At 63.2% G+C, this 56,919-nt stretch carries 57 protein-coding genes and 1 tRNA gene (2 of these 58 running past the window's edge); 21 read left to right on the top strand and 37 right to left on the bottom strand.

All coding sequences use genetic code 11. The features are described from left to right. The 8 genes from QMA15_RS21805 to QMA15_RS21770 all read right to left on the bottom strand — a co-directional run. Positions 1 to 47: the start of a hypothetical protein gene (locus QMA15_RS21805; protein ID WP_003946112.1), read on the bottom strand. The gene continues 151 nt to the left of window position 1, outside the view; only the first 47 of its 198 coding nucleotides appear in the window; its start codon is at positions 45 to 47; its stop codon lies off the left edge, out of view. 152 nt (positions 48 to 199) lie between these two features. Beyond that, the gene (locus QMA15_RS21800; protein WP_021342697.1) at positions 200 to 622 is read right to left on the bottom strand and encodes a DUF2752 domain-containing protein; all 423 of its coding nucleotides are present in this window, start codon (positions 620 to 622) and stop codon (positions 200 to 202) included. A 30-nt stretch (positions 623 to 652) separates the two neighbouring features. Beyond that, complete coding sequence (locus QMA15_RS21795; protein ID WP_069147163.1) at positions 653 to 1,213, bottom strand: RDD family protein; 561 nt, start codon at positions 1,211 to 1,213, stop codon at positions 653 to 655. A gap of 121 nt (positions 1,214 to 1,334) precedes the next feature. Beyond that, positions 1,335 to 1,407, bottom strand: a tRNA-Thr gene (locus QMA15_RS21790). A gap of 30 nt (positions 1,408 to 1,437) precedes the next feature. Continuing rightward, a complete protein-coding gene (locus QMA15_RS21785; protein WP_290286400.1) occupies positions 1,438 to 2,667 on the bottom strand; it encodes a DNA polymerase III subunit delta' in 1,230 nt (409 codons plus the stop codon). A gap of 33 nt (positions 2,668 to 2,700) precedes the next feature. Then, positions 2,701 to 5,637: a type I DNA topoisomerase gene (topA, locus tag QMA15_RS21780; RefSeq protein ID WP_019746651.1), complete on the bottom strand. Its 2,937-nt coding sequence runs from the start codon at positions 5,635 to 5,637 to the stop codon at positions 2,701 to 2,703. Between the two features lie 215 nt (positions 5,638 to 5,852). Continuing rightward, complete coding sequence (locus tag QMA15_RS21775; RefSeq protein ID WP_003946106.1) at positions 5,853 to 6,437, bottom strand: hypothetical protein; 585 nt, start codon at positions 6,435 to 6,437, stop codon at positions 5,853 to 5,855. Between the two features lie 184 nt (positions 6,438 to 6,621). Beyond that, on the bottom strand, positions 6,622 to 6,825 hold the full coding sequence (locus tag QMA15_RS21770) for a cold-shock protein (protein ID WP_003946117.1): 204 nt from the start codon (positions 6,823 to 6,825) through the stop codon (positions 6,622 to 6,624). Positions 6,826 to 7,281: 456 nt separating this feature from the next. On the opposite strand from QMA15_RS21770, the gene QMA15_RS21765 reads away from it, so the two are divergent. Beyond that, entirely contained in the window at positions 7,282 to 9,570 is a 2,289-nt protein-coding gene (locus QMA15_RS21765; protein ID WP_279163206.1) for a DEAD/DEAH box helicase, read from the top strand. Positions 9,571 to 9,577: 7 nt separating this feature from the next. On the opposite strand, the gene QMA15_RS21760 is transcribed toward QMA15_RS21765, so the two are convergent. The 7 genes from QMA15_RS21760 to ssd all read right to left on the bottom strand — a co-directional run bounded on the left by QMA15_RS21760 (position 9,578) and on the right by ssd (position 14,191). Further along, positions 9,578 to 9,928 (bottom strand): Rv3654c family TadE-like protein, encoded by a 351-nt coding sequence (locus tag QMA15_RS21760; RefSeq protein ID WP_019746648.1) that lies wholly within the window; start codon positions 9,926 to 9,928, stop codon positions 9,578 to 9,580. Then, positions 9,925 to 10,284 carry a TadE family type IV pilus minor pilin gene (locus tag QMA15_RS21755; RefSeq protein ID WP_020968274.1) on the bottom strand — a complete coding sequence of 120 codons (360 nt, stop codon included), beginning with the start codon at positions 10,282 to 10,284 and terminating at the stop codon, positions 9,925 to 9,927. Before QMA15_RS21755 ends, QMA15_RS21760 begins: the two co-directional genes overlap by 4 nt. Beyond that, positions 10,284 to 10,487 carry a DUF4244 domain-containing protein gene (locus QMA15_RS21750; protein ID WP_029254344.1) on the bottom strand — a complete coding sequence of 68 codons (204 nt, stop codon included), beginning with the start codon at positions 10,485 to 10,487 and terminating at the stop codon, positions 10,284 to 10,286. Before QMA15_RS21750 ends, QMA15_RS21755 begins: the two co-directional genes overlap by 1 nt. 65 nt (positions 10,488 to 10,552) lie before the next feature. Continuing rightward, a complete protein-coding gene (locus QMA15_RS21745) occupies positions 10,553 to 11,137 on the bottom strand; it encodes a type II secretion system F family protein (RefSeq protein WP_029254343.1) in 585 nt (194 codons plus the stop codon). Beyond that, positions 11,134 to 11,922 carry a type II secretion system F family protein gene (locus QMA15_RS21740; protein ID WP_134998513.1) on the bottom strand — a complete coding sequence of 263 codons (789 nt, stop codon included), beginning with the start codon at positions 11,920 to 11,922 and terminating at the stop codon, positions 11,134 to 11,136. Before QMA15_RS21740 ends, QMA15_RS21745 begins: the two co-directional genes overlap by 4 nt. Continuing rightward, positions 11,919 to 13,100, bottom strand: a complete 1,182-nt coding sequence (locus QMA15_RS21735) for a TadA family conjugal transfer-associated ATPase (protein WP_279162998.1) — start codon at positions 13,098 to 13,100, stop codon at positions 11,919 to 11,921. The genes QMA15_RS21740 and QMA15_RS21735 overlap by 4 nt, the downstream gene beginning before the upstream one ends. Next, positions 13,097 to 14,191 carry a septum site-determining protein Ssd gene (gene ssd / locus QMA15_RS21730; RefSeq protein WP_020905980.1) on the bottom strand — a complete coding sequence of 365 codons (1,095 nt, stop codon included), beginning with the start codon at positions 14,189 to 14,191 and terminating at the stop codon, positions 13,097 to 13,099. Before ssd ends, QMA15_RS21735 begins: the two co-directional genes overlap by 4 nt. A gap of 312 nt (positions 14,192 to 14,503) precedes the next feature. On the opposite strand from ssd, the gene QMA15_RS21725 reads away from it, so the two are divergent. Further along, entirely contained in the window at positions 14,504 to 15,322 is an 819-nt protein-coding gene (locus QMA15_RS21725) for an HAD-IB family hydrolase (protein WP_019746641.1), read from the top strand. Positions 15,323 to 15,712: 390 nt separating this feature from the next. Here QMA15_RS21725 and QMA15_RS21720 read toward each other — a convergent pair whose 3' ends face one another. The 5 genes from QMA15_RS21720 to QMA15_RS21700 form a co-directional block, all read right to left on the bottom strand. Continuing rightward, complete coding sequence (locus tag QMA15_RS21720; protein ID WP_279162997.1) at positions 15,713 to 16,462, bottom strand: oxidoreductase; 750 nt, start codon at positions 16,460 to 16,462, stop codon at positions 15,713 to 15,715. A 56-nt stretch (positions 16,463 to 16,518) separates the two neighbouring features. Then, the gene (locus QMA15_RS21715) at positions 16,519 to 18,243 is read right to left on the bottom strand and encodes an ABC transporter ATP-binding protein (RefSeq protein WP_020968270.1); all 1,725 of its coding nucleotides are present in this window, start codon (positions 18,241 to 18,243) and stop codon (positions 16,519 to 16,521) included. Positions 18,244 to 18,248: 5 nt separating this feature from the next. Next, positions 18,249 to 19,205: an ABC transporter permease gene (locus QMA15_RS21710; RefSeq protein WP_019746638.1), complete on the bottom strand. Its 957-nt coding sequence runs from the start codon at positions 19,203 to 19,205 to the stop codon at positions 18,249 to 18,251. Continuing rightward, positions 19,198 to 20,124 carry an ABC transporter permease gene (locus QMA15_RS21705; RefSeq protein ID WP_019746637.1) on the bottom strand — a complete coding sequence of 309 codons (927 nt, stop codon included), beginning with the start codon at positions 20,122 to 20,124 and terminating at the stop codon, positions 19,198 to 19,200. Before QMA15_RS21705 ends, QMA15_RS21710 begins: the two co-directional genes overlap by 8 nt. A 125-nt stretch (positions 20,125 to 20,249) precedes the next feature. Then, complete coding sequence (locus QMA15_RS21700) at positions 20,250 to 21,866, bottom strand: ABC transporter substrate-binding protein (protein WP_020968269.1); 1,617 nt, start codon at positions 21,864 to 21,866, stop codon at positions 20,250 to 20,252. A 364-nt stretch (positions 21,867 to 22,230) separates the two neighbouring features. Between QMA15_RS21700 and acs the strand changes: the two genes are divergently transcribed. Continuing rightward, a complete protein-coding gene (acs, locus tag QMA15_RS21695) occupies positions 22,231 to 24,162 on the top strand; it encodes an acetate--CoA ligase (protein ID WP_279162996.1) in 1,932 nt (643 codons plus the stop codon). A gap of 37 nt (positions 24,163 to 24,199) precedes the next feature. Here acs and QMA15_RS21690 read toward each other — a convergent pair whose 3' ends face one another. Further along, positions 24,200 to 24,625 carry a MarR family transcriptional regulator gene (locus QMA15_RS21690; RefSeq protein ID WP_041815521.1) on the bottom strand — a complete coding sequence of 142 codons (426 nt, stop codon included), beginning with the start codon at positions 24,623 to 24,625 and terminating at the stop codon, positions 24,200 to 24,202. A 107-nt stretch (positions 24,626 to 24,732) separates the two neighbouring features. On the opposite strand from QMA15_RS21690, the gene QMA15_RS21685 reads away from it, so the two are divergent. The 5 genes from QMA15_RS21685 (at position 24,733) to QMA15_RS21665 (ending at position 30,491) form a co-directional block, all read left to right on the top strand. Then, the gene (locus tag QMA15_RS21685) at positions 24,733 to 25,812 is read left to right on the top strand and encodes a substrate-binding domain-containing protein (RefSeq protein WP_279162995.1); all 1,080 of its coding nucleotides are present in this window, start codon (positions 24,733 to 24,735) and stop codon (positions 25,810 to 25,812) included. A 110-nt stretch (positions 25,813 to 25,922) separates the two neighbouring features. Further along, entirely contained in the window at positions 25,923 to 26,543 is a 621-nt protein-coding gene (locus tag QMA15_RS21680; protein WP_019746631.1) for an AmiS/UreI family transporter, read from the top strand. A gap of 26 nt (positions 26,544 to 26,569) precedes the next feature. Next, positions 26,570 to 27,607 (top strand): aliphatic amidase, encoded by a 1,038-nt coding sequence (locus tag QMA15_RS21675; protein ID WP_019746630.1) that lies wholly within the window; start codon positions 26,570 to 26,572, stop codon positions 27,605 to 27,607. A 10-nt stretch (positions 27,608 to 27,617) separates the two neighbouring features. Continuing rightward, positions 27,618 to 28,673, top strand: a complete 1,056-nt coding sequence (locus tag QMA15_RS21670; protein ID WP_279162994.1) for an AAA family ATPase — start codon at positions 27,618 to 27,620, stop codon at positions 28,671 to 28,673. A 135-nt stretch (positions 28,674 to 28,808) separates the two neighbouring features. Beyond that, entirely contained in the window at positions 28,809 to 30,491 is a 1,683-nt protein-coding gene (locus QMA15_RS21665; protein ID WP_153211067.1) for a hypothetical protein, read from the top strand. Between the two features lie 55 nt (positions 30,492 to 30,546). Here the strand turns inward: QMA15_RS21665 and QMA15_RS21660 are convergent, their stop codons facing one another. Beyond that, entirely contained in the window at positions 30,547 to 31,938 is a 1,392-nt protein-coding gene (locus QMA15_RS21660) for an MFS transporter (protein ID WP_020968263.1), read from the bottom strand. A 257-nt stretch (positions 31,939 to 32,195) separates the two neighbouring features. Here QMA15_RS21660 and nhaA point away from each other — a divergent pair, with 257 nt between their 5' ends. The 3 genes from nhaA to QMA15_RS21645 are packed head-to-tail and all read left to right on the top strand — an operon-like array spanning position 32,196 to position 34,903. Next, positions 32,196 to 33,446 (top strand): Na+/H+ antiporter NhaA, encoded by a 1,251-nt coding sequence (nhaA, locus tag QMA15_RS21655; RefSeq protein ID WP_003946111.1) that lies wholly within the window; start codon positions 32,196 to 32,198, stop codon positions 33,444 to 33,446. After that, positions 33,443 to 33,952, top strand: coding sequence for a phage holin family protein (locus QMA15_RS21650; RefSeq protein ID WP_019746625.1), 510 nt, complete (start codon positions 33,443 to 33,445; stop codon positions 33,950 to 33,952). Before nhaA ends, QMA15_RS21650 begins: the two co-directional genes overlap by 4 nt. 15 nt (positions 33,953 to 33,967) lie before the next feature. Next, positions 33,968 to 34,903: an alpha/beta hydrolase gene (locus tag QMA15_RS21645; RefSeq protein WP_019746624.1), complete on the top strand. Its 936-nt coding sequence runs from the start codon at positions 33,968 to 33,970 to the stop codon at positions 34,901 to 34,903. Between the two features lie 3 nt (positions 34,904 to 34,906). On the opposite strand, the gene QMA15_RS21640 is transcribed toward QMA15_RS21645, so the two are convergent. Genes QMA15_RS21640 through nth form a run of 4 tightly spaced genes read right to left on the bottom strand, consistent with a single transcriptional unit; the run spans position 34,907 to position 38,255 of the window. Beyond that, complete coding sequence (locus QMA15_RS21640; RefSeq protein WP_019746623.1) at positions 34,907 to 36,097, bottom strand: MarP family serine protease; 1,191 nt, start codon at positions 36,095 to 36,097, stop codon at positions 34,907 to 34,909. Then, positions 36,094 to 36,813 carry a CoA pyrophosphatase gene (locus QMA15_RS21635; protein WP_019746622.1) on the bottom strand — a complete coding sequence of 240 codons (720 nt, stop codon included), beginning with the start codon at positions 36,811 to 36,813 and terminating at the stop codon, positions 36,094 to 36,096. The genes QMA15_RS21640 and QMA15_RS21635 overlap by 4 nt, the downstream gene beginning before the upstream one ends. Further along, positions 36,810 to 37,463: a TlpA disulfide reductase family protein gene (locus tag QMA15_RS21630; RefSeq protein WP_069147153.1), complete on the bottom strand. Its 654-nt coding sequence runs from the start codon at positions 37,461 to 37,463 to the stop codon at positions 36,810 to 36,812. Before QMA15_RS21630 ends, QMA15_RS21635 begins: the two co-directional genes overlap by 4 nt. 6 nt (positions 37,464 to 37,469) lie before the next feature. Then, positions 37,470 to 38,255 (bottom strand): endonuclease III, encoded by a 786-nt coding sequence (nth, locus tag QMA15_RS21625; protein WP_060939223.1) that lies wholly within the window; start codon positions 38,253 to 38,255, stop codon positions 37,470 to 37,472. An 80-nt stretch (positions 38,256 to 38,335) separates the two neighbouring features. Between nth and QMA15_RS21620 the strand changes: the two genes are divergently transcribed. From QMA15_RS21620 to QMA15_RS21595, 6 genes are all read left to right on the top strand, one after another. After that, entirely contained in the window at positions 38,336 to 38,608 is a 273-nt protein-coding gene (locus QMA15_RS21620) for a hypothetical protein (protein WP_019746620.1), read from the top strand. A gap of 255 nt (positions 38,609 to 38,863) precedes the next feature. Beyond that, on the top strand, positions 38,864 to 39,538 hold the full coding sequence (locus QMA15_RS21615) for a Crp/Fnr family transcriptional regulator (protein ID WP_003943506.1): 675 nt from the start codon (positions 38,864 to 38,866) through the stop codon (positions 39,536 to 39,538). Between the two features lie 130 nt (positions 39,539 to 39,668). Further along, on the top strand, positions 39,669 to 40,139 hold the full coding sequence (locus QMA15_RS21610) for a nuclear transport factor 2 family protein (protein WP_019746619.1): 471 nt from the start codon (positions 39,669 to 39,671) through the stop codon (positions 40,137 to 40,139). A gap of 15 nt (positions 40,140 to 40,154) precedes the next feature. Then, complete coding sequence (locus QMA15_RS21605; protein ID WP_020968259.1) at positions 40,155 to 40,715, top strand: TetR/AcrR family transcriptional regulator; 561 nt, start codon at positions 40,155 to 40,157, stop codon at positions 40,713 to 40,715. Between the two features lie 85 nt (positions 40,716 to 40,800). After that, positions 40,801 to 42,093 carry a carboxylesterase family protein gene (locus tag QMA15_RS21600; protein WP_133728584.1) on the top strand — a complete coding sequence of 431 codons (1,293 nt, stop codon included), beginning with the start codon at positions 40,801 to 40,803 and terminating at the stop codon, positions 42,091 to 42,093. A gap of 50 nt (positions 42,094 to 42,143) precedes the next feature. Next, positions 42,144 to 43,070 (top strand): LysR substrate-binding domain-containing protein, encoded by a 927-nt coding sequence (locus QMA15_RS21595; protein WP_019746616.1) that lies wholly within the window; start codon positions 42,144 to 42,146, stop codon positions 43,068 to 43,070. A 60-nt stretch (positions 43,071 to 43,130) separates the two neighbouring features. Here QMA15_RS21595 and QMA15_RS21590 read toward each other — a convergent pair whose 3' ends face one another. The 9 genes from QMA15_RS21590 to QMA15_RS21550 all read right to left on the bottom strand — a co-directional run bounded on the left by QMA15_RS21590 (position 43,131) and on the right by QMA15_RS21550 (position 50,514). Further along, positions 43,131 to 44,489 carry an MFS transporter gene (locus tag QMA15_RS21590; protein ID WP_019746615.1) on the bottom strand — a complete coding sequence of 453 codons (1,359 nt, stop codon included), beginning with the start codon at positions 44,487 to 44,489 and terminating at the stop codon, positions 43,131 to 43,133. 184 nt (positions 44,490 to 44,673) lie between these two features. Then, positions 44,674 to 45,669 (bottom strand): amidohydrolase family protein, encoded by a 996-nt coding sequence (locus QMA15_RS21585; RefSeq protein ID WP_020968257.1) that lies wholly within the window; start codon positions 45,667 to 45,669, stop codon positions 44,674 to 44,676. 3 nt (positions 45,670 to 45,672) lie between these two features. Beyond that, positions 45,673 to 46,194, bottom strand: coding sequence for a 3-hydroxyanthranilate 3,4-dioxygenase (locus tag QMA15_RS21580; RefSeq protein ID WP_003943511.1), 522 nt, complete (start codon positions 46,192 to 46,194; stop codon positions 45,673 to 45,675). Next, the gene (locus tag QMA15_RS21575; RefSeq protein ID WP_019746612.1) at positions 46,191 to 46,643 is read right to left on the bottom strand and encodes a RidA family protein; all 453 of its coding nucleotides are present in this window, start codon (positions 46,641 to 46,643) and stop codon (positions 46,191 to 46,193) included. Before QMA15_RS21575 ends, QMA15_RS21580 begins: the two co-directional genes overlap by 4 nt. Further along, on the bottom strand, positions 46,640 to 47,413 hold the full coding sequence (locus tag QMA15_RS21570; RefSeq protein WP_042950503.1) for a fumarylacetoacetate hydrolase family protein: 774 nt from the start codon (positions 47,411 to 47,413) through the stop codon (positions 46,640 to 46,642). The genes QMA15_RS21575 and QMA15_RS21570 overlap by 4 nt, the downstream gene beginning before the upstream one ends. 42 nt (positions 47,414 to 47,455) lie before the next feature. After that, complete coding sequence (locus QMA15_RS21565; RefSeq protein WP_020905966.1) at positions 47,456 to 48,931, bottom strand: 2-hydroxymuconic semialdehyde dehydrogenase; 1,476 nt, start codon at positions 48,929 to 48,931, stop codon at positions 47,456 to 47,458. 157 nt (positions 48,932 to 49,088) lie between these two features. Continuing rightward, entirely contained in the window at positions 49,089 to 49,874 is a 786-nt protein-coding gene (locus tag QMA15_RS21560) for an MBL fold metallo-hydrolase (protein ID WP_019746609.1), read from the bottom strand. Continuing rightward, complete coding sequence (locus QMA15_RS21555) at positions 49,874 to 50,344, bottom strand: RidA family protein (protein ID WP_019746608.1); 471 nt, start codon at positions 50,342 to 50,344, stop codon at positions 49,874 to 49,876. The genes QMA15_RS21560 and QMA15_RS21555 overlap by 1 nt, the downstream gene beginning before the upstream one ends. A 5-nt stretch (positions 50,345 to 50,349) precedes the next feature. After that, positions 50,350 to 50,514 carry a hypothetical protein gene (locus tag QMA15_RS21550; protein WP_003943454.1) on the bottom strand — a complete coding sequence of 55 codons (165 nt, stop codon included), beginning with the start codon at positions 50,512 to 50,514 and terminating at the stop codon, positions 50,350 to 50,352. 53 nt (positions 50,515 to 50,567) lie between these two features. Here QMA15_RS21550 and QMA15_RS21545 point away from each other — a divergent pair, with 53 nt between their 5' ends. Together QMA15_RS21545 and QMA15_RS21540 are read left to right on the top strand one after the other, a co-directional pair. Beyond that, the gene (locus QMA15_RS21545; RefSeq protein ID WP_019746607.1) at positions 50,568 to 51,581 is read left to right on the top strand and encodes an ArsA-related P-loop ATPase; all 1,014 of its coding nucleotides are present in this window, start codon (positions 50,568 to 50,570) and stop codon (positions 51,579 to 51,581) included. After that, positions 51,581 to 52,759 (top strand): ArsA family ATPase, encoded by a 1,179-nt coding sequence (locus QMA15_RS21540; RefSeq protein ID WP_029254327.1) that lies wholly within the window; start codon positions 51,581 to 51,583, stop codon positions 52,757 to 52,759. Before QMA15_RS21545 ends, QMA15_RS21540 begins: the two co-directional genes overlap by 1 nt. Before the next feature lie 19 nt (positions 52,760 to 52,778). Here QMA15_RS21540 and QMA15_RS21535 read toward each other — a convergent pair whose 3' ends face one another. Continuing rightward, entirely contained in the window at positions 52,779 to 53,102 is a 324-nt protein-coding gene (locus tag QMA15_RS21535) for a WhiB family transcriptional regulator (protein WP_290286377.1), read from the bottom strand. A 293-nt stretch (positions 53,103 to 53,395) separates the two neighbouring features. Here QMA15_RS21535 and QMA15_RS21530 point away from each other — a divergent pair, with 293 nt between their 5' ends. Further along, entirely contained in the window at positions 53,396 to 55,765 is a 2,370-nt protein-coding gene (locus QMA15_RS21530) for a transglycosylase domain-containing protein (RefSeq protein WP_279163205.1), read from the top strand. Positions 55,766 to 55,859: 94 nt separating this feature from the next. On the opposite strand, the gene QMA15_RS21525 is transcribed toward QMA15_RS21530, so the two are convergent. Further along, on the bottom strand, positions 55,860 to 56,336 hold the full coding sequence (locus QMA15_RS21525; protein ID WP_003943491.1) for a GatB/YqeY domain-containing protein: 477 nt from the start codon (positions 56,334 to 56,336) through the stop codon (positions 55,860 to 55,862). Positions 56,337 to 56,468: 132 nt separating this feature from the next. On the opposite strand from QMA15_RS21525, the gene QMA15_RS21520 reads away from it, so the two are divergent. Next, positions 56,469 to 56,919 carry the 5' end (the start) of a metallophosphoesterase gene (locus tag QMA15_RS21520; protein ID WP_003943461.1) on the top strand. 518 nt of this gene lie beyond the right edge of the window, so the window shows 451 of its 969 coding nt (coding positions 1–451); the start codon lies at positions 56,469 to 56,471; its stop codon lies off the right edge, out of view.

Below are 56,919 nucleotides of genomic sequence, written 5' to 3'. Positions count from 1 at the left end.
TGCCTCAGTAGCTTTTCCTTGACGCGCGCTTTCAACGAATCAGCCATACCGCCAGCATGTGCCGCTCCGGCCCAGTTGTCGAGGCCTACTCGTCGTCCTTCTTGCCGAAGACACGCCGTGCCGTCGGAATCAGGATGATCAGCGCGCCGAGCAGAACGATGAGCGAAAAAACCTGCAGTGCCATGTCGACCTCTTACCGTCACGCCGGCGCGAGCCAGCTCCCCCACGGGGTGTTTCGAACAACCGTAAATGCAACGAGAACTCCGAGCACCACGATCGTCACAGTCGGCCGAAGCACGATCATGCGATCCCGCGTGCCTTTCCAACGGCGCACTGTCCAACCGATCCACGCGATCACCAACACCGCGACAAACGGCACGATCAAGACATTGCTGGACACTGCGGCGCCAACATCCAGATTAGTCAGGTCATTGACCGCACGAAGGCCACCACACGCCGGGCACCACAATCCCGTCAACGCATACATCGGACAAACGCCGTAACTACCCGCACTGTGGGGATCACGGAAGTGGAGTACCGCGGCGGCCGTCACCGCCACTGCAGCAACACCGACGGGTGCGGCCAGCGCGCGTCGTCGACTTGCGACCACTTCCAACTCCATGACATCCACTGTAAGAGACCTCGGCAGCGACTAGCGCGCGCGAACGACTACCGACCGGACCACCATGTCGTGCCAGCACTGGTGCTTCGAGTCCCAGAGCGGCCAGAGATAGTTGAGGAAGCAGGCGCCACCCAGGATCGCCATCATGATCCAACGAAGCAGCGCCATCACCGGGCCGAGAGGCACACCGTCGGACTCCCGAATCACCGAAATTCCCAGCCACTTCTTGCCGAGCGTCTGTCCGGTGTTCCCTTGCCTGAAGACGAGATTCCACACCTCGATCAAGAAGATCGCCAGTATGCCGACGACCATGACGATCACCCCGACCGGATTACCGCCTTCAGCGCTCACGCTGCCGTCGTCGTATGTGGTCACTTCGGATCCGGAGAACGCGATCACTGCTCCGATGCCCGCGAGGATGACGCCGGGGAGCGGAACGACAAAGCCGTCGAGGATTGACGCAAACACCCGAGAGATCCAGCTTGCGTACGGATAGGCGGGCGTCGGCGGCTGATAACCCTGCGGCGGCATCTGCCCGTACGGCGGCTGATTCTGCGATGGTTGGCCTGGTCCCCAGTTCTGATCCGACATCGAGGTCTCTCCTGTTCAGGCACGTGTTCGCCGAACTCAGGATAAACCGCACATACGCAAGAATTGGGAACTAACGACAAGAGCCCCACATCCGGATTTCCGGGTGTGGGGCTCTTGGCTGAGCTGCCTGAGAGAATCGAACTCTCGACCTTTTCATTACGAGTGAAATGCTCTACCGACTGAGCTAAGGCAGCGTGCCTTTCGGCGGTGGCGAGTCTATCTGGTCAACCCCCGGATCGCGAAAACGGGGGTCGGAAAGCGGCTCCGATGGAGGCAACCATCGCATCGAGCGCCCACTGCAACTTGACGTTGAAGTCGACGGCCTCGCGGCATTCGAGCACCGCTTCGATGCACTTGAGCAACCCCACCGGGGACGTTCGTGCAGCCAACTCGGCAGCCTGCCGAGCCATGTCGGGATGGGTCGCCGTCGACGTCGACCCCAGCGAATAGGAAAGCGCGTCCCGGTACATGCCGGCCAGGTCGATCAGCGTCCGGTCGAGAAGATCGCGGCGGGCCCGGGTGTCGCGCGATTTCTGGCGTGCTTCGAGGTCCTTGATCAGACCAGCCGATCCGCGCAGAGTCCCGGCTGTTCCCTTGCCGGTTCCACCGCCACCCAAGGAGACCTTGAGCTCCTCGAGTTCCTGTTCCTTGAGTTCGGCGTAGAACGCCTTGGTGTCAGCCTCGATCGACTTCACCAAGTTCTCTGCGGCCTTGTACGCCGTCGAAGCACCGATCGCGTCTGCGGCCAGCCGAAGCGAACGCTGACGCTCGTCCCGCGCGCTCTCGTCGGTGGCGAGGCGCCGCGCCCGACCGACATGTCCGCCGCTGATCGATGCGGCGATTCTCGCTCGCTCCGGATCCAGCCCGTCGCGGTCGATCAGTACCTGAGCGATCGATTCGACGGACGGCGTCACCAACGGCATGTGCCTACACCGCGAACGGAGGGTGACAGACATGTCTTCCGGATCGGTCGTCGGCGCGCAGAGCAGGATGACCGTGCGGTCCGGTGGCTCCTCGACAACCTTCAGCAGGGCGTTGGCTGCGCCTTCGGTCAAACGATCGGCATCCTCGACCACGATGACCTGCCACCGCCCCGTCGTCGGCCGACGCGAAGCGATGTTGACTATCTCGCGCATGCCTTTGACGCTGATGCTCAGGCCGTCGGGGATGATCCGTCGTACGTCACCGTGGGTTCCACCCATCGTCGTCGTACACGCATGACACTCACCGCACCCTGGTGCACCGTCGGAGGTGCATTGCAGGGCTGCGGCGAAGCAGAGAGCAGCAACCGAACGACCAGAGCCGGGTGGCCCGGTGAAGAGCCACGCGTGGGTCATCTCCGAGCCGCTGGAATCGCCACGAGCCGACAGCGCAGCATCACGCAGGCTCTGCTCGACGTCGTGCTGACCCACCAGCCGACCGAACACACCTCGTTCGGCCACTTCAGTACTCATGCAAAAACCCTAACCGTCGGCACCGACGAAGCCTTACGAGTCCTTCTTCGCCGGAGCCTTCTTGGCGGCGGCCTTCTTGGCCGGGGCCTTCTTGGCGGCTGTTTTCTTGGCAGCGGCCTTCTTTGCCGGGGCCTTCTTGGCAGCAGCCTTCTTCTTGACCGGGCCGCGCGCACGACGATCAGCCAGCAACTCCGACGCACGAGCATCGGAAATGGATTCGACGTCGTCGTCCTTACGGAGGCTGGCGTTGGTCTCGCCGTCGGTGACGTACGGACCGAAACGGCCGTCCTTGATCACCATCGGCTTCTCGCTGACCGGATCGACGCCCAACTCACGCAACGGAGGCGTTGCCGATGCCTGACGCCCACGACGCTTCGGCTCGGCGTAGATCTTGAGCGCTTCGTCGAGCGTGACGGTGAACATCTGCTCTTCGTTGGCGAGCGAGCGTGAGTCCGTGCCCTTCTTCAGGTACGGACCGTAACGGCCGTTCTGCGCGGTGATCTCTTCCTTGGATTCGGGGTCGACACCCACCACGCGCGGAAGCGACAGCAGACGAAGTGCATCTTCTAAGGTGATCGTCGCCAAATCCATGGACTTGAGCAGCGATCCCGTCCGCGGCTTGGGGCCCGCGACCTTCTTGGCAGCCTTCTTCGCGGGTGCCTTCTTGGCTGCGGCCTTCTTCACCGCAGTCTTGGTACTGCCCGAACTGATTTCTTCCGGCTCGGGAGCGGAGACGGGAACGATGTCCGGTTCCGGCTCGGCCGGCGGTTCGGGCAGGATCTCGGTCACGTAGGGACCGAAGCGGCCTTCCTTCGCGACGATCTCGTGGCCCGTCAGTGGGTCGACGCCCAGCTTGCGGCCCTCTTGAGGCGTCGAGAACAGTTTCTCGGCGTACTCGGGAGTGAGCTCGTCCGGCGGCAGGTCGTCGGGAAGATTTGCCCGCTGCGAGATCAGATCGCCTTCGGGATCGTCCGGGTTCTGAACCATGCGCTCGAGATACGGGCCGAACCGGCCGACGCGCACGTGCACCTCGCGGCCCTCGGCGTCGTCGAAGAGACGGATGGAGTTGACCTCGCGAGCGTCGATCTCCTCGAGGTTGACTCCGACCATCTTCTTCAGCCCGCCCTCGCGGGCGACCGAACCTTCTGCGCCTGTCTCGCCGCCGAAGTAGAAGCTGCTCAGCCAGTTGCCGCGCTGCTCACGGCCACCGGCGATCGCGTCGAGATCGTCTTCCATTCCTGCCGTGAAGTCGAAGTCGACCAGCCGGCCGAAGTGCACCTCGAGCAGTCCGATGACGGCAAACGCCACCCAGGACGGAACCAGCGCGCTGCCACGTTTGTAGACGTATCCGCGATCGAGGATGGTCTTGATGATCGACGAGTAGGTCGAAGGACGGCCGATGCCGAGTTCTTCGAGCGTCTTGATCAGGCTGGCTTCTGTGTAGCGAGCGGGCGGGTTGGTGCTGTGCCCGTCCGGATCGAGCTTGGTGGCCGTGACTTCCTGGCCCTTGACCAGTACCGGAAGCCTGGATTCGGCGTCGTCGGACTGACCGCCGGCTTCTTCGTCGACACTTTCGACGTAAGCCTTGAGGAAGCCGGCGAACACGATGGTGCGACCCGAAGCGGAGAACGTGCAGTCCTCGCCGGTGCCTGCCGTGCCGGAGATACGGAGCGTCAGCGTCGTACCGCGGGCGTCGGCCATCTGCGAAGCGACGGTCCGCTGCCAGATCAGTTCGTACAGCTTGAACTCGTCGGAATCGAGCTTGGAGTGCAGCTGACCCGGGGTCTGGAACACGTCGCCGGCGGGGCGGATCGCCTCGTGAGCTTCCTGCGCGTTCTTGACCTTGCGGGTGTACTGACGCGGCGTCGGATGGACGTACTCCGGACCGTACAACTCGGTGGCCTGCGCACGAGCGGCTGCGATCGCCGACTCCGAGAGCGTCGTCGAGTCGGTACGCATGTAGGTGATGTAGCCGTTTTCGTACAGACGCTGCGCGATGCGCATTGCGCGCTCGGACGTGAAACGAAGTTTGCGTCCGGCTTCCTGCTGGAGCGTCGACGTCATGAACGGCGGGTAAGGCTTGCGCGTGTACGGCTTGTCCTCGGCGGAGGAAACCGTGAGGTCGACGCCCTGCAACGCTTCCGCGAGACGACGCGCGTACGCCTCGTCGAGCACGGTGACCGCGCTGCCCTTGAGCTTTCCGTCAGCTCCGAAATCGCGACCGGAGGCGACACGCGAACCGTCGACGGAGACCAGGCGAGCACCGAAACTACGCGGGCTGGCCTCTGCACCGGCGTCGAGCGTCGCGGAAATGTCCCAGTACGACGCCGACTTGAACGCCATGCGCTCGCGTTCACGCTGGACGATGACGCGAGTGGCCACCGACTGGACGCGGCCGGCCGAGAGCTTCGGCATGACCTTCTTCCAGAGAACCGGGCTGACCTCGTAACCGTAGAGACGGTCGAGGATGCGGCGGGTTTCCTGAGCATCGACGAGGTCGGTGTCGAGTTCGCGGGTGTCTTCGGCGGCAGCACGGATTGCCGGCTCGGTGATCTCGTGGAAGACCATTCGACGAACCGGAATCTTGGGCTTGAGAGTCTCGAGGAGATGCCAGGCGATTGCCTCGCCCTCGCGGTCGGGGTCAGTTGCGAGGAAGAGCTCGTCGGCGTCCTTCAACAGAGACTTGAGTTCGGCGACCTTGCCCTTCTTTTCCGGGCTCACGACATAGAGCGGCTCGAAGTCGTGATCGACGTTGACGCCGAGACGGGCCCATGACTCGCCCTTGTACTTGGCCGGAACGTCTGCTGCGCCTCGCGGCAGGTCGCGAATGTGACCGACCGATGCCTCTACGACGTAGTCCTTACCGAGGTAGGGAGCGATTTTGCGCGCCTTGGTCGGTGACTCGACGATCACGAGGCGACGAGGGTTACCGGACGCTCCCTGACCGCTGCCGTTGTCCGCTTTAGCCACCTGCTGCCCGAGCCTTCCTTTGGACGTTCACTGCCGTCGGCAGATCTTCAGAACTAGACGTGTGGAGCAAGTTATACCCCGTGTCTCTCTTTACAGAGTGACATACCCGCAAGACATTCGTGCAGATCAGTACAGTATGGGCTCCGTCGGACACGCGGCATGAGCACCGTCGGACACGCGGCATGAGCACCGTCGGACGCGAGGCAAGAGCACTGTCAGACGTGCGGCCAGGCGACCGAAGTGTCGACGTGTTTCGGCGCCTCACCGAGGTATTCGACGAGCTTTGTCAGTCTCTTCTTTCCCGACACACGGAGCCCCGGGCCCGGTGTCCGGTTACCCAGTTGAGTCGGCGCGATACCAACCCGCATCAAGGCCTGAGCCAGCGGTGCGTGCGTCTCCTTGGCATGGGGGTCGAGGCCGAACACGAATCGCTCGCCGCCTTCTTCGAGCCTGCCGGCCGCGACGGCCCACACCCGGAGTTGGCGGGAGTTCGGTACCCAACCGACCGGCACCGCCTTCACAGCTCCCTTGGTCCACTGCACGGACAGCGGAAGGAGTGCGGGCGTCGACTGAGTGCGGACCAATGGGCTGCCTTCTTCACTACGCGTCACCTCGGCCCCGAGTCCGCACTGCGCGATCAACTCGGCAACAGCCTGCGCTCTCCAGTCCCGATCCACGACGATCGAGATCCGGGCACGGTCCTCCGAGGTCACGACCTGACCCGGTCCGGCCAGCATTCCGGCGAGGTCCGTCACGGCAGGTGGAATCGACTCGGCAGAGAAAAAGGACAGTTGGCTCACAGAGTGAAACGTAAGCCACGAAGGTACTGACGGCATAGACGACCGGCCGTGGTCGAACAGCTGCGTGCATTACCTCGGACAGAGAAAGACTGGCTCAGCCCGAAAAGATTTGTCCCCCACCGCACGGATGCGATGGGGGACAAATACTGTCCGAACTAATCGCTCAGCGAGTGAGCGGAAAAAATCAGACCGCGCGAACGCCGGTAGCCTGGGGACCCTTGGTGCCCTGGCCGACCTCGAACTCCACACGCTGGTTCTCCTCGAGGGTACGGAAGCCGTTGCCCTGAATTTCGGAGTAGTGAACGAAGACGTCTGCGGAACCGTCTTCGGGAGCGATGAAGCCGAAGCCCTTTTCAGCGTTGAACCACTTCACAGTGCCCTGTGCCATGCTTTTCCTTCTCTTTCTAACACCGGATTCGGTGAACAGCCCTTACAGTCCACCGGGCCGGTTCCGACCGCTGTACGTCTTTATTTCCCCCTCAGGAAAGGCAGAGCACCGCGCCCGCAACAACGATCCTGCGAGCGTGCACTTTCTCAAGCCTACGAACACAGAAGCTGCGACCGATTGTCAGTCAACCATGTTCTCCGCGTGCACAACAGTCGAAAAGGGAACTAAAAACGTTAAAAGTTCGCTACGAGAAAAACGGCCCACGATCGTGGCTTCCCGCTTCCGCGCCGACCACCCGGTTCCACCAAGACCGCCGGCCGTTGCGTATCATCAAAACTGCAGGTAGCGACAGTTTCCGATTGCCGCCACACCCCAACGCCGAGCCCGGAGAGTCACGTGAACGCACCTTCCCCGATCCCCGCCCCGGGAGGGAAGCCTGGCGACACCTACGGGCAGATGCTGCTCGATCGCGTCGTCGCCGGGGTCAGTGGAAGCGAAAAACCACTGATGTTCACCGCGCAGTTGCCTGCTCGCGTAGCCGAGTTCACCGAATGGCCGGAGTGGGTGCACCCCAGCGTCGTACGCGCGCTCGCCGAGCACAGCGTGCGGTCCCCGTGGATCCACCAGAGTGAGGCCGCCGACCTCGCTCACGAGGGAAAACACGTGGTCGTGGCCACCGGTACGGCGTCGGGTAAGTCACTGGCATACCAACTCCCGGTGCTGACGGCCATGGCGACCGATCCGCTCGCAACTGCCCTGTACCTCTCCCCCACCAAAGCGCTGGGCTCGGATCAACTGCGAGCAGTGCTGTCCCTCACCGACTTCGACGTCGAACTTCGCAGCACGAACGCCAGTGCGTACGACGGCGACACCTCGCAGGAACTCCGCACCTGGGCACGCGAGAACTCACGCTGGCTCTTCACCAACCCCGACATGATCCACATTTCGCTGCTCCGCACCCATCAGCGATGGGCGCACTTCTTCCGCAACCTGAAATACGTGATCATCGACGAATGCCACTCCTACAGGGGAGTCTTCGGATCCAACGTCGCGCTCGTGATCCGGCGACTTCGCAGGATTGCAGCGCGCTACGGCGCCGAACCTACCTTCATCCTGGCCAGCGCGACCACGGCAGATCCCGGCGCAGCGGCCTCGCGGCTCATCGGCGCACACTGCAGCGAGGTCACGGAAGACGGATCGCCTCACGGCCCACGCACCGTCGCACTGTGGGAGCCTCCGCTACTCGAGGCATTGACCGGCGAAAACGGTAGCCCGGTACGACGTCCCGCGGGCGCGGAAGCAGCGCGGATCATGGCCGACCTCATGATCGAGGGCGCCCGTACTCTCACCTTCGTCCGCTCCCGCCGCGGTGCCGAACTGACCGCGATGGCCACCAAACGTCTACTCGCCGAGGTGGACCCGGACCTCGCCGAGCGAGTCGCGTCGTATCGCGCCGGATATCTGGCCGAGGACCGTCGCGAACTGGAAGCTGCACTCGCCGACGGCACGCTGCTGGGCGCAGCCACCACCAACGCGCTGGAGCTCGGCGTCGACATCGCAGGCCTCGACGCCGTTGTCGTGGCAGGCTTCCCGGGGACCGTTGCCTCGTTCTGGCAGCAGGCCGGTCGCTCCGGGCGACGCGGCGAGGGTTCACTCGTCGTGTTGATCGCCCGCGACGATCCACTCGACACCTACCTCGTTCACCATCCGTCGGCGGTACTCGACAAACCCGTCGAGGCGACGGTGACAGATCCCGGAAATCCGTACGTCCTGGGACCACAACTTCTCTGCGCTGCAATGGAACTCCCACTTTCCGATGTCGAGGTGGACGCTTTCGGGGCTCTCGAGGTTCTGACCAGGCTGTCGGAGGAAGGCAAGATCCGGCGCCGAAAGCATGGATGGTTCGTCACCGCCGATTCGAACCCCCACGGCTCTTTGGACATTCGCGGCGGTATCGGAACTCAGGTGGCCATTGTCGACGGTGAATCCGGCCGGATGCTGGGTACTGTCGATGCGGGCCGCGCTCCGGCCACAGTTCATCCCGGTGCCGTGCACATTCATCAAGGCGAGACCTATGTCGTCGACGAACTGGACCTCGACGTCGGACTCGCATTGGTGCACACCGAGAATCCGGACTGGACCACCTCGGCCCGCGAGACCACCGAAATCACGATCACCGAACAACTCGAGCACAAGAACTACGGCGACATCGCCGTCGCTCTCGTCCAGGTCGAGGTGACACATCAAGTCGTCGGGTACCTACGACGGTTGACTTCGGGTGAAGTCCTCGACTCGATCGAACTCGACATGCCCGCACACACTTTGCCCACCAGGGCAGTGATGTACACGGTCACGCCGGAACTACTCGAATCCATCGGGGTGCCGCCCGAACGGTTCCCCGGATCACTGCATGCCGCCGAACATGCCGCGATCGGTCTGCTGCCACTGGTGGCGATCTGCGACCGCGGAGACATCGGCGGCGTATCGACGGCGATGCACGCGGACACCGGACTCCCGACTGTCTTCGTCTACGACGGTCACGCCGGCGGCGCCGGGTTCGCCGACCGGGGGCACAGCGAACTGTCACGGTGGCTCACCGCGACGCGCGACGCCATACTCTCCTGCGAGTGCGCTCACGGATGCCCGTCCTGCGTCTATTCACCCAAGTGCGGCAACGGAAACGACCCACTCGACAAAGACGGCGCGGTCAAGGTTCTGACCGCCGTCATCGATACGATCAGCTGAGACACGATCAGCCGATCGGACCCGCACGAGCGTAGGCCTGCGCGTCGCCGATCCCGAAGCCCGACAACAACACCGGTGCACGTATCTCGACAACTACATCCCACCCCTGCACCTCACATTCCGCGAGCACCGTACGCATACGCTCCGCGATCGCCGCGGACTTCGCACACGCAGACGCCTCACCTCCGTCCAAGGCGCCCGCACCGCCGAGAGCCGAAAGATCAGCGGCCGACTGAGCAGTGTGCCGGGCCACCACCGCGGACCCGACATGCAGCATCCCACCGGTCACCATCACGATCGCTGCCAGAACGCAGCACGCCAGAACCGTGGCAACACCTTCGTCGTCACGTAGGTTCACCCCTCTTCCACCCCTGACTCCACAGCTGCCACAGCCTCGGAAGAAATGTCGACCAACGGCAGCAACGTACTCTCGGCGCTGACAACGGCAACGGCAAAGCCGTCAACGATCTCCACCGAGATCGACGCATCTTGGGGTGCGATCCGGCGGGCCGTGGCGACCGCAGACTCACGATCACCACGTGCCACCAACCGCGCGGCCTCACGAGCGGCGTCAACACACCGAACCTGCATCGACACCGCGAGGACACCACCGATACACAGCACGACCACCGTGACGATCGACGCCAGAGCAATCGCGGCCTCGACCGTCACGGCGCCGTCGTCGGCTTGCCGAATACCTCTCGTGGACAACATCACACAGCTGTCTTGAGTGCCTTGTCGATGATGCCCGTCAGCGCCGAGACAATGGAGTCGCCGGTGACAACCGTGTACAGGACGGCACCGAATGCGGCGGCCGCAATCGTGCCGATCGCATACTCCGCGGTAGACATACCGTCGTCCTTCGTTACCAACAGCGCAAATCTGGCCGACACCGTCCTGAGCGTCTTCGAAATCATTTCTCCCCCTTCAATCGAAACCTGTGGCAGCATCTCTGCCACAGGAGCTTTCACACGGATCCGGCTCACAACAGGCCGTTACCGAGCACAGTCGTGGCAAGCCCGATCACCACCGGGACGATGCCCAGGGCGATGAACGCCGGCAGGAAACACAGTCCGAGTGGACCGCTGATCAGCACTCCCGCACGTTCGGCCGCGGCAGCAGCCAGATCCTCGGCGTCACCTCGACTGCGCTCGGCGAGTTCGGCCATGGACGAGGACAGCGACGAACCCGAACGGGCGGAACGCCGAGCCATTCTGGCGAGCGCCTCGGTATCGGGATCGAGAGCGGCTTCGCTCCACGCGGCGTCGGGATCAGCACCGAGCGTGAGAAGGTCGGCGACGCGACTGAGCTTGTCGGCCATCGGTTTCGGTGCCGTCGACGCCATCGCTGTGATCGCGGCGGAGACGGGAAGCCCCGCTCGCAGGCAGGCCCCGAGCAGGTCGAGACTTGCGGCAACTGCGAGTGGATCCGGCTTGTCCGGGGCTGAAACCGAATTTTCTGTTGTTGTGTCCGCGAACAGAATTTCTGCCGCCCTGGCCGAAGCGCCGCGGCGAGCGGGAATGATCGCGAGCGCCAACGCGATCATCGCCACGGATGCCCAACTCACGACGTGACCTTCGCAGTTATCCGGTCGGTCCAGAGCAAACCAGCTGAGACACAAGCAGTTCCGATCACGAGCAGCACGCCGCCGAGCCCACCCCCGAACAGCACGCGCAGAGGCGACGCCCCCATCAACTGGCCGAGGCCGATCCCCAACAGCGGTAGAAAAGCCAGCACCGCAGCCGTCGCCCGAGCGCCCGCCAACCCGGCCTCGGTGCGCTGACGAAAGCGTCTACGCCCCAACATGTCCGTCCGGACCGCGCCGAGTAGTTCAGCCAGAGCCAGACCGTGTTGGTCTGCGACCCGCCAGACGGATCCGATACGGGAGAACTCACGCTCGATGCACGAATCCGGTACCGCGAAGGCCGCCGCGGCAGAACCACCGAGACGCGCCCTGGCCCCAGCGGACCGGAACACCGCACTTACTTCGCCGCTACATTCCTCGCCTGCAACAGAACTGGCAACTGCGGGATGCGCACCGACGCTCAGCTCGGCGATCAGCACCTCCAGACCGGAGAGCAGCATCTTCTGTGAGAGGTCCCGGTTTTCGGCCGCCTGCGCGCGGCGCCCACGAAAGATCAAGGTTCCGGCGAGGACGACCGCCGCGCATCCTGCCGCCAAGCCTCCGAGAACCCATGCAGCCGACACCGCGAAAAATGCGGCGACCAACTGCCACGGAATCTGCCGGGAGGGCTTGCGGATGCTCGGGGCGTACGTAGCGAGCCGCGCACGTGAATCCCGCACCGGCGCAATCGAGACCGCCAACGCGAGGACCAGGAAGGAAACTGTCACGTCCCGACCTCCCGGTTGCGAAGCCGGAACATCCGCTCGAGTCGCTCACGACCCGAACCGCCGTCCGGCCATGCCTGCATGATTTGTACGTATCCGTCCGCACCGCGATCGATGACGCCGATCTGTTCGAGACGCCTCGATCCGTCGGCCGATCTGTGTACGTGCAGGATCACTTGAACTGCCGCGGCAAGTTGACTGTGCAACGCGTGGCGATCCATACCGCCGAGCGCAGCCAACGCCTCGAGTCTGGCCGGCACCTCTTCGGGCGAATTGGCGTGAACGGTGCCGGCGCCGCCGTCGTGGCCGGTGTTCATCGCCGTGAGCAGATCCGTCACCTCTGCACCGCGGACCTCACCGACGACGATGCGATCGGGACGCATCCGCAGTGCCTGCCGAACCAGATCGCGCACCGTCACCTCTCCGACGCCCTCGACGTTGGGAGCCCTGGCGACGAGGCGGACGACGTGCGGATGCGGCGGCGCTAGTTCGGCCGCGTCCTCGACGCAGACGATTCGCTCGCGCGGGTCGACGGCGCCGAGCATGGCGGACAACAACGTGGTCTTTCCCGCGCCGGTCCCGCCGATCACCAGGAAGGCCAAGCGGCACGAGATGATGCGATCGAGGAGTTCGCGCGCGTCCGGTTCCACGGCGCCGTGAGCACACAGCGCGTCGAGACCCTGCGTTGCGGGCCGCAGCACTCGCAGTGACACGCAGGTTCCGCCCTGGGCCACCGGTGCGAGTACGGCATGAAGTCGTACCCCGAAGTGCCCGTCGCCGACGCCCCGCAGACAGCCGTCGACCCACGGTTGGGCGTCGTCGAGGCGTCGACCTGCCGACAGTGCCAACCGCTGCGCCAGTCGACGCACGGCTGCCTCGTCGGTGAACCGGACCCCGGACCTTTCGAGGCCGACCCCGCGGTCCACCCAGACCTGATCCGGCGCGGTCACCAGTACATCGGCGACACCGGGTTCGTGCAGCAGTGGTTCGAGCGGCCCTGCGCCTGTCAGTTCCGTCTGGAGCACCCTGACGACCTCCAACAGATCCGTGTCCGCCAGAACGCCGGAGGACTCGGCTCGCACGGCGTCGGCAACGGTGGCCGCCGTCGGCTCGGCGACCGACGACGCCGTCAGCCGCTCGCGAACTCGGTCGAGCAGTTCTGTCGTGACCAACGCGCTCATGCCGCAGCCCTGCGCGGGCGTGCGCCGGATTCGACGGCGTCGAGTACCGCCGTTGCCACCGCACTCAGCGGACAACCTCGGGTCAATTCGAGGCCACCGCGCTCGAGCATCGGCGCCAGCGAGCGGTGGCCGCGCATCACGGCCGTCAGCGGCAGGCCGAGCATGTCTGCCACATCGGCGCCGCGTAGGCCTCCCGGCGCCGGCCCACGCACGACGAGCCCGACATTGGAGTTGTGTCGCACCACCCAGGCTCCGACCTTCTCGGCAGCGACGCACGCAGCCACGGTGGCCGGAACCACCACGAGAACCAAATCCGACATCTCCAACGCGGCCTGACCTACCTCGCTGGGATGACGTGGCACGTCGCAGACCACGAGTCCGCCGGAACTGCGACCTGCGTCCAGCACGGCGCGAACGGCGGTCACTGTCGGACCGTCGATCTCGCGGCGACTGCTCGCCAGAACCCTCAAGAACTTTCCCTTTGCCGGCAGGGCATCGCGCAGCGCATCCGGGGCCAACCGCCCGCCCTCGACGGTCAGTGCACCCCAACGCAATCCGGGGGTCGTCTCGATGCCCAACAGCACATCAGCGCCGGAGCCGAGGGCGTCGACGTCCACCAGTAACGTCGGGACGTGACGTGCCGCCGACGTCAACGCGACAGCCGCCGCAGTTGCCGAGGCTCCGCCGCCGCCACAACCACCCACCACGCTCACGACGGTGCCGTCACCACTCACGTCTACGTGGTCGGCCAGAACTGCGACCAACGCGTTCTCCTCTTCCGGCAGGGACAGAACGCTGTCGGCTCCGATCGCGGTGGCGCTCTTCCAGTCGTCGACGGTCGGTGTGCCGTCGCACACGAGGAACACTCGCGTTCGTTTAGGGGAACGAGTCAGAGCATCCCGCGCAGCCGACGCGTCCAACACGACCGCCGAGGCCCGGTTCCACTGTTGCCGGGAAACGGGATGCTCGGCCTCGTCCAGACAGCGGTCCACCGCGGCAGCGACGCGGCGCACGCTCGCGAGGACCTTCGCGTCGTCGACGAGAACCAGAATGGGAGCCCCGGTTTCCCGAGAGTTGATCGTCGTGTTCATGACTGCAGAGCCTGAACGAGCACCGGCACCGAAAACAGTGGGTCGAGAGAGTCTGTGGACAACTGGGAAGTTGTGGAGAAACAGGCCTGAGACAGAGGACGACCCCCGCCAATGGGGGGAGGAGGCGGGGGCCGTCTGAGTTCAGCCCCGGGGGGTCGGGCTGAACTAGTTCGAACGAATCGAACAGCAACGATCTTACACCCGCCATTGGCGAGAAATGCAAGCCTGAGCTGCACTGAACTGCTGTTTTTCGCCGAAAGAGGACGCTTGCCGAGGAGCACACGAACCGCCTGTCGGACTATCCTCATTCCTGTGACCGACAAGCCTGCGAACGGACTGAATACCGGGCGGACAGCCGCTTTCTTCGATTTGGACAAAACGATCATCGCGAAGTCGAGCACCCTGGCGTTCAGCAAGCCATTCTTCGCCCAGGGTCTGATCAATCGACGCTCGGTTCTCAAGAGCAGCTATGCGCAATTCCTGTTTCTTCTGTCCGGCGCCGATCACGATCAGATGGAGCGCATGCGCGAGCACCTGACTGCGATGTGCGCGGGCTGGGACGTGGAACAGGTGAAGGCCATCGTCGCGGAGACTCTGCACGACATCGTCGACCCACTCGTCTTTGCCGAGGCGGCCGATCTGATCGCCGATCACAAGCTGCGTGGACACGACGTCATCGTGGTGTCGGCGTCGGGCGAGGAGATCGTCGCGCCGATCGCCCGCGCCCTCGGCGCCACCCATTCCGTGGCGACGTCGATGAGGGAAGAAGACGGCCACTACACCGGCGAGGTCGACTTCTACTGCTACGGTCCGGGCAAGGTCGAGGCGATGGAAAAACTCGCCGCGGAATACGGCTACGACCTCGCCGCCAGTTACGCCTACTCCGACTCGGTGACCGATTTGCCCATGCTCGAGGCGGTCGGACATCCCACCGCAGTCAACCCCGATCGTGCATTACGCAAGGAAGCGGCCGTAAACGGTTGGCCCATACTGACTTTCTCGAACCCGGTCTCGCTTCGCGCGCGATTGTCAGCCCAGTCCACGACGACGGTGGCCACTACTGCAGCGGTGGGAATCGCAGCTCTGGTGGCCGGCGCCATGACCTTCGGGCTACTGCGTCGGAAACGCTGAAATCCAATGCCCACAAACAAAAATTGGTACTTGCTGTGAGCCCGGACACAGGGTACAAAGGAGTTACGGAAGAACGGAAGGCCAGGAACGGCTCGGAAGAGAAGGACCGTTTCCCCAACTGAAATTCCTAGCACGGGCACTAGGGCACCCACGCGGAGCACAAGCCACTATAAGGGCAGAAGCGTTGTGGGCCTGCGAGATTCGTTCAATTTGAGCGAGGACCCCGCACCGGTTGCGGGGACGACCTCAGAAAGTGCGATCCCTCGCCGAGGCCACCCACACAACCCACCGAGCACGCTTGGTAACGAGTAGTCCGTGCTGACGGGCGGCGAAGTCGATTTATCGGCAGCGCCGCCCGTTCGTTATGTGCCGGCCCCGCCCTGTTGCAGACTATCCAGTCGCCGCGTCGGCGATCGAAGTCGCTTCTCGCGCACCGGCTTCGAGAGCTCCGCAGCACAAGATCACCCAACTGCCGACACCCGCTGGATTTCCCGAAGCGAATCCAGCCGCGCCGTCCGTGTACGCCTGCGGCCGCCGAAGCCAACTGACCTCGGGGACTCCCAGATTGTGCGGATCCAACCCGGACGAGACCGCAACCAGACGCGAAGCCGCACGTGCAACAATGCCGTCAGCGGTGCCGAACGGGCTCAGCGCCAAGAGTTCTCCGTGCACGACGGCCGCCAGAACCGGCGCCGGTGCACTGGTTCCGCCGGTAACGAGTTGCGCGAGAGCGTCCAACCGCTCCCCCACTCCGCGATCCGAACGTGGCCGCCCCAGTTGATCCGCGTCCTCGACGAGGTCTGCCGCGGCCAGCAGGTGCAGCCGGGCCAAAGCCTGCAGCGGGGCGCGCTTCCACGTCGACTCCATGAGGGGAAGACTGTCGCCGTCCAGAGCCTGAGACACGCGCAGAGCACCCGCGAGAATCGGATCACCGGCCATGCCCTCGGCCGGCAATTCGGTGGTGCCACCGGCCAGCGATGCGGAAGCTCGCGCAGCGCGAACCGCGGCTTCGGCGGCAGTGGTGGACCAACCGCGACGGTTGGTCTTGTGCCGATGAACCTCACCCAGAGCGTCGCGCGCATGATCGGCGGCGGCGCGTACGCCTGGAAGATCGACGAGGGGCTGCAAGGGGTCCGTCACGATCAACGACGGTACCCTTGCAGCCCCTCTGCGGACTTGCCTACCTACCTGTTGCGTCAGCTTCCCAGCGTGATGGACCCGCCGGGAATCGCGTCGAGCAACTTGCGGGTGTAGTCCTGTTGCGGATTGCCGAATACGTCGTCGATCGGTGCCGATTCGACGATCGAGCCACGCGACATCACCAACACGTTGTCCGCGATCTGACGAACCACGGCCAGGTCGTGCGTGATGAAGAGGTACGTCAACCCGAACTCTGCCTGCAGGTCGTTGAGCAGGGTCAAGATCTGATCCTGCACGAGCACGTCGAGAGCGGAGACCGCCTCGTCGCAGATCACGACCTCCGGTTGCAGTGCCAACGCTCGCGCAATTGCGACGCGCTGACGCTGTCCGCCGGAGAGCTCGTTCGGGAACCGTCGCATGACCGACTGGGGCAGACCGACCTTGTCGAGAAGTTCGCGGACGCGAGCCTCCCGTTCTGCTTTGGTCCCGACCTTGTGGGTACGCAGCGGCTCTTCGATCGTGCGGTAGATCGAGTACATCGGGTCGAGCGTGCCGTAAGGGTTCTGGAAGATCGGCTGCACTCGACGACGGAACGCAAAGGTTTCCTTCGCTCCGAGTTTGGACACGTCCTGACCGTCGAAGACCACGTTGCCTGCGGTGGGCTCGAGCAAGCCGAGAACCATCTGCGCGACCGTCGACTTACCGGAACCCGATTCGCCGACGATTGCAGTCGTGGTTCCGCGGCGGACCTTGAAGGACACGTCGTTCACGGCTGTGAAGTCGGTGGTCTTGCGGAAACCCTTGCGCAGCTTGAACACCTTGGTCAGATGATCGACGACAAGAACGTCGTCGGTCGCCTTGCCGAAGGACTCTGCCGCACTTTCCTCGGCCTTCACCGCTTCGGCGACCTCTTCCGCCTGTTCGCGAATCTCGGCGCGTGCCACTGATGAGCTGAGCCGCTTCGACGCCAACGACGGCGCAGCAGCGACCAGCTTCTGCGTGTACGGATGCTGCGGGCGCTTCAGAATCTCCAGCGCCGGACCGGATTCGACGATACGACCCTTGCTCATCACGATCAGATGCTCGGCGCGCTCGGCGGCCAAGCCCAGATCGTGAGTGATGAGCAGAACGGCGGTGCCGAGTTCCGTTGTCAGACCGTCTAGGTGATCGAGGATCTGACGCTGGACCGTGACGTCGAGCGCCGACGTCGGCTCGTCCGCGATCAGGAGCTTCGGACGAGCGGACAACCCGATCGCGATGAGTGCGCGCTGACGCATACCGCCCGAGAACTCGTGCGGGTACTGCCCCAACCGGCTCTCGGCCTCCGCGAGTCCTGCCTCCTCGAGCAGTTCCGCAGCCCGAACCTTGGCTGCCTTGCCCTTGGCGATCCCGTTGGCGGCCAGTGCTTCCTCGATCTGGAAGCCCACTTTCCACACGGGATTCAGATTCGACATCGGGTCCTGCGGAACCAAACCGATCTGGCTTCCCCGGATGTGGACGAAGTCCTTCTCCGAGACCTTCGAGATGTCCTTGCCGTCGAAGATGATCTCGCCTGCCGTCACCTTGCCGGTGCCGGGAAGCAGATTGATGATCGAGTGGGCGGTAGTGGACTTACCCGAACCCGATTCGCCGACGATCGCGACAGTCTGACCCGGGTAGACGGTCAGGCTGACGCCTCGAACTGCCGGAACCGGACCGGAATTGGACTGGAAAGACACCTCGAGATCACGAATCTCGAGCAACGGAGTTTCCTCCGAGGTGAGAGTTTCCTTGGTGGTCATCGTGCTCACCGCTTCCGCGACTTGGGATCGAGGGCGTCGCGCAGAGCGTCACCCATCATGATGAATCCGAGAACGGTGATCGCCAAAGCCGTTGCCGGGTAGAACAGAATGGTCGAACCCTGACGCAGCGTCACCTGAGCGTTGCTGATGTCGCCGCCCCACGAAACCTCGGTGGACGGAAGACCGATACCGAGGAAGGACAGCGTCGCCTCGGCAACGATGTACGTACCGAGCGAGATGGTGGCGACCACGATGATGGGCGCCAACGAGTTCGGGATGACGTGGCGGATCAGTGTCTTGAGCTTCGAGACACCCAACGCTTCCGAGGCCATGACGTAATCGTTGTTCTTCGCCGAGATCACCGCGCCTCGAGCGATTCTTGCCATCTGCGGCCAGCCGAAGAGCGCCAGCACGCCGACGACGGTCCAGATGGTGCGATCGGTGAACAGCTGCATCAGGACGATGGCAGCCAGGATCAGCGGGATGCCGAAGAAGATGTCGGCGACACGGGAGAGGATCGAATCGGTCCATCCGCCGTAGAAACCGGACAGCGCACCGAAGATCACGCCGATCACCAGCACCGACGCCGTGACACCGACGCCCACGAGTACGGATGCGCGAGCACCGTAGATGGTGCGCGAGTACACGTCACAGCCCTGGCGGTCGAAACCGAACCAGTGCCCTGAGGTCGGCCCCTGCATGCTGTAGGTCAGGTCGCAGAACCGCGGATCGGTGCTCGTGAACAAGCTCGGAAACGCTGCGATGACGATGACCGCGAGGATGATGATCGTCGAGATGATGAACAGGGGGCGCTTGCGTAGGTCGCGCCACGCATCGGTCCACATGCTCGTCGGCGCCTGATCGAGTTTGACGGCGTCCGTCTCCCCCGGTGCCGCAACTTCGGGCGGTGCCACGAAATGACTTTGCCGGACTGCGCGTCCGGTCTTCACGGTCTCAGACATAGCGGATCCTCGGATCGAGCGCGGCGTACAAGAGGTCGACGAGCAGATTCGCGATCAGGTAGATCACGATCAGGATGGTGACGAACGAAACCACCGTCGGCGCTTCACCTCTGGTCACGGCCTGGTAGATCGTGCCACCGACGCCGTTGATGTTGAAGATGCCCTCGGTGACGATGGCGCCGCCCATCAACGTTGCGAGGTCGGCACCCAGGAACGTGACCACGGGGATCAGCGAGTTGCGCAACACGTGCACGCGAACCACTCGTCCACGGGAAAGTCCCTTGGCGGTAGCGGTGCGGACGTAATCGGCAGTCAGATTCTCCGCCACGGACGTTCGGGTCAGTCGCAGTACGTACGCGAACGAGACCGAACCAAGAACCAGGGCAGGGAGCAGGAGATTGGTGAAGCTGGTGTTGCCACCGACCGTCGGCGGGACGATGCCCCATTTGACGCCGATGAAGAACTGAGCCAGGAAGCCGATCACGAAGATCGGGATGGCGATGAGAACGAGGCTGAACAGCAGGACGGTGCTGTCGAAGAATCCGCCCTTACGCAGGCCCGCGATGAGGCCGAAGCCGACACCGAAGACCGTCTCGACGATCAGTGCCATGAAGGCAAGTTTCATCGTGATCGGAAATGCCTGTGCCAGAACTTCACTGACAGGTCGTCCGGAGAACGACGTGCCGAAGTCCAGCGTGAAGATGCCCTTCAGGTACAGCAGGTACTGCTGATAGAAGGGGAGATCGAGGTGGTAGCGCTCCCGAAGCTGTGCTGCCACAGCCGGACTGAGCGCCTTGTCGCCCGCCAACGCGGCAATCGGATCACCGGGAAGCAGGAAGACCATGGCGTAGATCAGAAGAGTGGCCCCGAGAAAAACCGGGATCATTTGAAGCACTCGGCGACCGATGTACCAGAGCATCGGATCACCTCCTTGTCGATGATCGTGTACGTCAGCGGACAGTCCGGTGTGAACACGAGTTCGGGACGGCAGGCAGGGCGCCTGCCGCCCCGAACTCACGTTTCAGATGCGGATCGTTCTACGCGTCAGTTCTTTTCGATGTCTTCGTAGACCGGAACACCGTTCCAGCTGATGGTCACGTTGGAAACGTTCTCCGACCATCCACTGGCAGCGTTGCGGTACCACGTCGGAACTGCGGGCAGGTCCTTGAGCAGGACTTCCTGGGCCTGATCGAGCAGTTCCTGAGCCTTCGCCTGATCGGTCTGGCCGGCCGATTCGCGCAGGAGGCGGTCGAACTCGGGGTTGGAGTAGTCACCGTCGTTGGAGCTGCCGCCGGTCTGGTAGTTCTGCGCCAGGAAGCCGTACTGCTGCGGGTAGTCGCCCTGCCAACCGGAGCGGAAAGAGCTCTGGATGGTGCGGTCGGTGGCTTCGGTGCGGATCTGAGCGAAGGTGGCGTACTGCTTGCCCTTCGCGTCGATACCGAGGGTGTTGCGGATGCTGTTCGCCGTGGCATCGACCCATTCCTGGTGTCCGCCGTCGGAGTTGTAGGCGATCTCGAAGCTGCCGGACCACGGTGCGATGGCGTCGGCCTTGGCCCAAGCAGCCTTGGCCGCCTCAGGATCGAACTTCACGTTGCTGTTACCGGTCAGCGAGTCGTTCCAGCCCTTGATCGCGGGGCTGGTGAAGTCGAGTGCAGGCGTCCTGGTCTTGTTGAAGATCTGCTGGGTGATCTGATCGCGGTTGATCGCCATCGAGATCGCCTGACGGCGGAGCATGCCCTCTTCACCGCTGAAGTGCGGCAGGCGACCCGGGATCGTGAACGTCTCGATGGTTGCCGACGGCTGGTTGACGGTGCGTCCGGGCAGGTCCGACTCGAAGGTCGTGACGGCGCTCGGAGGAACCTGGTCGAGAACGTCGACGTTGTTGGCCAGGAGATCGGTGTACGCCGTGTCGAGGCTGTTGTACATGATGAAGTCGACGCCGGCGTTCTTCGGCTTACGGTTGCCGTTGTAGTCCGGGTTCACGACGGTGTCGATGCGGACGTTGTGCTGCCACGCGCCGGTTCCGTCGAGCTTGTACGGGCCGTTGCCGATCGGGTTCTCACCGAAGGCGGTCATGTCCTTGAACGCGACCTCGGGCAGCGGGTAGTACGCCGTGAAGCCGAGGCGATCGGGGAACGCCGACTCGGGCTGCTTGAGTTCGATGGTGAAGGTGGAGTCGTCCACAACCTTCAGACCCGACATGGTCTGTGCCGTCGGAACCTCGGCGGCAACTTCGTCGTAGCCCTTGATCGGATCGAAGAACGATGCCTGAAGCTGAGCGTTGGTGGAGAGGGCTCCGTAGTTCCACGCGTCGACGAACGACTTCGCGGTGACGGGGGTGCCGTCCGTGAAGGTCCAGCCGTCCTTGAGCTTGACGGTGAAGTTCTGACCGTCGGTGCTCTCGATGGACTCGGCAACCTCGTTCTCCGTACCGCCGTCTGCGGTGTACGAAACGAGACCGGAGAACAGTGAGTCGAGGACGCGGCCGCCCATGTTCTCACTCGTGTTCGTGGGGATCAACGGGTTCTGAGGCTCGCCCGCCCAGGCGTTGACGACGCCACTGGACGATCCGCCCGACGAATCGCCGGACGAACATGCCGTGATCAGCACTGCCGTCATTCCGAGCGCGACCGCGCCGGTCGCTATGCGTGAGATACGCAAAGGAATTCCTTCCACATCTAAGTGACCCCGAGCATGCTCGCGGCCTGCCGACAGCCGTAACTGCCGGCGTCGTGTCGCCTACAACTGAAAGTGAACGTGACTTCGAGTTGCGGTCGAATAATGGTTTGACAATAGACACATCGAACCCGAAGCGCGCACCGCACCCATTGTTGGAAAATTGGGGGTAATTGAATTCGGACACATTCATTCGTCGGCGGAAGTGACCACCCGTCGCATCGATTCGACCGATCGTCGCAGGACAACGGGTTGCAACGTGATGCAACGGTGCGTTTGAGCGAGCTTGTGACTACCCTCACACGGAGTCAGAAAAGTGTCGATCAATGTGGAAAGAAGGCCGTCAGCCATGACAAGCGCAGCCGAAACAGACGTCCCCCAGGCATATCCGCCGAGCGCAGAGTTCGCTGCGGCCGCCAACGCGGGACCGGAGTTGCAGGCTGCCGCAGATACCGACCGCCTCGCTTTCTGGGCGAATCAGGCTGAGCGCCTTCACTGGCACGAGAAATGGACCGACGTCCTCGACTGGACCGACGCCCCCGTCGCCAAGTGGTTCGTCGGCGGCAAGCTCAACGTCGCCTACAACTGCGTCGACCGCCACGTCCTCGCCGGCAACGGCGACCGCGTCGCCATTCACTTCGAAGGCGAACCCGGCGACTCCCGCGACCTGACCTACAACGACCTCCTCGCCGAAGTCAGCCGCGCCGCAAACACTTTCACCGACCTCGGCCTCGTCGCCGGTGACCGCGTCGCGATCTACATGCCGATGATCCCCGAAGCGATCGTCACCATGCTCGCCTGCGCCCGCCTCGGCCTGACGCACTCGGTCGTCTTCGCCGGATTCTCCGCCACTGCCCTACGCTCGCGCATCGACGACGCCCAAGCCAAGCTCGTCGTCACCGTCGACGGCCAGTGGCGACGCGGCGCCGCAGCACCCATCAAAACAGCGGTCGACGAATCCGTCGCCGGCGCCGACTCCGTCCAGAACGTGTTGGTGGTCAACCGGACCGGCATCAACGTCGAGTGGACCGACGGCCGCGACCTGTGGTGGCACGAGACCGTCGCGCAAGCCTCGCCCGAGCACGAAGCGCAGGCCTTCGACGCCGAACATCCCCTGTTCATCCTCTACACCTCCGGCACCACCGGTAAGCCCAAGGGCATCATCCACACCTCCGGCGGCTACCTCACCCAGGCGTCGTACACCCACCACAACGTCTTCGATCACAAAGCGGGACAAGACGTCTACTGGTGCACCGCCGACATCGGCTGGGTCACCGGACACTCCTACATCGTCTACGGCCCCCTCTCCAACGGCGTCACCCAGGTCGTCTACGAAGGCACCCCCAACTCCCCGAACGAGCACCGCCACTTCGACATCATCGAGAAGTACGGCGTCTCCATCTACTACACCGCACCCACCCTCGTGCGGACGTTCATGAAGTGGGGCCGGGAAATCCCCGACGCCCACGACCTGTCCTCGATCCGCTTGCTCGGATCTGTGGGCGAGCCCATCAACCCCGAAGCGTGGCGCTGGTTCCGCGACGTCATCGGCGGCAACAAGGCCCCCATCGTCGACACCTGGTGGCAGACCGAGACCGGCGCGATCATGATCTCTCCGCTGCCCGGTATCACCGCCACCAAGCCCGGATCCGCGATGGCACCGCTGCCCGGTATCTCCGCGAAGATCGTCGACGACGACGCCAAGCCCCTCGGCCCCGGCGGCAACGGTTACCTCGTCCTCGACGAGCCGTGGCCGGCGATGCTCCGCGGCATCTGGGGCGACATGGACCGCTACCGCGACACCTACTGGTCCCGTTACGCCGAAGAAGGCTGGTACTTCGCCGGTGACGGCGCCAAGTACGACGACGACGGCGCCCTCTGGGTCCTCGGCCGCGTCGACGACGTCATGAACGTCTCCGGTCACCGCATCTCCACCTCCGAGGTGGAGTCAGCACTGGTCAACCATCACGGAGTCGCCGAAGCTGCCGTCGTCGGTGCCGCGGACGAGACCACCGGACAGGGCATCGTCGCGTTCGTCATCCTGCGCGAAGGCGTCGAGAACACCGGCGACGTTCTGATCGCCGAGCTCAAGGCGCAGGTCTCCACCGACATCAGCCCCATCGCCAAGCCGCGTCAGATCACGATCGTGCCGGAACTGCCGAAAACCCGATCCGGCAAGATCATGCGCCGCCTCCTGCGCGACGTCGCCGAAGGCCGCGACCTCGGAGACACCTCAACCCTGGTCGATCCCAAGGTATTCGACGCAATCCGCGGCAAGTAGGGCCTTCGGCCCCCGTGCGCCTTTTTGGTAGTCCCCACTACCGGAAAGGCGCACAGGGGCGGAGCCCCTCTCGCAACTTCACTTCCTCTTTCGACGTCAGCCAAGACTCCTCGGCCACGCGAATGTCTGCGGCAACCCGCTTGTGCAGAGACTTTCCACGCGAGGAGAGAAACACGCGCACCTTCCGGCGATCGTCCTCACCGACCTCCCGATAGATCAGCGCAAGCGAGACCAACTTATCCGCGACTCGTGTCAGCGTCGGAGCCGGTGTTCCCGTTCGATCGCGCAACTCAGCCATCGTCAGCCCCTCGGTCGACGCCAGGGCTTCGAGCGTCATCCAGTGATCGAGAGTGAGATTCTCAGCCGCCAGCGTCTTCTCCGCCGCTGCCGCGGCCATTCGAGCCGCTCGGACCAGCGCGGTCGTCAGCGAAGCATCAAGAATTCCGGAGTCACTTTTTCCCACTGATCGCTCCCCCGCTGTTGCGTACTTCACACTTCTCGGGCAATACTTTCAAATGAAATGATAGTAACCCAGGCCAGGCCGCTGACTTCCGATTCCGGCGGCGACGCATGAGCGCTACCGGCGCGCTCGAACGCGCGCGCAGCGCCGTGTGGCGCCTGGGCATGGTGGTTCCCCTCCAAGGACCGGCCGGACTGTTCGGTCCGTCGTGTGAGGCGATCAGCGAATTGGCCGCCCGCGATCTCAACAACTCCGGCGGCGTACTGGGACGCGAAGTCCAGATCGAAGTGATCGACGGCGGCGCTGCGCCGGGCGTCGTCGCAGCCCGCGTGCAACAGCTACTCGACGCAGGCGACATCGACGCCGTCAGCGGTTGGCACATCTCCTCGGTCCGGCACGCACTCGCGCCGGTGGTCGCAGGCCGTATTCCGTACTCGTACACCTCGCTCTACGAGGGCGGCGAGGTCCGACCAGGAATCTACTGTTCGGGCGAAACACCACGACAGCAGATCGCGCCGGCACTGAAGTGGCTGCGCGACAACGTCGGAGCGCGCAAGTGGTTCGTCGTCGGCGACGACTACATCTGGCCTCACAGCTCGCTCGGGGCCGTGAGGCAATTCGCCACCGAACTCGATCTCACCCTGGTCGGCGGTTCGTTTGTCGATCTGGGGCGCGGCAACATGAAGCAGTTGGTCGAGACCGTCTCGAGCTCCGGTTGCGACGGCGTGATCATGCTCCTCGTCGGGCAGGACGCCGTCGACTTCAACCGAGCCTTCGCCCGCCGAGGCCTCGACGAGTCGATGATCCGATTCAGCCCGTTGATGGAAGAAAACATGCTGCTCGCAAGCGGCCCCCGCGCAACCCGGAACCTGTTTGCCTCGGCAGCGTACTTCCGCTCGATGGTCGACGGTAACTCCATGGACCTGCTCGGGCGCTACATCGCACTGCACGGCGCGCACGCCCCGGCACTGAACAACGCTGCCGAGTCGTGTTACGAAGGGATACATACCCTTTCGGCCCTGCTTCGACGCGCCGACAGCACCCACCCGCACGCCCTGGACGCCGTCGTCGAAGGCGCCGCGTACGACGGACCTCGCGGAACCGTCGAGTTTCGCGATCGCGTTGCACGACAGAAGATTCAGCTGGCCGTCGCCGACGGACTCGACTTCTCGATCATCGCCACCCTCTGAAACCTTCCCCGGAGATCCACCTCTTGACTTCTGTGGCGCGCATCACTTAGTTTCATTTGGAATCATTTCATTTGAAAGTAACCCGTCCCGAAAGTAACCGGAGGTGCCCGATGGGCAGTGTTGGTTTGCTTTACGTGGGAGCCGTCCTCTTCGTCAACGGACTGATGCTGCTCGGCACAGTTCCCGTTCGATCCGCCTCGGTCCTCAACCTCTTCGTCGGCGCACTTCAATGCGTCGTCCCCACCGTTTTGTTGATTCAGGCACAGGGAGATTCGAGCGCCGTCCTGGCGGCCTCAGGCCTCTACCTGTTCGGATTCACCTACCTCTACGTGGGAATCAGCAATCTCGCCGGCTTCGAACCGGAAGGAATCGGGTGGTTCTCACTGTTCGTCGCGTGCGCCGCGCTCGTGTACTCCTTCCTCTCGTTCACGGTGAGCAACGACCCCGTATTCGGGGTCATCTGGCTCGCATGGGCAGCACTGTGGACGCTGTTCTTCCTGGTACTCGGCCTCGGCCGTGAGAACCTCAGCCGCTTCACCGGCTGGGCAGCAGTCCTGCTGAGCCAGCCCACCTGCACAGTTCCCGCCTTTCTGATCCTGACCGACAACTTCCACACCACACCCGCGGTAGCCGCCGGCTGGGCCGGAGCGCTTCTGGTTCTCCTCGGCCTGGCCAAGATCCTCGCTGCACCCAAAGCCGCAGTTCCCCAGACTCATCCAGTCTTCAACTGATCCACACAACCAAGGAGTGAAAGACAATGCGACACGGTGACATCTCCTCGAGCAACGACACGGTCGGCGTAGCAGTAGTCAACTACAAGATGCCCCGCCTGCACGATCGCGCCGGAGTGCTCGAGAACGCGCGCAAGATCGCCGACATGATGATCGGCATGAAGACCGGACTCCCCGGAATGGATCTGGTGGTATTCCCCGAATACTCCACGCAGGGAATCATGTACAACGAAGAGGAGATGTATGCGACAGCGGCAACCATCCCCGGTGACGAGACCGCAATCTTTTCCGCCGCTTGCCGCGAGGCCGATACCTGGGGAATCTTCTCCATCACCGGTGAACAGCACGAAGACCACCCGAACAAGCCGCCGTACAACACGTTGATTCTCATCGACAACAAGGGCGAAATCGTTCAGAAGTACCGAAAGATCCTGCCCTGGTGCCCCATCGAAGGTTGGTACCCCGGCGACACCACGTACGTATCCGAGGGTCCCAAGGGCCTGAAGATCTCGCTCATCATCTGCGACGACGGCAACTACCCGGAGATCTGGCGTGACTGCGCGATGAAGGGTGCAGAACTCATCGTCCGCTGCCAGGGCTACATGTACCCCGCCAAGGACCAGCAGGTGATGATGTCCAAGGCAATGGCCTGGGCCAACAATTGTTATGTGGCAGTTGCCAATGCGGCCGGATTCGACGGCGTCTACTCCTACTTCGGACACTCCGCGATCATCGGATTCGACGGTCGGACGTTGGGTGAAACCGGTGAGGAGGAATACGGAATCCAGTACGCACAGCTGTCCGTTTCCGCCATTCGCGATGCACGCGAGAACGATCAGTCCCAGAACCACATCTTCAAGCTCCTTCACCGCGGATACTCCGGCGTGCACGCTGCAGGTGACGGGGACAAGGGTGTCGCGGACTGCCCGTTCGAGTTCTACAAGCTGTGGGTCACCGATGCCCAGAAGGCTCAGGAACGCGTCGAGGCCATCACCCGAGACACAGTGGGCGTGGCGGACTGCCGCGTCGGAAACCTGCCGGTCGAGAAGACAATCGAAGTTTAAGGATCTCGCTGTGCCGTATATCACCGACATGCTCCATGACCGGAACAGTGCAGCACCACCACCAGCCGAGGAACGATCCGAACCCGTACCGGTCGGGGCCTTCGACGCTCGCAATCTCTCGAAAGCCCTCAGTTCCAAGATCGTCGGACAACAGGCCGCCGTCGACGCAGTGGTTCGGGCGATTTCGATCGCGCATGTCGGTGCCACGGATCCGACGCGTCCACTCGCCAATATCCTTCTGGTCGGCCCCACCGGCGTCGGCAAGACGGAGTTGGTGCGCCGCGTGGCCGCGGAACTACGGTCCGGGCCCGACGATCTGTGCCGCATCGACATGAATGCTCTTGCTCAAGAGCATTATGCGGCGTCGTTCTCCGGGGCACCGCCTGGGTACGCCGGCAGCAAGGAGTCCTTCACACTGTTCGACAAGAACGCCGTCGAGGGCGATCCGTACACCCCCGGAATCGTCCTGTTCGACGAAGTGGAGAAGGCCGACCCCACCGTTCTACGTGCGCTCCTGCAGGTCCTCGACAACGGCGAACTCCGGTTGGCGAACGGTCAGCAGAAGATCTCGTTCCGCAACAGCTACGTGTTCCTGACCTCGAATCTCGGTTCTGCTGCGGTGGCGGAACGTCGACGGTCCCGGGTGCGGCAGCTCGCCGATCGCGTCCGGATCGATCGACCACACCATGGTCACCACTTGGTGCAGCGCGCTCTCGAGAAGTTCTTCGACCCCGAGTTCTTCAACCGCATCGACGAAACCGTGATCCTCGACGAGTTCGACGAACAGACCGCGGAACAAGTGACCCGGCTCGAGATCGAACTGATCACGACTCGGTTGGCCAGGAGAGGCGTCGACGTCGACGTGGACGACAGCGCCGTCGCTCTGTTGCAACGGCGCGGATTCGATCCGGTGTACGGAGCACGTGGCCTGCGCCGGACCATCCGAAACGTCTTGGCCGACCCGGTGGCCGCCGCCGTTCTCAACCTACGACCAGTCGGGACGCAGCCACTCGCCTTGCAGGCGCGGGCAGTTGGTGATCAGATACAGGTAAAGAAAGTCCCATGAGTGCTCGCTCACGTTGCGGATCGAATCCGCAACGTGGGCGACACATTTCAAACATGTCCGCGTAACGCCACCTCCCTAGGTTGGGTGCCTGCACCACAAAGTGCACATGCACAGGCACCCAGGGGAAGTGACGTCATGACAGCAGTGAACGAGCAGGTGTCCGCCGGCGCACCGGACAGGGCAGATCTCGGTGAGAACGCCGCACTGAAGGAGACTCTGGAGGACTACACCCTCCGATTTGCGCCACGCAGCTACCGCAAATGGGGAACCGGCGTCGTCGCGACCTCCGCGCTCGGCGGAATCGCGTATCTCGCAGACTTCTCGATCGGCGCGAACATCGGCATCTCGTACGGCACCGGTAACGCATTGCTGGGCATCGCCGTGTTTGCCGTCGTCATCATGGCCACCGGCTTCCCACTCGCCTACTACGCCGCGCGATACAACATCGACCTCGATTTGATCACGCGCGGAAGCGGTTTCGGCTACTACGGCTCCGTGGTCACCAACGTCATCTTCGCGACGTTCACCTTCATCTTCTTCGCGCTCGAAGGTTCCATCATGGCCCAGGGTTTGAAACTGGGGCTCGGGATCCCACTCTCGATCGGCTACGCGGTCTCGACCCTGATGGTCATTCCACTGGTCATCTACGGAATGAAGGCTCTGGCAAAGCTCCAAGTGTGGACGACGCCTCTGTGGCTCGTCATGATGGTGCTGCCGTTCCTGTATCTGCTGTTCAAGCACCCAGATTCGGTGAGCGCGTTCTTCGCCTTCGGCGGTGAGGACGGCGCAAACGGCAAGGGCGTCAACTTCGGATCGGTGATGCTGGCCGCGGGTGTCTGCCTGTCGCTGATCGCACAGATCGCCGAGCAGATCGACTACCTACGCTTCATGCCGCCCAAGACGCCGGAGAACACCCGTCGTTGGTGGGCTGCAGTAATTCTCGCGGGGCCCGGCTGGGTCATCTTCGGCGCGTTCAAGCAGATCGTCGGACTGTTCCTCGCCGTGTACATCATCGCGAACGTCGTCGACGGATCTTCGATCGCCAACCAGCCCGTGCACCAGTTCCTCGAGATCTACCAGGACATGATGCCGCACTGGCTGGCCATGACCCTTGCCGTGATCCTCGTGGTCATCAGCCAGATCAAGATCAACGTCACCAACGCGTACTCCGGCTCACTGGCCTGGACCAACTCGTACACCCGCGTCACCAAGACCTACCCGGGACGCATGATCTTCGTTCTGGTCAACCTGGCGATCGCACTGATCTTGATGGAAGCCAACATGTTCGACTTCCTCAACACGATCCTGGGCTTCTACGCCAACTGCGGTATCGCCTGGGTCGTGGTCGTCGCCTCCGACATCGCGATCAACAAGTACTGGTTGAAGCTCTCCCCGAAGGTCCCCGAGTTCCGACGCGGGATGCTCTACGACGTCAATCCCGTCGGCTTCGTGTCGATGCTGCTGGCCGCGGGCATTTCGATCCTGGTGTTCTTCGGTGCTTTCGGTTCGGCGATCAAGCCGTTCTCCCCGATCGTCGCGATCGTCATCGCACTGGTGATGCCGCCGGTCCTCGCCGTCGCCACCAAGGGCAAGTACTACCTACGACGCACCGACGACGGCATCGATCTGCCGATGTTCGACGAGTACGGGAACCCCTCGGGTGAAACGCTTCTGTGCTGCGTCAGCGGCATCGAGTTCGAGCGACCCGACATGCTCGCGTCGAACGTTCCCGGCCCGAACGGCGAGAAGCAGTACATCAGTTCCTTGGCCTTGAGCACCGACAAGACCGGTGAGCACGTCCTGCCTGCTCAGCCCTGATCACTGCTGTGCGCCTTTATTAACCGCCGGGGGTTAATAAAGGCGCACAGCAGGGTTATGCCCCTACATCGTCTAGCGACTCACCCTTTGTCTCGCGCATGACCAGCAGCGCAACAAAAGTCAGCGTCGCAGCTACGAGGAGATAGATGCCGACCCAGCCGACGCCGTAGTTCTTCGCGAGGTAGACGGCGATGAACGGCGCCACCGCAGCGCCCAGAATGCTGGCGGTGTTGTACGCGATTCCCGAGCCCGTGTAGCGGACGTTGGTCGGGAAGAGTTCCGGGAGAACGGCACTCATCGGCCCAAAGGTCAGGCCCATGAGCAGCATGCCCACGATGAGGAACGCCAACATACGACCGTCGTTCATTCCGTCCGGTTCGAGGAACACGCCGAAGGTCAAGCCGAACACCATGATCAGGCCGGTGATGATTAGCAGCGTGATGCGACGCCCGTAACGGTCCGCAAGCCAACCCGAGACCGGCACGGCAGCAGCGAAGAACACGACTGCGATGAGCTGCAGAACAAGGAAATCGGTGTACTTGAAGCCGGCGCCAGTTCCGCCGTCGGCCGCCGTCTTGCCGGTTCCGTGGCTGAGCACCCAGGTGGTCATGATGTAGAAGAGCGTGTACGTCGCGAGCATCACGAACGTACCGATGATCAGCTGACGCCAGCTGGTCTTGAATACCTCGGCGACCGGGGTCTTGACCTTCTCGCCGCGCTCGACTGCGCGCGCGAACACCGGGGTCTCTTCGAGCTTGAGCCTGACGTACAGGCCGATCATCACCATGATTGCGCTGAGCAGGAACGGAATTCGCCACCCCCAGCTCAGGAAGGCACCTTCGAGGTCCGGGCTGGAATTGTCGTGGTTCATGAACAACGTGATGATCAGGAACAGTCCGTTGGCCATGAAGAAGCCGATGGGTGCACCGAGCTGCGGCCACATCGCCGCCCAGGCCCGCTTGCCTTCCTTGGCCGTCTCGGTCGCGAGCAGAGCCGCGCCAGACCATTCGCCGCCGAGTCCGAGGCCCTGGCAGAAACGCATGAGCGCCAACAGCGCCGGGGCCAGTAGACCGATCTGGTGATAAGTGGGCAGCAGTCCGATGAGGAAGGTCGCGATGCCCATCGTCAGCAGCGAGCCGACCAGAGTTGCCTTGCGTCCGACGCGGTCACCGAAGTGTCCGAAGAGAATCGAGCCGAGGGGACGGGCGACAAACGCGAGTCCGAACGTCGCCAACGACGCGAGAAGCGCGGTGGTGTCGTTGCCCTTCGGGAAGAACAGGTGCGGGAACACCGATACTGCCGCTGTTGCATAGATGTAGAAGTCGTAGAACTCGATGGACGTACCCACCATGCTGGCAACCACGATTCGGCTGCGCGGCACTCCGGCGACGGTATCTGCGTCGCCGCCCTCCGGCTTGGGTGGGTTCTCACTGACTGACGTGCTCAAAACATGCTCCTGCGCCGTTATACGAAAATTGTCCAATTGGTGGGATGGTGTCCCAATCAGTAGGAATTGAACACCCGCGGGGTTTTCCGGCGCAAATTCGGTTCGCTAATTCGGCTCAGCGAGCAATCCGCGATAAAATCCCGTAAAGGTGAGCCGGGAAGTCTGGTCGGCACGTGCATTCGATGCTTTACAACGTCGATCACGTTCATGTCTGTTGCATCCGAACTCGGGTGCACGAACAAAGGTCGTCCCCACGCGTGATCTCCACTTTGCGTTCCGAACTGTCCCGCTATCTCCGCACCGAAACGGTGGGCGGATCGATACTGCTCATCGCCGCTGCCGTCGCTCTGATCTGGGTGAACTCACCTTTCGGTGAGAGCTACATCGCACTGCGCGACTTCCAGATCGGCCCGTCTGCACTCCATCTGGACCTCAGCCTTGGCACCTGGGCGCAAGACGGACTGCTTGCCGTCTTCTTCTTCGTCGCCGGCCTCGAACTCAAACGCGAACTGGTGGTCGGCGAGCTCGCGGACCGCAAAGCCGCGATGCTCCCGATCATCGCGGCGTGCGGCGGCGTCCTGGTCCCCGCGATCATCGCGGCGTCCATCGGCTTCGGCACTCCAGGTATGGACAAGGGCTGGGCCATTCCCGTCGCGACGGACATCGCTTTTGCCCTCGGAGTGCTCGCTCTCACCGGATCGAAGATCCCCGCAAGCGCCCGAGTCTTCCTGCTCAGCCTGGCCGTCGTCGACGATCTGCTCGCCATCATCCTCATCGCCGTACTGTTCACCGGCTCCCTCGCGATGTTGTGGCTGCTGACCGCGGCCGCAGCCCTCGCTGTCTACGCCTACGCCCAGCACAAGCGCATCACGACGCCGTTCCTCTACGTCCCGCTGGCACTACTGACCTGGTACGCGATGCACGAAGCGGGGATACACGCCACACTCGCGGGCGTCGCGCTCGGCCTACTCACCCGTGTCAGGCGCGATCCGGACGAGGAGTACGCGCCGGGCAGCCGCCTAGAGCACCGCATTCAGCCGTACTCCGCAGGCTTCTGCGTCCCCGTCTTCGCACTGTTCGCCTCCGGTGTTCCGATCAACGCCGCGGTACTCGGCGACATTTTCACCGACCCCGTCGGGCAATCGGTTGTCGTCGGCCTTCTGGTCGGAAAGACCGTCGGAATCTTCGGAATTTCCCTGCTCGCGATCAAATTGGGCATAGCCACCAAGCCCAAGACACTGGAATTGAGAGACATGTTTGCCCTCTCAGTTCTCGGTGGCATCGGGTTCACCGTTAGCCTGCTTGTAGCAGACCTCGCATTGGACGGGGTCGGCGATGGCAGCGAGGCCGAGATAGCGAAGGCCGCAGTTCTCGTGACATCGTTGGTGGCATCGCTGATCGGATCAGCGCTGCTGTGGCGACGTGGACGAGTTCATGCGGCTCGAGACGACGCTTCCACCGCCATTGCCACGGACGCGAGAGAACTACCTGGAGAGGTCGACAAGTGAGCTTGACCAACGGAGAGAGCCAGCGCTTCACCGGAGATGGAGTACCGAACACGGTCTCGTCCATCCCTCTCACCGATGTGGACGCCCGCACGCCGGGTGAGGCCACCATCGGGGCCCTCGTCAAGGACGCGACCGCACAGGTCTCCACCCTCGTGCGCGCCGAGGTTGAACTTGCCAAGGCCGAGGTCACGGGCGAGGTCAAGAAGGGTCTGCAGGGCAGTGTCTTCTTCATCCTGGCCTTCACGGTTCTGCTGTTCAGCTCGTTCTTCTTCTTTTTCTTCCTGGCCGAGATGCTCGATACCTGGGTGCCGCGCTGGCTGGCGTTCCTCATCGTCTTCCTGATCATGGTGGTGACCACCGCGATTCTGGCGCTGCTCGGTTATCTGCGTGTGCGCAAGCTGAGGGCTCCGGAGAAGACGATCGAATCGCTCAAGCAGGCCAAGAACGTCCTTCCCGGCAGCCATGACGACGCAAAGCCGTCTGTCGATTTCAACGCGCGCCGGTAGCGAGTCTGATCGAAAGTGGCAGCCCCAGATCCATCCACCGTCAGGTTCGACGGCCCCTGGATTCACCGGGACATTCACGCCAACGGCATCCGGTTTCACGTCGTCGAGGTAGGCGACGCGGAGCCGGATGCTCCGTTGGTGGTCCTGTTGCACGGATTCGCCGATTTCTGGTGGTCCTGGCGCCATCAGTTGACGGCACTGTCGGAGCAGGGATTCCGCGTCGTCGCCATGGATCTTCGTGGGTACGGCGATTCCGACAAGCCCCCTCGCGGCTACGACGGTTGGACGCTCGCCGGTGACGTAGCCGGTCTCATTCGTGCGATGGGTTACGGCAAGGCCACGCTGATCGGTCATGCCGACGGCGGGTTGGTGTGCTGGGCGACCGCGCTCCTGCATCCACGCCTGGTGCGGTCGATCGCGTTGATCTCGTCGCCACACCCGATGGCACTCAAGAAAGCAGTCGTGCGCGACCCATATCAGCGCCGCGCGCTTTTGCCCTCGTTCCTGGCCTATCAGGTACCGCTGCGCCCGGAACGTCGGTTGACGGCCGACAACGGCGCCGAGGTGGAGCGTCTGGTTCGCTCGCGGTCCGGCCCCACCTGGCCGCAGCAACCCGAGTTCGCGGACGTGATGACCAAGATGCGGGCTGCGATCCGAATCCCGGGCGTCGCGCATTCCACGCTGGAGTACCAGCGCTGGGCCTTCCGCAGCCAGCTCCGGCCGGAGGGTCGTCGTTTCATGCGTTTGATGGATCAGGTTCTTCGCATTCCGATCGTCCAGATTCACGGCGAACTCGACCCGTACGTGCTCACCCGTACCGTGCGGCGCGACAAGCATTGGGCTCCCGGCGAGAAACTGCGCACCATTGCCGGAGTTGGTCACTACGCGCACCAGGAAGCCCCCGAGCGCGTCAACCGCGAACTCGAGGACTTCCTCCTTACGGAGAAGTGACCGCTACAGAATGCAGGCGCCTGTCGGCACCGGCGTCGACGCCGAGGCAGCCGCGTTCAACTGGCGCGATACTTCCTGGGCGGTGAGGACGAATCCGGTGTCGCTGTCGTCGACGGCAGCACCGAACACGACGCCGAGGACGCGGCCCTGATCGTCGACCATCGGCCCACCAGAGTTGCCCTGCCTGATGGATCCGCGGACGGTGTAGACCTCACGTTGAGTGGTTCCGGCCTTGTAGATGTCCGGTCCGTTCAGGTTCAGGACCTCACGAACGCGGGCTGCGCTGGCCGTGTACGGACCGCCGCCGGGGTAACCGAGCACCAACGCGTTGTCGCCGGTCTGAGCCTGCTCCGGAGCAAACGGCAGCACCGGTGCGTCCAGTCCGGGAACCGCCAGAATCGCGATGTCGACGGCGGAGTCGAAGAGAACCACCTGCGCGGGCAGCGCGCCCTCCATGGTGTCCACCGTGATGCTCTCGGTTCCGGCAACCACGTGTGCGTTGGTCATGACGCGTTCGGGAGCGACGATGAATCCGGATCCCTCGAGCGCGCGCTGGCAACTCGGTGCGACACCGTTGATGCGTAGAACACTCGGACGCAACTGCGCCGCCAACGGACTGGCCAGAACGCTCGCGTCGGGTGCTTCGACCTCGGTGATGGGCGTACGCCCGAACGGGCCGATGACGTCCGGCAGGCCGGAGGTGTCGAGCAACGCCGAAAACTCCGTCGGGATGCGGCGCAGCCACTGCGGCGCCAGTTCGTCCACGCTGGCGAGAACATCCGAACCACGAACAGCGGCGGCAATATTCGGCTGCGACGAAGAAGTGAGCGGAATCGCGAGCAACCACGCCGCGACCACGACGGCCACCGCCTGTAGACCCGCACCGATGACGCTGTCGACGGATCGCGCCGTCGGACTGTGCATTCCGCTGCGCGCCGCGCGTCCGAGCACCATGCCGGCGACTTCGCCGATGATGACCAACACCACGATCAGCGAGATGCCCGCGAGGATGCGCAGCTTGCCTTCGGTGACGTGCACGAGCAGGTGGGGCGCCAACAGAATTCCGGCGACGGCACCGAGGATCACGCCGACAAACGCCAACGCCGACGCCACCGCACCCTGACGCCATCCGGACGTGGCCGCGATGAGGGCGACCAGAACGATGGCGATGTCCACCCAACGAGAACCTGTCATCGCGGCACCGCCGAATCCTCGACACCTTCACCGAACTCGGACAGCGCTGTGTCCAGGTCTCTCACGTCCTCGTAGTTCCACGGAATCTCCCAGCCCGACACCGTGAACAGCGCCGCGAGGATTCCTGCTGTGAACCCCCAGACCAGCATGCCGTCGGCGCGGAACGCCGGGCCCTGGTATCCGAGGGGATGGCGAACCTGAAACCGGTTGTCGGGGTCGAGCAACGTGCGCAGCGGCACCCTGGCCACCCGTCCGACCTCGCCCTCGTCCTGAATCCCCACCGTCGTCGGCTGCTCCCAGTAGCCGAGCACCGGCGTCACGTCGAAACCCGACGGCGGGATGAAGATCTCCGGCAGCACGGTGAGCGGCTGAACTCCGCTCGGATCGAGCCCGGTTTCCTCCTGCGCTTCACGCAGCGCGGTGCCGATGGGGCCGTCGTCGCCCGGATCGGCGGCGCCGCCCGGGAATGCGACCTGTCCGCTGTGCTGACGCATCGTCGACGCCCGTTGGGTCAGCAACACGTCTGCGCCCTCCGGCAAGCCGCCGACGGCGAGAGGGTCTGCCTCACGCGGTCCGCCGAAGAGCACGAGCACCGCGGCCGGACGCGTCACGGTCCCGCGCGGCGCGCGACGCTCGAGGACGGGGTTGATCCGGTGTGGATCGGTGGGCTCGGTGCTGGCGACAGCTCGCAACCACTCGGGAACCGGTGTGCTCATACGACGACTCCCAGATATTGCGCCGCAGCGGCGGCGATTTCGTCCGCACTGCGGAAAGGTTGAGGCAAGACCTTGGCGACTGTTCCATCCGCGCGCACGAGCACCGACACCGGCAGCACCGGCGGTGCGCCCACTGCGATCCGTACCTTGCCGTCACCGTCCTGGACGCCGGGCAAACGGACCGAGTAGTCGATGAGTCGCGTCAAAGCGTTCTCCTGATTCGGATCCGAATGCACCGTCAGAACGTTGATGCTGCCCTCGGCGCGCTCCGCGAATTCCTGAAGGTACGGAAGCTCTTCGGCGCATGGCGCGCACCAGTACGCCCACAAGTTGAGCAGAGTCGGTTTTCCGCCGACCGCTGCGGCAAGGTCGACGGGCCGACCGTCTGACACGCAGTCGAGGGTGATACCGGCCAGAGCCGAGCCGGCCGGAGCTTCGCCCGTCGGAGTCGGACAGGGAGCCAGTGAGGCCTGGCTACGGAGTTGATCGAGCGATTCCGACGACGGAGTGAACGTCGGCGGCTGATACGCGGACGACGACGGACCCGTGGACGTGGGCGCCGTGTCGTCTCCCCCACGCGGCCAGATCGCCACGACGAGAGCCGCGACGACCAACAGCGCAGCGAGAGACCATCTTCCAGCACTTGTCATCGGCGATCACAACCCTGCCAGGGCGAGCAGATGGTCGGTCTCGGGGCCTTTCACCAGGGCCGCGGCCTCGGTTTTGTCGGTCGGGCCGAGTCCGTACGACGGGCAGTCCTTGGCCAGAACGCACACCCCGCACGCGGGCTTGCGCGCGTGGCAAACCCGTCGGCCGTGAAAGATCACGCGGTGCGAGAGCAGTGTCCATTCCTTACGTTCGATCAGTTCCCCGACGGCGTGTTCCACCTTGACGGCATCTTCTTCCTCGGTCCACTTCCACCGACGCACGAGCCGACCGAAGTGGGTGTCGACGGTGATTCCCGGAATGTCGAAGGCATTGCCCAGCACGACGTTCGCGGTCTTGCGTCCGATGCCTGGGAGTTTCACCAGATCTTCGAGCTTGTTCGGTACCTGACCGTCGTGGCGTTCGAGTAGCGCCTGACCGAGTCCGATCAACGACGTCGTCTTGTTCCGGTAGAAGCCGGTGGAGCGGATGTACTCCTCGAGTTCGGTCCGATCGGCTTCCGCGTATGCCTTCGCGTCGGGATAGCGGGCGAAGAGCGCCGGCGTGACCATGTTGACGCGGACGTCAGTGCATTGCGCCGACAGGATTGTCGCCACTGCCAGTTCCAACGGAGTCGTGAAGTCGAGTTCGCAATACACGTGCGGGAAAGCCACAGCGAGCTCGCGATTCATCCGACGCGCCCGGCGTACCAATCCGAGGTGTGATTCTTCCTTCCGCGCACCCCCCGAACGCGGTTTCTTCCGCTGCTCTGAACTGCCTGTCGGGGTGGTCTGCACTCAGACAACTGTACGGATACGACATGAGTGGAGACTCCGTCGTGTCGATTCTGAGACCTTCGACGTGTTTACTTCCCCCTATGCAAGGACTCGCAGTAATTCTCTTTCCGCTACTGCTGATGCTCTTTGCCCTGGCGATGGAACGAGTCGAAGGGCGATTGCGTCGGCTCTCGGTTCAAGAGCACGAAGTAGAAGACTTCCTCGATCAGGCAAGTCACGACGACGTCGCCCGCCTGGCAAGCGATGGGTTTCCCCATGCGTTCGCTCGCTTCCACCGGAAGCGGAAGGGCCGTCAGTCGGAGGCTCCCGAGAGCGCCAGCCTGGGCGAAATCCGGACACAACGGGCAAGTTGACGGCCATACAAAGTAGTCACCGCAGCGGATTCCGGAAGAATTTTCGGCTCTTACGTGGCATCAATCACTCGTCGCGAGCTATCGGGACGTAGACTTCGATGCCGTACCTGTTGCATTGAACACAGATTGCATTGGACACAGTGTCTCACTCATGAGGGCTGAGCCTGTGTACGACGGTTTGTGCGCAGCGCGGGTACAAAGATAGTTAGCGCAAAAATGACACCACAAACGAACAAATCCCAACAAGGAGCGCACGTGGACGACGTCCTGGCAAGAGCCGGCATCTTCCAAGGAGTCGAGCCCTCAGCGGTAGCGGCGCTGACAAAGCAGCTGCAGCCCGTCGACTTCCCCCGTGGACATGTCATCTTCAACGAAGGTGAACCCGGTGACCGCCTGTACATCATCGTGTCCGGCAAGGTGAAGATCGGTCGACGCTCACCCGACGGTCGCGAGAACCTACTGACGATCATGGGCCCGTCCGACATGTTCGGCGAACTGTCCATCTTCGACCCCGGCCCCCGCACCTCGACGGCTACGACCGTCACCGAGGTTCGCGCCGTGAGCATGGACCGCGACGCTCTCAAGGCATGGATCCAGCAGCGCCCCGAGATCGCCGAGCAGCTGCTGCGCGTTCTCGCCCGCCGACTGCGTCGTACCAACAACACCCTGGCCGACCTGATCTTCACGGACGTTCCCGGCCGTGTGGCCAAGGCGCTCCTGCAGCTCGCGCAGCGCTTCGGCACTCAGGAAGGTGGCGCCCTGCGCGTCACTCACGACCTCACGCAGGAAGAGATCGCCCAGCTCGTCGGCGCTTCCCGCGAGACCGTCAACAAGGCGCTCGCCGATTTCGCACACCGCGGATGGCTGCGCCTCGAAGGCAAGAGCGTTCTGATCTCGGATTCCGAGCGTCTGGCTCGTCGCGCCCGCTAGTTTCTTCCTTCTCGACACTTTCGGCCGCTCCCACTTCGGTGGGGGCGGCCGAAGTCATTCCCTGGACTCTTGTTGTACCTATCGGTAAAGTGTGTACCAATAGGTACACATCCGATCGAGAGGCCACGCAATGACCGTCCGAGCACCGATTCCGCCCTTCACCCACGAAACCGCCGTCCAGAAGGTCCGCCTCGCCGAGGACGGATGGAACTCACGCGATCCGCACAAGGTGTCGCTGGCCTACACGCCGGACAGTTGGTGGCGCAATCGGTCGACGTTCGTCACCGGCCGATCCGAAATCGTCGAACTTCTGACCGAGAAGTGGACCCGCGAGCTGGACTACCGGTTGATCAAAGAGTTGTGGGCACACGGCGACGACCGCATCGCCGTGCGATTCGCGTACGAGTGGCACGATCACGACGGGCAGTGGTTCCGCTCCTACGGCAACGAGAACTGGGAATTCGACGCGGATGGCCTCATGCACCACCGTCATGCCAGCATCAACGACGTCCCCATCGCGGAGTCCGAGCGAAAGTTCTTCTGGGATTCGACCGGACCACGCCCGCACGATCATCCGGGCCTGAGCGAGTTGGGTCTGTGATGAAAGGATGAATCCATGGCCAGACAGGTAGCTGAACGCTCGGACACGATCCCCGCCCTCGCGAACGTGTTTCGAACCTACGGGTTCGACGGAGCAAGCCTGGCCGTCATCACCGAACACACCGGTTTGGGCAAAGGCAGTCTCTACAACTTCTTTCCGCGAGGAAAGGAAGAGATGGCCGAGGCCGTACTCGACGAGGTCGACGGATGGTTTCGCACCGAAGTCTTCGAACCGCTTCGAGCAGAGTCGGTTCCACCGCGGCAGCGCATCCAGAGCATGTTCGCTACCGTCGCCGACTACTTTCGGTCAGGGCAACGCATTTGCCTGTTCGGCGCATTTGCACTCGGTGAAGAGCGAAACCGCTTCGGCGCCAAGGTGCGAACCTACTTCGACGAATGGACCGCAGCTCTCGAGGCGGCACTCGTCGGCGCCGAAGATTCCACCGGACTCGCCGAAGAAGCCGTGGCCGGAATCCAAGGCGCAATAGTGATGTCCCGAGCCCTGGACGACGGTGCCGTATACAGCCGAGTGACGACGCGACTCGAAGATCGACTGGTACAGGCACTCACGCCGTAACGCATACCGCACGACCACAAAGGCATTTGTGCCGCGGCATGCACCTGGCATGCTCGAAAAGGTATGCACAAGAGGAAAGGAACCCATGCCCTCGTCCGAGACGGTGATCGCATCCACAGCTTCGGGGAAGATCCGCGGCCTAAAGCGTGACGGTTCCTACTACTTCGGTGCGATCCCCTACGCCCGCGCACCCCGCTTCGAGAAGCCGCGGCCGGCGGGACCGTTCTCCGACGTCTTCGACGCCACAGCGCTTGGAACGGTCTTCCCCCAACCACCTTCACGGCTCGAGCGCATCATGGGGCCACCGCTCCCCGAACCGGAGCAGAGCGAGGACAGCTTCACCGTCACCGTCACAACCCCGTCGCTGACCGGTCATCGCCCGGTGATGGTCTGGCTTCACGGTGGCGGCTACTCCAGCGGCGGCGGCTCCCTCCCCTGGTACGACGGCCACGCTTTGTCAGCCGAGGGCGACGTCGTGGTGGTGTCGGTCAACTACCGCGTCGGCGTGCTCGGATATCTCCTCCTCGACGGCGTGAGCGAAGGCAATCTCGGGGTCCACGATCAGATCGCAGCGCTCGAGTGGGTGCGCGAGAACATCGAGGCATTCGGCGGCGACCCAGACTCGGTCACCGTGTTCGGGCAGTCGGCCGGCGCTCATTCGATTGTGAATCTGTTGAGCAGTAACAACTCTCGAACTCTTTTCCATCGAGCAATTCTGCAGAGCACCCCACGGCCGGACCTCAATTTCACGCAGGCTGCCGCGATCGAGAACGGTGAAGCATTTGCCCGACTGCTCGACGGAGATCCTCGGACCGCGCCACTCTCCCGCATTCTCGACGCATTCCGCAGCACCGCAATCGAGTTCAGCCGGCGGTCCCCCAATGTCGTGCAACCGCCCTTCGCACCGATTTCCGAACTGGATCCGGTGATCCGAACTTTCGAAACAGCGCCGGACGTCATCGTGGGATACACCCGCGACGAGGGATCCGCTTTCGTGCGCGACGTAGCGGGAGTACCCGATCCCGAACGCGTCGCCGAAAAGGCACTGACACAGAACATGTTTGCCGAACCGGCGATGGAGCTGGCCGACGCCTTCACAGCGGCCGGCGCGTCGGTGTACACGTATCGCTTCGACTGGGCACCGACAGACGACGTCTTCGGAGCCACTCACTGCATCGAACTACCCTTCATGTTGGGAACCGAGCAGTCCTGGAAGAGCTCACCGATGCTGGGCAGCAGCGACTGGCAGAGCATCGACGCACTGGGCCGTCGGATACGCCGGCACTGGACGTCGTTTGCGCACACGGGAAGTCCGGACAGCAGCGAAACCTGGGAGAAGTACACCTCGGCCCAACCGATCGGAATCACCTTCTTCTGAGCAACTTCGGGCGCCTACCCACTCGCGGCAATCCCGTCTAGGATTGCTCCATGGACATGCCCAAGCTCCTCGACGGGCGACTCAAACTCCGCCATCTCCTGCTCGTCGACGCATTGAGCCGTCAGGGCAGCGTGGTCGGCGCCGCTGCCGCACTTCACATCACACAACCCGTCGCGACCCGCAGTCTGCACGACATCGAGTCCATTCTCGGTGTCTCGCTCTTCGACCGCGGCCCACGCGGAATCACCCCGACCATTTTCGGCGAGGCCTTCACAACTCATGCGCGGGCCGTGATCGCGCAGCTGACCGAAGCCGGGCGGCACGTCGTCGAACTTGCCGACGCCAATCGCGGAACCGTCATCGTGGGAACACATCTCGCCGGATCCAACGTGCTGCTTCCCGGCGCTATCGCGCGTCTGAAGGTTCACCACCCGCTGCTCACCGTCATCGTGCGCGAAGGCACGCCCGAACAGTTGCTCACCGATCTGGAAGCGGGCCGAATCGATCTGATCGTCGGCCGGCTCACCTCACCTACCGATGACACCGCGATAAGACGGAACCTCTACGCGGAGTCCGTCGAACTCGTCACCCGCGTGGATCACCCGCTCGCTCACCGCGAGGACGTCCAACTCGAAGAACTACGCGGCTTCCCCTGGATCCTTCCCGGGGTCGAGACAGTGCTCCGCCGCGAGCTCGAGGAGTTCTTCGCCCGCAACAGCCTGCCGTTGCCCGAAAACCGCGTCGAGGCAACCTCTTTCCTCACCGTGCGCCAGCTGCTGGTCGAGACCGACATGATCGCGGTCCTACCGAGCCTCATCCCCCGCGACGACGCGCGCTTGACCACCCTGTCCATCACACTCGATCCGATCGGGCACAGCGTCGGCATCACTTCCTCGGCGACTCGCACGTCGAGCCCGTCCGCACAGGCCCTGATCGCGACGCTGGAGTCCTTTGCAGCTGAGCTCATGCGACCGTGAAACGCCGATCGGCCCGTTCCCCGCGAGGGGGAACGGGCCGATGTCGGATCAATCCAGTACTCAGGCGTTTTCGGAGACGCGAATCTCCTCGTGTTCCAAGCCCCGCGACGAATCGGGGACAATCTTGAACAGTGCGATGGCGCCGACCAGGCTGATTGTGCATATCGAGGCGAGGTACCAGGTGACGCCTACCGAAGACCCGGTGGCGTCCAGCAGTGCGGTGGCGATCATCGGCGCCAGTCCACCGCCGAGAATCGCACCACTCTGAAGGATCAGAGACGAACCGGAGTAGCGGACCTTGGCCGGGAAGGTATCGGCGATGATGCTGCCCTGAACGCAGTGGGTGACCGGCACGATCAGACCCATACCCAGGAACGCGATGACAGCGACCACTTTGTTCTCGGTGTTCAGTAGCGGGAAGAACACGATGCACCACAACAGGATTGCGGCTGATCCGCCGATGAACATGTGTCGACGCCCGTACTTGTCAGCGATCTTGGTCCAGAACGGGATGGAAAGGAACCACAGGACTGCGGCCGCGGTCACGCTGAGCACCAGGAATTGCTTGTCGTAGCCCAGATGTTGAGTTCCGTACGACAGGGTGAACACCATGAAGGCGTACGCCACGGCGGAGTTCGCCAAGCACGCGGCAAGCGTGAGAGACAAACGGGGGAAGCCGACCTTGAGCGACTCACGCAGCGGGAAGCGGACTATTTCGCCCTTCTCCATGATCCCGGCGAATGACGGCGACTCGGTGACGCGCAGGCGAATCACCAGACCGATCGCCACCAGAACGAAGCTGAGCAGGAACGGGATTCGCCAACCCCACGAAGCGAATGCCGAGTCCGACATCACGGCGTTGGTCGTCAGGAAGATGCCGTTGGCGAGAACCAGTCCGGCGGGTGTGCCCATCTGCGGGAAACCTGCATAACGATTCTTCTGCCCTGCCGGCGCGTGCTCCATCGACATGAGTGTCGCACCGGCGCCTTCACCGCCCAGACCGATGCCCTGAACGACGCGCATGGCCACCAGGAGGACGGGCGCCCAGAATCCGATGGAATCGTAGTTCGGGATGAGGCCGATGAGTGTGGACCCGACGCCCATCATCACCAGGGAGACCACGAGTGTGGCCTTGCGTCCGATCCGGTCACCGAAGTGCCCGAACACGAGCCCACCTACCGGCCGTGCGATGAATCCGACGGCGAAGGTGCTGAAGGCAGCCAGCGTGCCGGCCGTGGGGCTCAGGCTCGGAAAGAATTGTTTGTTGAAGATCAGCGCGGCGGCTGTGCCGTAGAGGAAGAAGTCGTACCATTCGAGAGTTGTGCCGGCCAGAGTTGCCATGGCAACTCGGCTACGGGCAGCTTTCTCCGGCAACGGCTTTCCGTCACTCGTTGTGCTGTTGGATATCTTGTCTGACATCGCGGAACCTATCGATTGGATGGGGCAGGCGGACGATGAAATCTGTAGTCACCGACCCCGTCTTCGGGATTGTCGGTATCACGAGCGTCGTCGATCGTTGTGTTTGGAATTGTGCTCGCTCGAGACATGACTCACAAATGCCGAATTCACCGTCCGCCATACCGGAAAGGGTATAGCCGGGGTCTCAGACGAGACCCAGGAAGCGTTCGGCATTCCCCCGCGAAATCAGTTGGCGCGCAGTATCGTCCAAGAACTCACTTTTGCGAACCACCTCACCGACCGGACGCTCCCCCAAGGGGTACGGGTAATCACTACCCACCATCACACGGTCCACCCCCACCGTGTCCACCAGCAGTCGCAGTGCGCGCTCGTCGAAGACGACGGAATCCACGTAGAACCTACCCAGGTAATGCGAAGGCGGGAACTCCGACGTACCGATGATGTCGTTGCGGCCGTGCCAGGCGTTTTCCATCCGGCCCAACCAGAACGCGAAAGATCCACCACCGTGCGCAAATCCGATCTTGAGACGATCGTCGATCTTGTCGAACACCCCACCGAGAATCAGCGCGAGTATCGACAGATGCGTTTCGGCCGGCATCGCGGTGAGCCACTGCGCCATCCAGCGATCGAGGCGCGGAGAGTTGGCCATGTCCCACGGGTGCACGAATACCGGCACGTCAAGCGACGCGCAGTGCTGGAGAAACGTCACCACGCCCTCGCTGTCGAGGTCCAGATCGCCCACATGATTGCCGATCTCGACACCGCGGTGCCCGTTCGCGATGCACCGCTCGAGCTCACGGCACGCTGCGTCGGTGTCTTGCAGAGGCACCTGGCAGAACGGAATCAACCGATCCTTCGCCGGCTCCACGATCTCGAGCGCGAGGTCGTTGAAGATCCGTGCGATGCGACTTGCCTGCTCGCCGCTTCGGCCGTAATTGAAGAATGCCGGCGTCGGCGAGACGACCTGCGTGTGCACGCCGTCGGCATCCATGTCCCGAAGCCGCACCTCGGCGTCCCAGGCATCGGACTGGATGCGGCGGAACTCCTTGGTGCCCATCATGATCATGGCTTCGGTCTCCGACTCGACCTTCAGCCACGGCGCTTGCGGCCCCGCGTCTTCGGTCAGATCCGGCCACCCGTTGGGCACGTAGTGGGTGTGGATGTCGATCAGGTTGCTCATCACTCAGCCCTTGCCGGGATGGAGCGTGCCGCACTTGTCACACGTGCGGGCTTCTTCGCTCTCGTAGAACTTGACGAACACCGGCGGAAGGTCGGCCACGATGTCGCGCACCTGAAGTTCGACCTCGTGAATCTTGTGATCGCATTCGAGGCAGTACCACTGGAACTTCTCGAGCGTGCCTTCCTTGCGGACGCGTTCGATGACCAGGCCGATGGAGCCCGCGGTGGGACGCTGCGGCGAATGCGGAATGTCTCCCGGCAGCAACCAGGTTTCGCCCTCACGAATGTCGACACGCTGAGGACCGTCCTCGGTCATGACGTTGACGTGGATGTCGCCTTCGAGCTGGTAGAACCACTCCTCGTACGGATCGAGGTGGTAGTCGGTCCGCTGGTTCGGTCCGCCGACGACCTGCACGATGAAGTCGTCTCCGAGCGCCATCGTCTGATTGTTGACAGGCGGCTGCAGCAGGTGGCGGTTGTCGTCGATCCACTTCTTGAAGTCGATGACGGGAGGAATCGTGGTCATGATGCATTCTCCGTATCTTCGGACGCTGAGCGCTTGGAGGCCGGCACGTACGCCACGCCGGAAATTTCGATGAGCAGATGCGGGTGGGGCAGTTGGTGAACAGCCACAGTCGTTCTCGTCGGACCGTTTTCGTCGAACAGTTCGGCGTACACCTCGTTGTATCCACCGAAGTCGTTCATGGACACCAGGTAGGAGGTGACCTGAACCAGATCACTGAGTTCTCCACCCACTTCGGCGAGGATTGCCGCGATGTTTTCGATGACGGCACGCGTCTGCGCCCGAATGTCGAGCGCCGTCGTCCCCATCTCGTCGACCTCGACGCCGACAAACGTGTTGTCGGGTCGACGCGAACTGGTCCCGGAGACATAGACGAAATCGCCGACCACCTTGACGTGGGGGAACTTTCCGCGCGGCTTCGCCAGCTTCTCGATGACCTGCGCCCCACTCATCGCTTCACACCTTTCACCGTGACGGTTCCGAGTCCGTCGATCGTGCACTGTGCGACGCCCTCGTCGAGTCGCACAGCTGCTGTGGCGGCACCGGCCAGAATTACCTGACCGGCGCGCAACGGAATTCGGCGTCGGCGGGCGATGTCGAGCAGGGCATGCAAAGCGCGCGCCGGATCGCCGAGAATGGCCGACGTGGAACCGACTACCGTCTCGCCGCCGACCTCCATACGTACGGAACGGTCTTCGACGTTCTGTAGCGGCAGCCACCGCCCGATCACATACCCGGCAGCGCTGGTGTTGTCAGCGACGACGTCGGTGTAGGTGAAGCGGAAGTCGCGGTAGCGCGAGTCGATGATCTCCATAGCGGGAGCCAGTGCGTCGACGCAGGTTTCGATGTCGACGTTCGGATCGTCGAGATCGACGTCCTTCGACAGGCGGTATGCCACTTCGGGTTCGATCTTGGGATGAATGAACGTCCTCAGGTCGACTTCGCCGCCGTTGCTCACGCACATCGCGTCGGTCAACTGACCGACGATCACTTCGGAGACACCCATCTGCGCCATCTTCGCTTGGCTTGTGAAGCCGAGCTTGATACCCACAATCGATTCGCCACGGCTGGTTCGTCGTTCGAGGAGTTCGTTCTGGATCCGGTAGGCCTCGTCGATGTCGATGGTGTATTCGTCGGCGAGGCTCGGGGTGTCGGTGCGAGTCTGCGCAGCGTCGTCGAGGCGACGCGCGAGCGCGGATACGGTGTCTTCGGGGGCTGTCATCACGCCTCGCTCATTTCTGGAAAACTTTTGCGGTTTCGATGTTCACAGTTGCACACATACATTCGTCGGTTCGGTGTAGAAGTGCAGCGAGGACTCGCCACCCTCACGTCCGATGCCGGACAGGCCCATACCGCCGAAGGGAGATCGCAGTTCGCGGGTGAACCACGTGTTGACCCAGGAGATTCCGACGTTCATCTTCTGCGCGACGCGGTGTCCGCGGCGCAGGTCGTTGGTCCACACGGAGGCAGCGAGGCCGTACTCGGTGTCGTTTGCCAGGGCGATCGCCTCGGCTTCGGTCTCGAACGGAATGAGTGCTGCGACGGGTCCGAAGATCTCCTCGCGCACGACGCGATCCTTGTTGGTCAAGCCAGTCCACAGGGTGGGTTCGATCCACGATCCGCCCGACAGTTCCTGTCCGAGGTCCGGAATACCGCCGCCGGTCAGCACTTTCGCGCCTTCCTGCTCGGCGATCTCGAAGTAGTCGAGAACCTTCTTCCGGTGCGCCTGCGAAATGAGCGGTCCAGTCGTCGTTGCATCGAGCGTCGGGTCGCCCAGACGCAATCCTGCTGCCCGCTCGACGAGTCCACCGGCGATGTCGTCGAAAATACTGCGGTGCACGTACACCCGTTCGGTGCACAGGCAGACCTGGCCGGTGTTGGTGAACACCGACTTGGTCAGACCCGTCAACGCTTCGTCGATGTCGACGTCGTCGAAGACGATCGCGGCGTTCTTGCCACCGAGTTCGAACGAGACCGGACGGACTCGCGGCGCAACGGTTTTCATGACATGGGAACCGGTTGCCGAAGATCCGGTGAAGGTGACACCGTCGATGCCGGGGTGCGTGGTGAGGAACTCGCCGGCGGAGTTCGCACCGAACCCGTGGACGACGTTGTAGACACCGGCAGGCAGGCCGACTTCTTCGAGTACCTCGGCAAGCAACGACGCCGTCGCTGGGGTTTCCTCGGAGGGCTTGACCACCACGGAGTTCCCGCACGCGAGCGCGGGCGCAACCTTCCAGGTCAGGAGAAGCAACGGCAGGTTCCAGGGAACGATGACAGCGACCACGCCGAGCGGCTTGCGGATCGCGTAGTTCAACGCCTGCTTGCCACCCGCGAGATCCGTGACAAACGATTCCTGTCCGGCCGCGGCGACGATGTCGGCGAAAGTGCGGAAGTTCGTCAGGGCGCGCGCGACGTCGAGTTCGCGTGCCTGTGTGATCGGCTTGCCGGTGTCCGCCATTTCTGCGGCGACGAACTCTTCGAATCGCTCCTCGATCCGGTCGGCGGCGCGTCGCAGCAGAGCCGTCCGCTCGCGGACCGGCGTATCGGCCCAACCGTTGTCCAGAGCACGTCTGGCAGAGGTCACGGCCCGATCGACCAGGGCCTTGTCGGCCTCGTGGACCCGGGCGAGAACACGGCCCGTTGCTGGGTCGACCTGATCGAAGCTCGACGACTCGTCGGGTTCGACATAGGAGCCGTCCACGTAATTGCGGATCCATCCGTCGCATTGTGAGGTCATGGACTAACTATTGGCCCGTGACCCATATCAAACAAATGCAAAAACTGCCGCCAGCTATACCTCGATCGGCATAGATGGCGGCAGTTCGGCTACACAACTCAACTCTTCATGTCGGCGCCGAGCGCCTCAGCGGCGCAGAATGTCGGCGCCGAGCGCCTCAGCGGCGCAGATACGCCAACTGCACGTTGACGGATTTCTCCGCCACCGGCCACAGCTTCGGGTCGACGTCGGAGTAGACGTGCTCGACAACCTCGCGCACCGATGCCGACTCCCCCAACGTCGTCAGAGCGTCCCGCACCTGGGCTAGACGCTCCTCGCGGTGAGCGAGGTACTGCTGCGAAATCGCCTGCAGATCGGGCAGGTCCGGACCGTGCCCGGGAAGAACCGTCAGTCCTTCGCCGAGTGCGGCCAACGACCGCAGTGATGTGAGGTAATCCCCCAGATCGCCGTCGGAGTCGTCCAGAACTGCTGTGCCGCGGCCGAGAATGGTGTCGCCCGTCAGCACGCTCGCATCGTTCTCGATGACTATCGACACCGAGTCAGCGGTGTGTCCCGGAGTCGCGAGGATCCGCAGCTTCAGACCCGCCACCTCGATCACTTCACCGTCGACAAGCGCCGAAGCACCCCCGCGCAGAAAAGCGGGATCTACGGAACGCACTGGAGCCGAGGTCAATTCATGGAAACGGTCCACCCCGCCGGTGTGGTCGTAGTGCCGGTGCGTGATCAAGGTCAGCGCAACCGGACCGATACCAGCGACACGTTGCAGGTGTTCCTCGTCGTTGTCGCCTGGATCGACGACTACACACTCGACGCTGCCGGGAGCATGCAGAATCCAGGTGTTCGTACCGTCCAGCGTCATCATGCCCGGGTTGTTCTCGAGCAAGACCGAAGCGATGTCGGTGACGCGGCGAAGCTGCGCGTAGGCGGGATGGACCGTCGACATCAGCGAACTTCGACGATCAGTTCCACCTCGACCGGAGAGCCGAGGGGAAGCTCTGCCACGCCGACTGCCGAACGAGCATGGATACCGGCGTCGCCGAGCACCTCACCGAGGAATTCGGAAGCGCCGTTGATCACGCCGGGCTGACCGGTGAATCCTTCGGCGGATGCCACGAAGCCGACAACCTTGACAACGCGAACGACGTTGTCGATGCCGACCAGGGCGTCGATGGCAGCGAGAGCGTTGAGCGCGCAGGTGCGAGCCGCAGCCTTGGCGTCGTCATCCGACACGCCCGCACCGAGCTTGCCGGTCAGCGCCAGTTTTCCGTCGACGAACGGGAGCTGACCCGACGTGTACACGTGGTTGCCGCTGCGAACCGCGGGAACGTACGCAGCAACCGGTGCCGCGACGGCGGGAAGTGCAATGCCCAGTTCGGCGAGACGCTCCGACCAGGTCTGTGTTGCCTCTGCCATGTGATTCAGCCCTTCGGACGCTTCATGTACGCGACGTGCTGCTCGCCCGACGCGCTCGGCAGGACTGCCACGAGTTCCCAGCCGTCGACACCCCAGTTGTCGAGAATTGCCTTCGGATTGTGGACCAGCAACGGAGTCACGGTGTATTCCCAGGAAGTTATTTCGCTCATGCGGTGAGCCTATCCCGCGTACATCTTCGGCCCCAGACTTATAGGCTCGCGGTGTGGTTGCATCCCAAGATGAGCTGAGCAGGACCTGGCCCGAGTCTGCGACAAAGGCCCGCCTGCACTTTGTGTCGGGTAAAGGCGGAACCGGTAAGTCCACGGTTGCCGCCGCGTTGGCGCTCGCGTTGGCCGAAGGCGGCAAGCGCGTTCTCCTCGTGGAGGTCGAGGGCCGCCAGGGAATCGCGCAGCTCTTCGACGTACCGCCGCTTCCACCGCAGGAGACCAAAGTCGCGGCCGCCGAAGGTGGCGGTGAAGTGATGGCTCTGGCCGTCGACATCGAGACCGCGTTCCTCGAATACCTCGAAATGTTCTACAACCTCGGCTTCGCCGGCCGGGCGATGCGTAAGTTCGGCGCCATCGAATTCGCCACCACCATCGCTCCCGGCCTTCGCGACGTTCTGCTCACCGGCAAGATCAAGGAGTGCGTCATCCGCACCGATCGAACCGGCAAGCGCGTGTACGACGCCGTTGTCGTCGACGCTCCCCCGACCGGACGAATCGGCAGCTTCCTCGACGTCACCAAGGCGATGGCCGATCTCGCCAAGGGCGGCCCGGTGCACTCCCAGAGTGAAGGCGTCGTTCGGCTGCTGCACTCGCCGGAGACCGTCGTACATCTGGTTGCACTTCTCGAAGCGCTGCCCGTTCAGGAAACTGCCGACGCCGCCGCAGAACTGGCGCGCGACGACCTCAACCTCGGTGCCATCATCGTCAACCGCGCCAGCCCGAGGTTCTTGCCCGAAGACCAACTCTCCGGTGCCGCTGCCGGCGATATCGACGCGGCTTCGATCCGGTCGACACTCTCGGACGTCGGCATCGATCTGTCCGACGACGACTTCGCAGGCCTGCTCACCGAGACGATCGAGCACGCGTCGGTGCTCGAAGCTCAAGAATCCAGCGCCGAGAAGCTCCGCGAGATCGACGGGGCTCGGGTGCAACTTCCCGCACTCGCCGACGGCGTCGATCTCGGCGGGCTGTACGAGCTTGCCGAATACCTCACGGAACAGGGCGTGTGATGACCGAGACCACCGAGAACGTGACGGTCGGCAGTTCCAGGACCGGCCGACGCGCAGCTCCAGCCCTCGATATTTCGGCGATCATCAAGGACCCGACAGCCCGAATCGTGGTGTGTTGCGGCGCAGGCGGCGTCGGCAAGACCACGACGGCCGCGTCGCTGGCGTTGCGTGCAGCCGAAGAGGGCCGACGCGTAGTCGTCCTCACCATCGATCCGGCCCGCCGCCTCGCACAGGCCTTGGGTGTGGCCGAACTCGACAACACTCCGCAGCCGGTGAAGCTGGGTCCCGAGGCCACGGGCGAACTACACGCGATGATGCTGAACATGCGTCGGACTTTCGACGAGATGGTCATCGAGCATTCGAGCCCTGAGAAGGCCGAGCAGATCCTGGCGAATCCCTTCTATCAAACCGTTGCCACATCGTTCTCCGGAACGCAGGAGTACATGGCGATGGAGAAGTTGGGGCAGCTGGCGTCGAACGACGCGTGGGATCTGGTGATCGTCGATACCCCGCCGTCGCGCAATGCGCTCGACTTCCTCGACGCCCCGCAGAGGCTCGGCACGTTCCTCGACGGACGGATGATCCGGCTGCTCTCCGCACCCGGCCGTGGCCTGACCAGGCTCGTGGCCGGCGCGATGGGATTGGCACTGAAGGGTGTCTCTACCATCGTGGGAAGCCAAATGCTTTCGGATGCATCGGCATTCGTGCAGTCGCTCGACTCGATGTTCGGCGGTTTCCGTGAACGCGCAACGAAGACCTACGAGTTGCTACGTCAGCCGGGGACTCATTTCCTGGTGATCGCAGCGGCCGAACCCGACGCTCTGCGAGAGGCGGCGTTCTTCGTCGATCGCCTTGCGGGCGACTCGATGCCGTTGGCCGGTCTGGTTCTCAACCGCACGCACCCGACATTGACGGCTCTGCCTGCCGATCATGCGGTGACCGCCGCCGACAAACTGGAAGCGAAGGAAAGTGCGACCGAGGCCGAAGCCCTCACCGCAGCCGTTCTCCGCATCCATGCCCATCGGGCAGTGATCGCGAAGCGGGAGATCGCCTTGCTGAGTCGATTCACCGCAGCTCACCCGAGGGTGCCGCTGATCGGTGTTCCGTCGCTACCGTTCGAGGTCTCGGACCTCGAGGCGCTGCGCGCGGTGGGAGATCAGCTCACTCGTAAGGGCTGATCCCCCCGATCGGCCTGGATCAGACTGCTGAGTGATGCTGGCGCTGGTCTTCGAAGAACTCGGACCAGGAGTCGACGTCGGGGTGCTGCTTGAGCAGTGCACGGCGCTGACGCTCGGTCATTCCGCCCCACACACCGAACTCGACACGATTGTCGAGAGCATCTGCTCCGCACTGCATGAGGACCGGGCAGTGACGGCAGATGGTGGCCGCCTTGCGCTGCGCGGCGCCACGAACAAAAAGTTGGTCGGGGTCGACCTCGCGGCATCGTGCCTTAATTACCCAGGCAATTCGTGCCTCGGCCTGCTCGATGTCCAAACGGCTACTCGGGGTGGCTGTGTACATTCTGGGTCCCCTCTACAAAGTCTGACCGTCGCCATAGGGCGAGCAGCGCACCATCTCAGCCGTCCCCGCGGTAGCACGGTGAAAGCTGAGACACATTCGTGATCGAGTGTTACGTCGATCACACTGATCACAATTTAGGTAAAGAACGGCCCTAACGCAAGACGCTCGGGAGCATTTTTTGGTACGGCAGTACAAAGCGCGTGTTCAGAAGGTTTTGAACACCCCCAAAACACTGAAACCGGTTCCAATGGGTGGGCACACGTACTCTGTAGATCGTGTCGATTGCAAAAACAGTGGCGAAGCTCGCCGGAAGCTCCGCATTGGCGGGTGTCCTGGTCGCAGGGGTGATGTTCCCAGTGGCGGGCGGATTAGGATTCGCGTCCAACCGCGCCGCCGATACCGTCGACAACGTCTCGGCCGAACTGGTCGAAGGCACGGTCCCCGCGGTGTCCACCATGGTCGATGCGGCAGGCAATCCCATTGCCTGGCTCTACGACCAACGACGCTTCGAAGTCCCGAGCGAGAAGATCTCCAACAACATGAAGTTGGCGATCGTCTCCATCGAGGACCGCCGGTTCCCCGACCACAAGGGCGTCGACTGGCAGGGAACGCTGCGTGCCTTCCTCACCAACACGACGACCGGTGAAGTGCAGCAGGGCGCGTCGACACTCGATCAGCAGTATGTGAAGAACTACCAACTGTTGGTCGTGGCCAAGACGGATGCCGAGCGCCGCGCTGCCATCGAGACCACCCCGGCCCGAAAGATCCGCGAGATCCGGATGGCCCTGACGCTGGACAAGGAACTCACGAAAGACGAGATCCTCACCCGGTACCTCAACCTCGTACCGTTCGGCAACGGATCCTTCGGCATCCAGGACGCCGCTCAGACCTACTTCGGCGTCGATGCCGCAGATCTGACCGTTCCCCAGTCGGCGATGCTTGCCGGCATGGTTCAGTCCAGCTCCGCACTGAACCCGTACACGAACGTCGAGGGCGTGACCGAGCGTCGTAACACCGTGCTCGACACCATGATCACGAACATTCCGGATCGTGCCGACGAGTTCCGCGCAGCCAAGGAAGAGCCCCTCGGCGTCCTGGAAACCCCCAACAACTTGCCGCGCGGCTGCATCGCTGCAGGCGATCGCGGATTCTTCTGTGACTACGCACTGAAGTACCTCTCGGACGCCGGAATCACCCGCGACCAGATCAACGAGGGTGGTTACCTCATCAAGACCACTCTCGATCCGCAGGTCCAGGCGTCCACCAAGGCCGGTCTGAACGCGAACGCGAGCGCCAACCTCGACGGCATCGCGAACGTGATGAACGTGATCAGGCCGGGCCAGGATTCACACAAGGTCATCGCGATGGCCAGCAGTCGCACGTACGGACTCAACGCCGACGCCGACGAAACCGTCCAGGCACAGCCGTACTCCCTTGCCGGTGACGGTGCGGGTTCCGTCTTCAAGATCTTCACGACGGCTGCGGCGATGGAGAAGGGCCTCGGTATCAACGCGACGCTCGACGTGCCCAAGCGATTCGAAGCCAAGGGCATGGGTAGCGGTGGTGCGGCCGGTTGCCCGGTGTCGACTTACTGCGTGGAGAACGCCGGCAACTACCCGCCGACGCTGTCGGTGACCGACGCGCTGGCACAGTCCCCCAACACCGCTTTCGTCAAGCTCATCGAGGCAACCGGCGTCACGCCGACCGTCGACATGGCCGTCCGTCTCGGCATGCGCTCGTACGCTGATCCCAACACCTCGGGCTTCGACGAGCGCAGCATGGCCGACTTCCAGAAGGAACAGAACCTCGGTTCGTTCACCCTCGGTCCCACCTGGATCAACCCACTCGAACTCTCCAACGTCGCGGCCACTCTCGCCTCGCACGGCAAGTGGTGCCCGCCGAGTCCCATCGATTCGGTCTTCGACCGGTACGGCAAGCCTGTGGCCGTCACCGAGCAGGGCTGTGAGCAGGTTGTCGAGCCCGGCTTGGCAGACACACTCGCCAACGCCATGAGCCGTGACGACGTCGGCGCCGGTACGTCTGCCGGAGCTGCAAGCAGCGCCGGATGGAGCCTGCCGATGTCGGGCAAGACGGGTACCACCGAGACCCACAAGTCCTCGGCGTTCCTCGGCTTCACCAACAACCTCGCTGCCGCTGTCTACATCTTCGGCGACTCCCCGACGCCGGGAGAGATCTGCTCGAGCCCGCTGCGCCCCTGCTACAGCGGCAACCTGTACGGCGGTACCGAACCGGCGAGATCCTGGTTCGCGGCAATGAACCCGGTCGCCAACAACTTCGGGCCCACCTCGCTGCCTCCGATCGACGAGAAGTACGCAAGGGGATCGCAGAACGGCCAGGTTCCCGAGGTTGTCGGACTGAGCCAGTCGGCGGCGACGTCGAGGTTGCAGGCGTCCGGCTTCACGGTCAATTCCGTGACCACGGCGTCCGGAGCACGCGCGGGAACGGTCACCGGAGTTTCGCCGTCCGGGTCCGCGATCCCGGGTTCGACCGTCACGATCTACATCAGTGACGGTTCCGTGAGGGCTCCGGCAGCACCCGCATCCCCGGCAGCTCCAGCAGCTCCGGCACCGGGCGCGACTCCCCCGGATGCGACTCCGCCCGGAGGTGAACCCGCACCGCCTGCGGGGACCCCGCCGAACTGACGGCCCTGAAAACTGACGGCTCTGAAAACAATAACGGCCGCGATCTCCGAGTGACTCGGAGATCGCGGCCGTTTTCGATTCTGGTGGCGCGCTTCTACAGGCGGGACTTCACTGCTGCAGAGATACGGGCGCCATCGGCCTTGCCCTTGGCCAGCGCGCTGGCGGCCTTGATGACCTGGCCCATCTGGCGCATCCCCGGACGCTCACCGAGCTCCTCGGACACCTGAGCGAGGGCGGTGTCGACGACGTCGACAAGCTCGGCGTCGGTCAACGGCGTCGGCAGGTACTCGTCGATGATCTGAGCTTCGGCGCGCTCTTTCGCGGCAAGCTCACCGCGGCCGTTCTCGGTGTAGATCTCGGCCGATTCGCCGCGCTTCTTCGATTCCTTTGCAAGGACTTTGATGATTTCTTCGTCGGTGAGGACGCGCGCTTCCTTACCGGCTACCTCTTCGGTCTGGATGGCTGCCATGAGCATCCGAAGGGTGGCTGTACGTAGCGGATCCTTCGCCTTCATGGATGCAACCATGTCGGTTCGGAGGGTGGCTTTGAGCGATGGTGTCGTGTCGGACATGGTGGAAACGTTACGCGCTCGGCGTTTCGAGCGTGCCGATAGTTACCTCCGCCCGGACACAATTCTCTGTGGAATAGCTGTAAAAGGCGGCGAGAGCGACGCAGAAGAACGCCACACCCGTATCCTTGAGAGGTGTCTTCCCAGTTCCGCACCAATCTGACCCGCACCGCACTTGGTGCCGCGGGCGCCGCTGCACTAGGGATCGGGTACGCATCCGGCATCGAACGCAATGCATTTGCACTGCGTGAGGTGACGATGCCAGTCCTGGCGCCCGGTTCGTCGTCGCTGCGGGTCCTCCATCTCAGCGACCTGCACATGATGCCGAACCAACGGTTGAAACAGAATTGGTTGCGTGAGCTCGAAGGCCTCGACCCCGACCTCGTGGTCAACACCGGCGACAACTTGTCGCATCAGCGCAGCGTCCCGGCAGTGGTCCAGGCGCTCGGTGATCTGTTGGCTCGGCCGGGTCTGTTCGTCTTCGGCAGCAACGACTACTTCGCTCCGAAACCGAAGAACCCACTGAGCTACATCTTCAACAAGGACAAGCGCATCACCGGGGATCCCCTCCCCTGGGGCGATCTGC

The sequence above is a fragment of the Rhodococcus sp. APC 3903 genome, from assembly GCF_030407755.1.
Lineage (GTDB): Bacteria > Actinomycetota > Actinomycetes > Mycobacteriales > Mycobacteriaceae > Rhodococcus_F > Rhodococcus_F erythropolis.
This window is presented reverse-complemented; position numbering and strand designations above follow the sequence as displayed.

Excerpts from the sequence above, each read along its gene's own strand:
- QMA15_RS21785 (WP_290286400.1), bottom strand. The coding sequence starts at position 2,667 with ATGAGTACTGAAGTGGCCGAACGAGGTGTGTTCGGTCGGCTGGTGGGT.
- QMA15_RS21750 (WP_029254344.1), bottom strand. The coding sequence starts at position 10,487 with ATGATTTCGAAGACGCTCAGGACGGTGTCGGCCAGATTTGCGCTGTTG.
- QMA15_RS21560 (WP_019746609.1), bottom strand. The coding sequence starts at position 49,874 with ATGTCGACGGTCCATCCCGCCTACGCGCAGCTTCGCCGCGTCACCGAC.
- QMA15_RS21640 (WP_019746623.1), bottom strand. The coding sequence starts at position 36,097 with ATGACAGGTTCTCGTTGGGTGGACATCGCCATCGTTCTGGTCGCCCTC.
- QMA15_RS21795 (WP_069147163.1), bottom strand. The coding sequence starts at position 1,213 with ATGTCGGATCAGAACTGGGGACCAGGCCAACCATCGCAGAATCAGCCG.
- QMA15_RS21770 (WP_003946117.1), bottom strand. The coding sequence starts at position 6,825 with ATGGCACAGGGCACTGTGAAGTGGTTCAACGCTGAAAAGGGCTTCGGC.
- QMA15_RS21565 (WP_020905966.1), bottom strand. The coding sequence starts at position 48,931 with ATGACCTCACAATGCGACGGATGGATCCGCAATTACGTGGACGGCTCC.
- QMA15_RS21595 (WP_019746616.1), top strand. The coding sequence starts at position 42,144 with ATGGACATGCCCAAGCTCCTCGACGGGCGACTCAAACTCCGCCATCTC.
- QMA15_RS21635 (WP_019746622.1), bottom strand. The coding sequence starts at position 36,813 with ATGAGCACACCGGTTCCCGAGTGGTTGCGAGCTGTCGCCAGCACCGAG.
- QMA15_RS21555 (WP_019746608.1), bottom strand. The coding sequence starts at position 50,344 with ATGGCAGAGGCAACACAGACCTGGTCGGAGCGTCTCGCCGAACTGGGC.
- QMA15_RS21665 (WP_153211067.1), top strand. The coding sequence starts at position 28,809 with ATGACAGCAGTGAACGAGCAGGTGTCCGCCGGCGCACCGGACAGGGCA.
- QMA15_RS21570 (WP_042950503.1), bottom strand. The coding sequence starts at position 47,413 with ATGACAGCCCCCGAAGACACCGTATCCGCGCTCGCGCGTCGCCTCGAC.
- QMA15_RS21600 (WP_133728584.1), top strand. The coding sequence starts at position 40,801 with ATGCCCTCGTCCGAGACGGTGATCGCATCCACAGCTTCGGGGAAGATC.
- QMA15_RS21715 (WP_020968270.1), bottom strand. The coding sequence starts at position 18,243 with ATGACCACCAAGGAAACTCTCACCTCGGAGGAAACTCCGTTGCTCGAG.
- acs (WP_279162996.1), top strand. The coding sequence starts at position 22,231 with ATGACAAGCGCAGCCGAAACAGACGTCCCCCAGGCATATCCGCCGAGC.
- QMA15_RS21585 (WP_020968257.1), bottom strand. The coding sequence starts at position 45,669 with ATGAGCAACCTGATCGACATCCACACCCACTACGTGCCCAACGGGTGG.
- QMA15_RS21620 (WP_019746620.1), top strand. The coding sequence starts at position 38,336 with ATGCAAGGACTCGCAGTAATTCTCTTTCCGCTACTGCTGATGCTCTTT.
- QMA15_RS21675 (WP_019746630.1), top strand. The coding sequence starts at position 26,570 with ATGCGACACGGTGACATCTCCTCGAGCAACGACACGGTCGGCGTAGCA.
- QMA15_RS21705 (WP_019746637.1), bottom strand. The coding sequence starts at position 20,124 with ATGCTCTGGTACATCGGTCGCCGAGTGCTTCAAATGATCCCGGTTTTT.
- ssd (WP_020905980.1), bottom strand. The coding sequence starts at position 14,191 with ATGAACACGACGATCAACTCTCGGGAAACCGGGGCTCCCATTCTGGTT.
- QMA15_RS21765 (WP_279163206.1), top strand. The coding sequence starts at position 7,282 with ATGCTGCTCGATCGCGTCGTCGCCGGGGTCAGTGGAAGCGAAAAACCA.
- QMA15_RS21610 (WP_019746619.1), top strand. The coding sequence starts at position 39,669 with ATGACCGTCCGAGCACCGATTCCGCCCTTCACCCACGAAACCGCCGTC.
- QMA15_RS21685 (WP_279162995.1), top strand. The coding sequence starts at position 24,733 with ATGAGCGCTACCGGCGCGCTCGAACGCGCGCGCAGCGCCGTGTGGCGC.
- QMA15_RS21755 (WP_020968274.1), bottom strand. The coding sequence starts at position 10,284 with ATGTTGTCCACGAGAGGTATTCGGCAAGCCGACGACGGCGCCGTGACG.
- QMA15_RS21580 (WP_003943511.1), bottom strand. The coding sequence starts at position 46,194 with ATGACCACGATTCCTCCCGTCATCGACTTCAAGAAGTGGATCGACGAC.
- QMA15_RS21605 (WP_020968259.1), top strand. The coding sequence starts at position 40,155 with ATGGCCAGACAGGTAGCTGAACGCTCGGACACGATCCCCGCCCTCGCG.
- QMA15_RS21735 (WP_279162998.1), bottom strand. The coding sequence starts at position 13,100 with ATGAGCGCGTTGGTCACGACAGAACTGCTCGACCGAGTTCGCGAGCGG.
- QMA15_RS21525 (WP_003943491.1), bottom strand. The coding sequence starts at position 56,336 with ATGTCCGACACGACACCATCGCTCAAAGCCACCCTCCGAACCGACATG.
- QMA15_RS21680 (WP_019746631.1), top strand. The coding sequence starts at position 25,923 with ATGGGCAGTGTTGGTTTGCTTTACGTGGGAGCCGTCCTCTTCGTCAAC.
- QMA15_RS21540 (WP_029254327.1), top strand. The coding sequence starts at position 51,581 with ATGACCGAGACCACCGAGAACGTGACGGTCGGCAGTTCCAGGACCGGC.
- QMA15_RS21575 (WP_019746612.1), bottom strand. The coding sequence starts at position 46,643 with ATGAGTGGGGCGCAGGTCATCGAGAAGCTGGCGAAGCCGCGCGGAAAG.
- QMA15_RS21590 (WP_019746615.1), bottom strand. The coding sequence starts at position 44,489 with ATGTCAGACAAGATATCCAACAGCACAACGAGTGACGGAAAGCCGTTG.
- QMA15_RS21800 (WP_021342697.1), bottom strand. The coding sequence starts at position 622 with ATGGAGTTGGAAGTGGTCGCAAGTCGACGACGCGCGCTGGCCGCACCC.
- QMA15_RS21630 (WP_069147153.1), bottom strand. The coding sequence starts at position 37,463 with ATGACAAGTGCTGGAAGATGGTCTCTCGCTGCGCTGTTGGTCGTCGCG.
- QMA15_RS21550 (WP_003943454.1), bottom strand. The coding sequence starts at position 50,514 with ATGAGCGAAATAACTTCCTGGGAATACACCGTGACTCCGTTGCTGGTC.
- QMA15_RS21535 (WP_290286377.1), bottom strand. The coding sequence starts at position 53,102 with ATGTACACAGCCACCCCGAGTAGCCGTTTGGACATCGAGCAGGCCGAG.
- QMA15_RS21710 (WP_019746638.1), bottom strand. The coding sequence starts at position 19,205 with ATGTCTGAGACCGTGAAGACCGGACGCGCAGTCCGGCAAAGTCATTTC.